59 protein-coding genes (1 of these 59 running past the window's edge) are annotated in these 54,296 nt (G+C 67.7%); 21 read left to right on the forward strand and 38 right to left on the reverse strand.

Annotated features, from left to right (window positions below):
- The 8 genes from BVE01S_RS07555 to BVE01S_RS07585 form a co-directional block, all read right to left on the reverse strand.
- The coding region (locus tag BVE01S_RS07555) for a flagellin (protein WP_066626210.1) at positions 1–701 on the reverse strand (701 nt) is incomplete at its 3' end.
- A 218-nt stretch (positions 702–919) separates the two neighbouring features.
- A complete protein-coding gene (locus BVE01S_RS07560) occupies positions 920–1,111 on the reverse strand; it encodes a hypothetical protein (RefSeq protein ID WP_066626211.1) in 192 nt (63 codons plus the stop codon).
- Positions 1,062–1,541: a hypothetical protein gene (locus BVE01S_RS07565; protein ID WP_066626212.1), complete on the reverse strand. Its 480-nt coding sequence runs from the start codon at positions 1,539–1,541 to the stop codon at positions 1,062–1,064. The genes BVE01S_RS07560 and BVE01S_RS07565 overlap by 50 nt, the downstream gene beginning before the upstream one ends.
- Positions 1,538–1,921: a M15 family metallopeptidase gene (locus tag BVE01S_RS07570; protein ID WP_066626216.1), complete on the reverse strand. Its 384-nt coding sequence runs from the start codon at positions 1,919–1,921 to the stop codon at positions 1,538–1,540. The genes BVE01S_RS07565 and BVE01S_RS07570 overlap by 4 nt, the downstream gene beginning before the upstream one ends.
- Complete coding sequence (locus BVE01S_RS07575) at positions 1,918–2,187, reverse strand: hypothetical protein (protein WP_066626218.1); 270 nt, start codon at positions 2,185–2,187, stop codon at positions 1,918–1,920. Before BVE01S_RS07575 ends, BVE01S_RS07570 begins: the two co-directional genes overlap by 4 nt.
- Positions 2,184–2,339 (reverse strand): hypothetical protein, encoded by a 156-nt coding sequence (locus BVE01S_RS16770; RefSeq protein WP_157076445.1) that lies wholly within the window; start codon positions 2,337–2,339, stop codon positions 2,184–2,186. The genes BVE01S_RS07575 and BVE01S_RS16770 overlap by 4 nt, the downstream gene beginning before the upstream one ends.
- Positions 2,336–3,772, reverse strand: a complete 1,437-nt coding sequence (locus BVE01S_RS07580) for a DUF2793 domain-containing protein (RefSeq protein ID WP_066626221.1) — start codon at positions 3,770–3,772, stop codon at positions 2,336–2,338. The genes BVE01S_RS16770 and BVE01S_RS07580 overlap by 4 nt, the downstream gene beginning before the upstream one ends.
- A 143-nt stretch (positions 3,773–3,915) precedes the next feature.
- The gene (locus BVE01S_RS07585) at positions 3,916–4,377 is read right to left on the reverse strand and encodes a DUF4112 domain-containing protein (protein ID WP_017504140.1); all 462 of its coding nucleotides are present in this window, start codon (positions 4,375–4,377) and stop codon (positions 3,916–3,918) included.
- Between the two features lie 68 nt (positions 4,378–4,445).
- Here BVE01S_RS07585 and BVE01S_RS07590 point away from each other — a divergent pair, with 68 nt between their 5' ends.
- Complete coding sequence (locus BVE01S_RS07590; RefSeq protein ID WP_066626223.1) at positions 4,446–5,402, forward strand: endonuclease/exonuclease/phosphatase family protein; 957 nt, start codon at positions 4,446–4,448, stop codon at positions 5,400–5,402.
- Here BVE01S_RS07590 and BVE01S_RS07595 read toward each other — a convergent pair.
- The 6 genes from BVE01S_RS07595 to BVE01S_RS07620 are packed head-to-tail and all read right to left on the reverse strand — an operon-like array spanning position 5,377 to position 10,241.
- On the reverse strand, positions 5,377–6,591 hold the full coding sequence (locus BVE01S_RS07595) for a CCA tRNA nucleotidyltransferase (protein WP_066626224.1): 1,215 nt from the start codon (positions 6,589–6,591) through the stop codon (positions 5,377–5,379). The genes BVE01S_RS07590 and BVE01S_RS07595 overlap by 26 nt on opposite strands.
- Positions 6,588–7,250 carry a CoA pyrophosphatase gene (locus tag BVE01S_RS07600; RefSeq protein ID WP_066626226.1) on the reverse strand — a complete coding sequence of 221 codons (663 nt, stop codon included), beginning with the start codon at positions 7,248–7,250 and terminating at the stop codon, positions 6,588–6,590. Before BVE01S_RS07600 ends, BVE01S_RS07595 begins: the two co-directional genes overlap by 4 nt.
- The gene (locus tag BVE01S_RS07605; protein ID WP_066626227.1) at positions 7,247–7,792 is read right to left on the reverse strand and encodes a DUF1285 domain-containing protein; all 546 of its coding nucleotides are present in this window, start codon (positions 7,790–7,792) and stop codon (positions 7,247–7,249) included. The genes BVE01S_RS07600 and BVE01S_RS07605 overlap by 4 nt, the downstream gene beginning before the upstream one ends.
- A 38-nt stretch (positions 7,793–7,830) precedes the next feature.
- Complete coding sequence (locus tag BVE01S_RS07610) at positions 7,831–8,325, reverse strand: GNAT family N-acetyltransferase (RefSeq protein ID WP_066626474.1); 495 nt, start codon at positions 8,323–8,325, stop codon at positions 7,831–7,833.
- Positions 8,326–8,385: 60 nt separating this feature from the next.
- The gene (locus BVE01S_RS07615) at positions 8,386–9,159 is read right to left on the reverse strand and encodes an enoyl-CoA hydratase (RefSeq protein WP_066626229.1); all 774 of its coding nucleotides are present in this window, start codon (positions 9,157–9,159) and stop codon (positions 8,386–8,388) included.
- On the reverse strand, positions 9,156–10,241 hold the full coding sequence (locus tag BVE01S_RS07620) for an MBL fold metallo-hydrolase (RefSeq protein WP_066626231.1): 1,086 nt from the start codon (positions 10,239–10,241) through the stop codon (positions 9,156–9,158). The genes BVE01S_RS07615 and BVE01S_RS07620 overlap by 4 nt, the downstream gene beginning before the upstream one ends.
- A gap of 126 nt (positions 10,242–10,367) precedes the next feature.
- Here BVE01S_RS07620 and BVE01S_RS07625 point away from each other — a divergent pair, with 126 nt between their 5' ends.
- The 4 genes from BVE01S_RS07625 to BVE01S_RS07640 all read left to right on the forward strand — a co-directional run bounded on the left by BVE01S_RS07625 (position 10,368) and on the right by BVE01S_RS07640 (position 13,747).
- Entirely contained in the window at positions 10,368–11,333 is a 966-nt protein-coding gene (locus tag BVE01S_RS07625; RefSeq protein ID WP_205678520.1) for a hypothetical protein, read from the forward strand.
- Between the two features lie 101 nt (positions 11,334–11,434).
- Complete coding sequence (xth, locus tag BVE01S_RS07630) at positions 11,435–12,220, forward strand: exodeoxyribonuclease III (RefSeq protein ID WP_066626233.1); 786 nt, start codon at positions 11,435–11,437, stop codon at positions 12,218–12,220.
- A gap of 5 nt (positions 12,221–12,225) precedes the next feature.
- Positions 12,226–12,741: a hypothetical protein gene (locus BVE01S_RS07635; protein ID WP_066626235.1), complete on the forward strand. Its 516-nt coding sequence runs from the start codon at positions 12,226–12,228 to the stop codon at positions 12,739–12,741.
- 88 nt (positions 12,742–12,829) lie between these two features.
- Positions 12,830–13,747, forward strand: coding sequence for a cobalamin biosynthesis protein CbiG (locus BVE01S_RS07640; RefSeq protein ID WP_066626238.1), 918 nt, complete (start codon positions 12,830–12,832; stop codon positions 13,745–13,747).
- Here BVE01S_RS07640 and BVE01S_RS07645 read toward each other — a convergent pair.
- Together BVE01S_RS07645 and BVE01S_RS07650 are read right to left on the reverse strand one after the other, a co-directional pair.
- Positions 13,744–14,466, reverse strand: coding sequence for a hypothetical protein (locus BVE01S_RS07645; protein ID WP_066626240.1), 723 nt, complete (start codon positions 14,464–14,466; stop codon positions 13,744–13,746). The two genes, BVE01S_RS07640 and BVE01S_RS07645, sit on opposite strands and share 4 nt — an antisense overlap.
- A complete protein-coding gene (locus tag BVE01S_RS07650; protein WP_066626478.1) occupies positions 14,463–14,936 on the reverse strand; it encodes an RNA polymerase sigma factor in 474 nt (157 codons plus the stop codon). Before BVE01S_RS07650 ends, BVE01S_RS07645 begins: the two co-directional genes overlap by 4 nt.
- A 153-nt stretch (positions 14,937–15,089) precedes the next feature.
- On the opposite strand from BVE01S_RS07650, the gene BVE01S_RS07655 reads away from it, so the two are divergent.
- Together BVE01S_RS07655 and BVE01S_RS07660 are read left to right on the forward strand one after the other, a co-directional pair.
- Positions 15,090–16,376 (forward strand): S8 family serine peptidase, encoded by a 1,287-nt coding sequence (locus BVE01S_RS07655; protein WP_066626244.1) that lies wholly within the window; start codon positions 15,090–15,092, stop codon positions 16,374–16,376.
- 90 nt (positions 16,377–16,466) lie between these two features.
- Positions 16,467–17,054 carry a hypothetical protein gene (locus BVE01S_RS07660; protein ID WP_066626245.1) on the forward strand — a complete coding sequence of 196 codons (588 nt, stop codon included), beginning with the start codon at positions 16,467–16,469 and terminating at the stop codon, positions 17,052–17,054.
- A 51-nt stretch (positions 17,055–17,105) separates the two neighbouring features.
- Here the strand turns inward: BVE01S_RS07660 and recN are convergent, their stop codons facing one another.
- Together recN and BVE01S_RS07670 are read right to left on the reverse strand one after the other, a co-directional pair.
- Positions 17,106–18,803: a DNA repair protein RecN gene (gene recN, locus BVE01S_RS07665; RefSeq protein WP_066626246.1), complete on the reverse strand. Its 1,698-nt coding sequence runs from the start codon at positions 18,801–18,803 to the stop codon at positions 17,106–17,108.
- Between the two features lie 76 nt (positions 18,804–18,879).
- The gene (locus tag BVE01S_RS07670) at positions 18,880–19,734 is read right to left on the reverse strand and encodes an outer membrane protein assembly factor BamD (RefSeq protein WP_038293489.1); all 855 of its coding nucleotides are present in this window, start codon (positions 19,732–19,734) and stop codon (positions 18,880–18,882) included.
- 190 nt (positions 19,735–19,924) lie between these two features.
- Between BVE01S_RS07670 and BVE01S_RS07675 the strand changes: the two genes are divergently transcribed.
- The gene (locus tag BVE01S_RS07675; RefSeq protein ID WP_039245590.1) at positions 19,925–20,860 is read left to right on the forward strand and encodes a ribose-phosphate pyrophosphokinase; all 936 of its coding nucleotides are present in this window, start codon (positions 19,925–19,927) and stop codon (positions 20,858–20,860) included.
- 83 nt (positions 20,861–20,943) lie between these two features.
- Positions 20,944–22,074 (forward strand): hypothetical protein, encoded by a 1,131-nt coding sequence (locus tag BVE01S_RS07680; RefSeq protein WP_066626247.1) that lies wholly within the window; start codon positions 20,944–20,946, stop codon positions 22,072–22,074.
- A 67-nt stretch (positions 22,075–22,141) separates the two neighbouring features.
- Here BVE01S_RS07680 and BVE01S_RS07685 read toward each other — a convergent pair whose 3' ends face one another.
- Together BVE01S_RS07685 and aceA are read right to left on the reverse strand one after the other, a co-directional pair.
- Positions 22,142–22,351, reverse strand: a complete 210-nt coding sequence (locus BVE01S_RS07685; protein WP_066626249.1) for a hypothetical protein — start codon at positions 22,349–22,351, stop codon at positions 22,142–22,144.
- Between the two features lie 18 nt (positions 22,352–22,369).
- Positions 22,370–23,650 carry an isocitrate lyase gene (aceA, locus tag BVE01S_RS07690; protein WP_055753170.1) on the reverse strand — a complete coding sequence of 427 codons (1,281 nt, stop codon included), beginning with the start codon at positions 23,648–23,650 and terminating at the stop codon, positions 22,370–22,372.
- 156 nt (positions 23,651–23,806) lie between these two features.
- Between aceA and BVE01S_RS07695 the strand changes: the two genes are divergently transcribed.
- A complete protein-coding gene (locus BVE01S_RS07695) occupies positions 23,807–25,237 on the forward strand; it encodes a helix-turn-helix domain-containing protein (RefSeq protein WP_066626251.1) in 1,431 nt (476 codons plus the stop codon).
- Between the two features lie 3 nt (positions 25,238–25,240).
- On the opposite strand, the gene BVE01S_RS07700 is transcribed toward BVE01S_RS07695, so the two are convergent.
- The 5 genes from BVE01S_RS07700 to petA all read right to left on the reverse strand — a co-directional run bounded on the left by BVE01S_RS07700 (position 25,241) and on the right by petA (position 31,533).
- The gene (locus BVE01S_RS07700; RefSeq protein WP_066626252.1) at positions 25,241–26,881 is read right to left on the reverse strand and encodes a M28 family peptidase; all 1,641 of its coding nucleotides are present in this window, start codon (positions 26,879–26,881) and stop codon (positions 25,241–25,243) included.
- A 72-nt stretch (positions 26,882–26,953) separates the two neighbouring features.
- Positions 26,954–28,621, reverse strand: a complete 1,668-nt coding sequence (locus tag BVE01S_RS07705; protein WP_066626255.1) for a M28 family metallopeptidase — start codon at positions 28,619–28,621, stop codon at positions 26,954–26,956.
- Between the two features lie 152 nt (positions 28,622–28,773).
- The gene (locus tag BVE01S_RS07710; RefSeq protein ID WP_244878369.1) at positions 28,774–29,649 is read right to left on the reverse strand and encodes a cytochrome c1; all 876 of its coding nucleotides are present in this window, start codon (positions 29,647–29,649) and stop codon (positions 28,774–28,776) included.
- A gap of 5 nt (positions 29,650–29,654) precedes the next feature.
- Positions 29,655–30,959, reverse strand: coding sequence for a cytochrome b (locus BVE01S_RS07715; RefSeq protein WP_039245598.1), 1,305 nt, complete (start codon positions 30,957–30,959; stop codon positions 29,655–29,657).
- A 16-nt stretch (positions 30,960–30,975) separates the two neighbouring features.
- A complete protein-coding gene (petA, locus tag BVE01S_RS07720; protein ID WP_045810115.1) occupies positions 30,976–31,533 on the reverse strand; it encodes a ubiquinol-cytochrome c reductase iron-sulfur subunit in 558 nt (185 codons plus the stop codon).
- Between the two features lie 194 nt (positions 31,534–31,727).
- Between petA and BVE01S_RS07725 the strand changes: the two genes are divergently transcribed.
- Positions 31,728–32,183, forward strand: a complete 456-nt coding sequence (locus tag BVE01S_RS07725) for a tRNA (cytidine(34)-2'-O)-methyltransferase (RefSeq protein ID WP_066626259.1) — start codon at positions 31,728–31,730, stop codon at positions 32,181–32,183.
- On the opposite strand, the gene BVE01S_RS07730 is transcribed toward BVE01S_RS07725, so the two are convergent.
- A complete protein-coding gene (locus tag BVE01S_RS07730; RefSeq protein ID WP_066626261.1) occupies positions 32,174–33,433 on the reverse strand; it encodes a dipeptidase in 1,260 nt (419 codons plus the stop codon). The two genes, BVE01S_RS07725 and BVE01S_RS07730, sit on opposite strands and share 10 nt — an antisense overlap.
- A gap of 103 nt (positions 33,434–33,536) precedes the next feature.
- Between BVE01S_RS07730 and hemF the strand changes: the two genes are divergently transcribed.
- On the forward strand, positions 33,537–34,418 hold the full coding sequence (gene hemF, locus BVE01S_RS07735; RefSeq protein WP_066626479.1) for an oxygen-dependent coproporphyrinogen oxidase: 882 nt from the start codon (positions 33,537–33,539) through the stop codon (positions 34,416–34,418).
- On the opposite strand, the gene BVE01S_RS07740 is transcribed toward hemF, so the two are convergent.
- A complete protein-coding gene (locus tag BVE01S_RS07740) occupies positions 34,415–35,290 on the reverse strand; it encodes a LysR family transcriptional regulator (protein WP_066626263.1) in 876 nt (291 codons plus the stop codon). The two genes, hemF and BVE01S_RS07740, sit on opposite strands and share 4 nt — an antisense overlap.
- Before the next feature lie 79 nt (positions 35,291–35,369).
- Between BVE01S_RS07740 and BVE01S_RS07745 the strand changes: the two genes are divergently transcribed.
- Positions 35,370–36,428, forward strand: coding sequence for a YeiH family protein (locus tag BVE01S_RS07745; protein WP_066626265.1), 1,059 nt, complete (start codon positions 35,370–35,372; stop codon positions 36,426–36,428).
- Here the strand turns inward: BVE01S_RS07745 and BVE01S_RS07750 are convergent.
- Together BVE01S_RS07750 and rlmJ are read right to left on the reverse strand one after the other, a co-directional pair.
- On the reverse strand, positions 36,425–37,156 hold the full coding sequence (locus BVE01S_RS07750; RefSeq protein ID WP_066626266.1) for a glutamine amidotransferase-related protein: 732 nt from the start codon (positions 37,154–37,156) through the stop codon (positions 36,425–36,427). The two genes, BVE01S_RS07745 and BVE01S_RS07750, sit on opposite strands and share 4 nt — an antisense overlap.
- A 22-nt stretch (positions 37,157–37,178) precedes the next feature.
- Positions 37,179–37,994, reverse strand: a complete 816-nt coding sequence (gene rlmJ / locus BVE01S_RS07755) for a 23S rRNA (adenine(2030)-N(6))-methyltransferase RlmJ (RefSeq protein ID WP_066626267.1) — start codon at positions 37,992–37,994, stop codon at positions 37,179–37,181.
- Between the two features lie 91 nt (positions 37,995–38,085).
- Between rlmJ and BVE01S_RS07760 the strand changes: the two genes are divergently transcribed.
- From BVE01S_RS07760 to rnhB, 6 genes are all read left to right on the forward strand, one after another.
- Positions 38,086–38,430 carry a hypothetical protein gene (locus BVE01S_RS07760; RefSeq protein WP_066550731.1) on the forward strand — a complete coding sequence of 115 codons (345 nt, stop codon included), beginning with the start codon at positions 38,086–38,088 and terminating at the stop codon, positions 38,428–38,430.
- Complete coding sequence (locus BVE01S_RS07765; protein ID WP_066626269.1) at positions 38,430–39,452, forward strand: DNA topoisomerase IB; 1,023 nt, start codon at positions 38,430–38,432, stop codon at positions 39,450–39,452. Before BVE01S_RS07760 ends, BVE01S_RS07765 begins: the two co-directional genes overlap by 1 nt.
- Positions 39,453–39,518: 66 nt before the next feature.
- Positions 39,519–40,322: a CAF17-like 4Fe-4S cluster assembly/insertion protein YgfZ gene (gene ygfZ / locus BVE01S_RS07770; protein ID WP_066626270.1), complete on the forward strand. Its 804-nt coding sequence runs from the start codon at positions 39,519–39,521 to the stop codon at positions 40,320–40,322.
- 7 nt (positions 40,323–40,329) lie between these two features.
- Complete coding sequence (locus BVE01S_RS07775) at positions 40,330–41,088, forward strand: 3-oxoacyl-ACP reductase (RefSeq protein WP_066626271.1); 759 nt, start codon at positions 40,330–40,332, stop codon at positions 41,086–41,088.
- Between the two features lie 444 nt (positions 41,089–41,532).
- Positions 41,533–42,141: a DNA-3-methyladenine glycosylase I gene (locus BVE01S_RS07780; RefSeq protein ID WP_066626274.1), complete on the forward strand. Its 609-nt coding sequence runs from the start codon at positions 41,533–41,535 to the stop codon at positions 42,139–42,141.
- A complete protein-coding gene (rnhB, locus tag BVE01S_RS07785; protein ID WP_066626279.1) occupies positions 42,134–42,775 on the forward strand; it encodes a ribonuclease HII in 642 nt (213 codons plus the stop codon). Before BVE01S_RS07780 ends, rnhB begins: the two co-directional genes overlap by 8 nt.
- A 7-nt stretch (positions 42,776–42,782) precedes the next feature.
- Here the strand turns inward: rnhB and BVE01S_RS07790 are convergent, their stop codons facing one another.
- The 7 genes from BVE01S_RS07790 to BVE01S_RS07820 form a co-directional block, all read right to left on the reverse strand.
- Positions 42,783–43,061, reverse strand: a complete 279-nt coding sequence (locus BVE01S_RS07790; protein WP_066626281.1) for a hypothetical protein — start codon at positions 43,059–43,061, stop codon at positions 42,783–42,785.
- A 62-nt stretch (positions 43,062–43,123) separates the two neighbouring features.
- Positions 43,124–44,161, reverse strand: coding sequence for a DNA adenine methylase (locus tag BVE01S_RS07795; RefSeq protein ID WP_066626284.1), 1,038 nt, complete (start codon positions 44,159–44,161; stop codon positions 43,124–43,126).
- 79 nt (positions 44,162–44,240) lie between these two features.
- Positions 44,241–44,897: an OmpW/AlkL family protein gene (locus BVE01S_RS07800; protein WP_066626481.1), complete on the reverse strand. Its 657-nt coding sequence runs from the start codon at positions 44,895–44,897 to the stop codon at positions 44,241–44,243.
- 128 nt (positions 44,898–45,025) lie between these two features.
- Complete coding sequence (hemN, locus tag BVE01S_RS07805; protein WP_066626285.1) at positions 45,026–46,402, reverse strand: oxygen-independent coproporphyrinogen III oxidase; 1,377 nt, start codon at positions 46,400–46,402, stop codon at positions 45,026–45,028.
- Complete coding sequence (gene cydX / locus BVE01S_RS07810) at positions 46,389–46,538, reverse strand: cytochrome bd-I oxidase subunit CydX (RefSeq protein WP_017504187.1); 150 nt, start codon at positions 46,536–46,538, stop codon at positions 46,389–46,391. Before cydX ends, hemN begins: the two co-directional genes overlap by 14 nt.
- A 19-nt stretch (positions 46,539–46,557) precedes the next feature.
- Positions 46,558–47,706 (reverse strand): cytochrome d ubiquinol oxidase subunit II, encoded by a 1,149-nt coding sequence (cydB, locus tag BVE01S_RS07815; protein WP_066626290.1) that lies wholly within the window; start codon positions 47,704–47,706, stop codon positions 46,558–46,560.
- Between the two features lie 24 nt (positions 47,707–47,730).
- On the reverse strand, positions 47,731–49,311 hold the full coding sequence (locus tag BVE01S_RS07820; RefSeq protein WP_066626482.1) for a cytochrome ubiquinol oxidase subunit I: 1,581 nt from the start codon (positions 49,309–49,311) through the stop codon (positions 47,731–47,733).
- Positions 49,312–49,507: 196 nt separating this feature from the next.
- Here BVE01S_RS07820 and cydD point away from each other — a divergent pair, with 196 nt between their 5' ends.
- Positions 49,508–51,112 carry a thiol reductant ABC exporter subunit CydD gene (cydD, locus tag BVE01S_RS07825; protein WP_066626484.1) on the forward strand — a complete coding sequence of 535 codons (1,605 nt, stop codon included), beginning with the start codon at positions 49,508–49,510 and terminating at the stop codon, positions 51,110–51,112.
- Positions 51,109–52,755, forward strand: coding sequence for an amino acid ABC transporter ATP-binding/permease protein (locus BVE01S_RS07830; RefSeq protein WP_066626296.1), 1,647 nt, complete (start codon positions 51,109–51,111; stop codon positions 52,753–52,755). The genes cydD and BVE01S_RS07830 overlap by 4 nt, the downstream gene beginning before the upstream one ends.
- On the opposite strand, the gene BVE01S_RS07835 is transcribed toward BVE01S_RS07830, so the two are convergent.
- Complete coding sequence (locus BVE01S_RS07835; RefSeq protein WP_066626297.1) at positions 52,752–53,489, reverse strand: helix-turn-helix domain-containing protein; 738 nt, start codon at positions 53,487–53,489, stop codon at positions 52,752–52,754. The genes BVE01S_RS07830 and BVE01S_RS07835 overlap by 4 nt on opposite strands.
- 85 nt (positions 53,490–53,574) lie before the next feature.
- A protein-coding gene (locus BVE01S_RS07840) for a TonB-dependent receptor (protein ID WP_146111988.1) crosses the window boundary here: on the reverse strand, positions 53,575–54,296 show its final stretch. The gene runs 1,654 nt beyond the window's last position; 722 of the gene's 2,376 nt are visible here — the last part of the coding sequence; its start codon lies beyond the right edge, outside the window; it ends in the stop codon at positions 53,575–53,577.

The raw sequence follows: 54,296 nt of genomic DNA on the forward strand, positions 1-54,296 counted from the left end.
TCTGCGTCCACCAGGTTGCCGATGCCGGCCTCGGTCGAGTCCTGCAGCTTGTTGACGAAGGTCAGTTGACGCCCGACCGACTTGGACTGCGTGCCGATCGTGGCCAGGTCAGCGGTGATCTCGGTGATTGCCGCATCGACGATGGCGGTCGTGGCGCCGGCGCGGGCGGCCGTGCCGGCGGAAACGGCCGTGATCGGGGCGGCCGCTGCCTTATCGGTCGTTCCGAAACCGATCTGATAGGTTCCGCCGCTGACGTTGGTGGTGATATTGGTGGCCGTGGTGGTGTTCCACAGGTTGACGCCGTCGAAGGTTGCGCCCTTCAACGCCGCATCGATTTCCTTGCCCAAGGCGTTGAAATCGGCCAAATATGAGGTTTCGGCAGCTGAGCCGGCGACCGACGATTGAATGCTGACGGCCAGCGATTTCATCTCTTCCAGGGCGGCGGTGATAGTGTCGCCGGCGGCCAGGGCCACATCGACGATCGACTGTCCGCGCTGAAGTGAATTCCGAACCGCATCCATGGCGCCCATGTTGGCGCGTTGGGTCGTCGCGATGGCGTAGATCGCGCCGTTGTCCTTGGCCGAGCCCACCTTCAGGCCCGTCGAGACACGGTTTTGCGTGCGCTCCAACATAGCGTTGGTCGCATTGAGGTTTTGCAGGGCGACAGCGGCGCCGTAGTTCGTATTGATGCTCGTAGCCATTTTGGCTTTCCTGTTCACTTCGTGTGATGTCCGACGCCATTTTAGCGTCAGGAGCGTTTTGCTCGGTCTTCAGGAGAGCAAGGGCGGGGCCAGTCCAAAATGCGACGCCGGCCAGACGCCGACACTGATTTCATTGAACTTATCTCGGCGGTTTGCGAAACGACCCGGCAAGCCTGCACACCAGGCGGCAGAAGTTGCCGAGTCGTTTTTGCAGGGCGTCAGTCGCGGCGTCGCACCTGCGCGTCCTGCATCGCGCGCTCGGCCAACAGGGTCTCGACCGCCAGCCGTCTCGCCCCGTCGCAGGTCACGATCTGGGCGCCGCGCAGCAGATAGGCCGCGTCCAGATCGCCGGCCGTCGGTTCAGCCGGTAGGGTCGCCAGCGCGCACGGGCGTGTCGCCGCCTCCGGCAAGACCAGTCGCGCCGGCGCAACCGTCGAGATCGGGGGCGACGCGGCACAGTTCGCGGTCATGGTCGCGAAGGCGATCAGCGCGGCGGGTCTCCAAGGGATGGTCGGCATCGTCGGCGCTCCTGCTCTGGGCGACGGCGGCCGTGGTCGCCCGGTCCGCCGCCCCCGTCATGTGGTGATAGTGATCGACGCGCTGGGCCTGAGCCGCAGCGCCTTCGGTTTCGATGCGTCGGGCGTCAGCCTGCGCCGCCGCCACGGCAGTCGCATCCCGCGCCTGATTGCGCGCGGCCTCCAGACGCTTGTGCTGCAGGTTCAGCGGGTCCCAGCGGAAGCCGAGCCCGCCCAGCAGGACGAACCCCAGCGCCAACGCTGTCGCACCCACCACCAGCCAGCCGAGCGGCGTCAGCGCCCGCAGTATCGATCCCGCGCTCATGGAAAGGCCTTGCGATCCAGCTCGAAATGCGGACCGTCCCGCAACGTCTTCCAGTCGCCGCCCCAGATCAGCGGCGTCTTCAGATCCCGCGCCGCCGCCTTGAACGCCTCGGCGATCCGGCCATACAGCGGCCAGTCCCATCGCACCTGCCCTTCGACCAGGGCGGCGACATCGACGGCATGGCCCGTCAGATGGCGCGAGCGCGCGGTGCGGCTGGCGCCCGCCTTGACCAGGGCGGCCTGACGTTCGGCCGTGCGCAGCCCCTCGGTGATCATGAAATCCACGGGCGTGCGGGTGATGGCCGCCTCGACCACCGCAATCAGGGCCGGATGCACGCCGACGAGCCGTGCCCGCGACCGGCTGGACAGACGAAAGCTCATGGTCGACCTCCGCTGATCCGCAGCCGGGCTGTGGCGATCAGGGTGATCAACTGTTGAGCGGTCGGCGCCACCAGATAGAGCACCAGGATCAAGGCCAGCAGGCCCATCAGCCCGTCCGTGATCCTGGGCAGCATCTCAGCCGGCATCCGCCCGACCGTGCGCATCAACATTACCCATAACCCCGCGCTGAGAGCAAAGACGTAGAGGCGACGAAACAGCCACCGCCCCTCCGCCAACGGGACCGCCCCCTGTTTGTGTCGGGTCATCGTTCGTCCTCCTCGTCATAGGTTTCGACGGCGCAGCGGCCGTCCCATCCGGACTGGGCGCGCCATTCCCCGTCGCTGAGGCAGTCGGGCGCTTCCCACGCCTCGGCCTCCAGCACTTCGACCGGCTCGGCCGGATGTCCGCGCCGGGTCATCCGACGACCGTGATCAGAACCGCGCCCGAAGCGCCCAAACCGCCTTGGCCGCCGAAGGTCAGGCCCGCGCCGCCTCCCCCGCCCCCGGCCCCGAACAGCGCGCCTGAGCCGCCGGGGCCGCCCGCTCCGCTCGCTGATGCGTCGCCACCCCCGCCGCCGCCGCCGACGATCGACAACAGCGGCTTGGGCGAGGCCTGTCCCGCAGCGCCCGAGACGCCGCCGGCCGCGCGAAGGCCCGACCAGCCGCCGACGCCGCCCGCGCCTCCGGCATGGGGGACATCCGCTGCACTCAGACCGCCCCCTGCCCCGCCACCGCCCGGCCCGTCCGGGCAAAGGGTTTCTGCGCCCGTCGCCGCTGTCGCGGTTGTCGAAGAGCTGCCGCCAGGATTGGCGGGTCGCTGGCCGATACCGCCTGCCCCACCGACGCCAGAGCCGCCTGCGGTCCCTCCCGTCGCGCGCAACAGAACCGTGTCACCCGTCGCGACCTCACTATCGCCGCCCGAAACGCCGCCGATCCCGCCGGCGCCGACCGTGATCGTCAGGGCGCCGTCCAGATCGTCGGCCGACCAGCGTCCTAGGCTCAGCCCGCCGGCGCCGCCTCCGCCGCCGCCGAGGCGCGACGCACCAGCCGCACCCGCCAGCCCTGCGCCCCCGCCGCCTCCGCCGCCCACGCACGTCGCCTCGACCCAGCGCGCCCAGGCCGGCAGGACATAGTCGTCATCGCTGGTGAACAGCGTCGTGTCGCGCCGGATCGCGCCTTGATCGAAGCCGATACGCCCCGTCGCGCGATCCACGCGCCACACCGACCGCCATATCCCGGCGTCGTCGCAGGCCTTGAGGCTCAGGTCGTCGTCGCCGATCAGCCCCAGCTCTGCGCGGGCGGCGTAGCCGCTCTCAAACAGCAACGACAGGACATCGCCCGCCGTCGCCTTATTCAGCGTCAGGCGCAGATCGCCGTCGCCGCCTTCCTCCTCGCCGCGCGCCGTGAACAGGGCGGCGTTGATCCTGGCCGCCAGGGGATTGGCGTCGTCGGCGGTCGTCCCGAGACCCAGCCGCGTTAGGCCCTGCACCTCGCCCAGTCGCTGCCCCAGCGTGATCCAGCCCTCATCGGCCCGCACTACCACGACGCCTTCATCCAGAACGCCGGCGATCATGCCGTCCGGCGTCGTCACGACGGTCCAGCCGCCGCGCTCGAACCGCATCAGGGCGCCGGCCGCACGCCCGGCCCAGGCTACGCCTTCGGCCTCTTGCGGCAGGATATAGAGATCGCCATCCGACGCATCGGCCGGCTGGATGACCGTCGTGCGACTGACCACCGCCGTCTGCAACAGGGCGTCCAGCCGGGTCAGGGCCGTATTCAGGGTCACATGCTTCTGCATCTGCCCCGCCGCCAGATAGGGCAGGTTAAGACGCGCGCTGAAATCGTCGCTCATTCTTCTCTCCGTTGTCGTGGAGATCAGTCTGGGCGCAGCCCTTCCTCAGGCCGGAAGACGGGCGGTCATTTGGATCAGGTCCTTGATTTCAGGCAGATTCGTTGCGGAGAAAACGATGGCTAGGCCGCCTCAGCCAGCGCATCTCAATCGTGCAGATAGATGATCCGCTTCAGCGTCTTGTCGTTCTGCACGCGGGCCTCGTGCATCTCGTGGTCGCCGGTGGCGCGCGCATTGGCCTCGGTGTCCTCGACCCAGTGGGTGCTTTCGATATGTTTTTGCAGCGCCCGCGCCGCCATCAGCTGTCCGGGAAAGAAGGTGTCGACGATGTCGCCCGCGATGGGCACCGTCCCAGTGGCGGTGTCGATGGCCATATAGGCCCCCATGCGCGCCAGGGTCGCCGGCGTCGCCTTGGCCCGCACGGCCTGAAGCATCAGCCAGCCGCCCGTCCCGACAGTGTATGCCGTGCCGACGACCGGCACCCAGGTCAGCATGGCGTCCAGCCCCATGCCGAACGGGCCGATGCCGATGACCCGGTCCGACAGTTTCTTGACGCCCTCGACATTGGACCAGATGTTCTCGATATCCCGGATCGACCGTCTGGCCATGTCGCCCTCCAAAGCGTCGCCTTAACGCTGGGCGAGGCTTCCTGTTCAATCCGAGAGATACGTCTTCGATGACCCTGATCAAGCTGGCGGCGAATGTGACGGCGAGCGCCCTGCTGCTGGGCTTGGCGGCTTTCGGCGTAGCGGCGCTCAGCGGCATCGGCCATCGCTGGGTGGATATCCTGGCGCAGTTCACATCGCCGGTATTGCTGGCGGCCGTCGGCGTGACCGTAGTGTGTCTGCTCTTTCGCCTATGGCCGGCCTCGATCGTCGGTGGGCTGATGTGCGTGGTGCTGGCCCTGTCGGTCTGGCCGCAATGGACGCCGACGAAGGGCGTGCCCGTGCCTGACCAGCCGATCGTCCGGGTCTATTCGGCCAATCTGTATGTGTTCAACACCGACGTCGCAGCCATGCGCCGCTCCATCGCGGCCGCCGACGCCGACATCCTGGTGCTGGTCGAGTTGGGGCAGGCGCCGGCGTCGAGGTTGGACCAGTTGCTGCCGGACTATCCCCACCGCGTCCTGATCGGCCAGGCGCGCGCCGGCGACCACGCGCGCTCGATCATCGCCTCACGCTATCCGATCCTGCAAGGCCTGCCCGAGCGTCCCGACGGCCTCAGCGCTGTAGGCGCGACGGTTCAGACGCCCGTCGGCCCGATCAACGTCTTCGGGGTCCACCTGACCCGACCCTGGCCCTATCAATATCAGTGGGGTCAGATCAGCCAGGTCATGGCCCTGTCCGAGCGCATGAAGGCCGCGCCAGACCATCCCGTCATCGCCGCAGGAGATTTCAACAGCGTCTCCAGCGCCCGCATCGGCAAACAGATTCAGTCCGACTTGGGCCTGATCCCCGCGCCCGGCTGGCCCGGCACCTGGCCCAGCCAGATTCCCGCCTTCGCCGGCATTACCATCGACCAAGTCTATCGTTCGCCGGATCTGGAACTGATCACGCGCCGCCTGGGCGAGCCGACGGGATCCGACCACCGCCCCGTCATCACCGAGTTCACCCGCGCTCAGCCGCCGCGATAAGGGTCTTCAGCCGCGCCTCATGCCCCTCGGCAGGGAAGTCGTCAGCGACCCAACCGTCCTCGAACGCCTTCAGCAACCGTCCTGTCTTCGGCCCTGGCGTCAGGCCCAGACGCGCCAGATCGCGCCCCCCCACAGGCATCTTGGGCGGAGTCCAATCGGCGGCCAGCGCCCGCAGCCGCGCGCCATCGCCCCTGCCGGCCGCCTCAGCGCGCATCAGCCGATCTTCGAACGCCCTGGGTCCCAAACGATAGATCGCCGCTCGCGCCTCGGCGTCGCTCATCGTCGGCGAAACGGTAGGTCCATCCGCGACCGCCGCCGCCAACCGATCTCGCCCCGCGTTCGACAATCTCAGACCACCCGCGATCTCCGCCACACCTCCCGCATCTGCGGGCAGCAAGGCCGACAGCCGCATCACAGGATCGTCGGTCAGGTCACACATCGCCTCGAACAGCGCTAGCGGTTGCGCCTGCGGCAGCGCTTGAGCCAGCACGCCGGTCTCGGCCATCGCCCGCACCGCCGCACGCGGATCGGGCGCCGCCAGCAGTTTCAACACCTCCTTGGACACCCGCTCGGCCGACAGCTGCGCCATGCCGCCCTTCAGCGCCGCGCACGCCGCCAGTCCGACCGCGTCCGGCTCACCCCGCCCGTACCAGGCGTAGAATCGGAAGAAGCGCAGGATGCGTAAGTAGTCCTCGCGGATGCGCGTCTCCGCCTCGCCGACGAAAACGATGCGTCCCGCCGCCGCATCCTCCAGCCCGCCGCCGGTCGGATCGAACACTGTCCCTGCCGCATCGGCGTAAAGGGCGTTCAGACGAAAATCCCGCCGCGCCGCATCCTCTGCCCAGTCCTCTGTGAAGGCGACCACCGCGCGGCGTCCATCCGTCTCGACGTCGCGGCGCAGGGTCGTGATCTCGTAGGGACGCCGCTCCGACACGCCCGTCACCGTGCCGTGCTCGACGCCCGTCGGCACGGCCTTCAACCCGGCCGCCTTCAGCGCCGCCATGGTCTGTTCGGGTCGCAAGCGCGTGGCGATGTCGATGTCGTCGACGGGCTGCCCCAGCAGACTGTTCCTCACGCAGCCGCCCACGAACCGCGCGCAGCCCGCACCGCCCGCCGCTTCTAGCGCCCGCATCACCGCGCGCGTCGCCTGGCTTTCCAGCCAGGGCTGTCCCTTCACAGAGACGCTCATGCCGCGTCCTCATCAGCCGCCGCCTCTGGCGCAGCCTCGTCGCCATACAGCCGCACGTGCAACGCCTTCAGAATCCCCGCCGTCACGCCCCAGATGTAGCGCTCGCCCCAAGGCATGGCCCAGAACCAGCGCCGCAGCCCCTCGTCGATGTCGTAGAAGTCGCGACGATGGTTGGCGGCGTCCATCAGAAAGTCCCACGGCGTTTCGAACACCTCGGCGACCTCGTCCGGCGACGGCGTGGTTACCGGCGCCTCGCGCAGCCAGCCGATCACCGGCGTGACCAGAAATCCGGTCCCCGTCTCATAGGCGTCCGACAGGCCCAGCACCTCGACCGCCGACGGGTCCAGCGCCACCTCCTCGTCCGCTTCACGCAGCGCCGCCTGAACTGCGGTCTCGCCGGGGTCCAGCCTTCCGCCCGGAAAGGCGATCTGCCCCGTATGCCGCGCCAGGGTGTCCGCACGCCGCGTCAGCAGCACCGTCGCGCCCTCGGGCCGCGCCACGATGGGGATCAGCACCGCCGCCGGCCGAAGTTCCTTGGCCGTCCGTGTCGCTTGCGGATTCAGGTCAAAGTCCGACCGCGCCGCGACCAGTTCAGGCCGCCACGTCTCGACCGGCGCCAGCCGATCGACCAGCCGCGCCCTCAAGGTCTCCAGGCTCACGTCACCGCGCCCAGCGAGAAGACCTGGCCGCCCGACCGAACGACCAGTCGTCCGTCGATCTCTTGGGCCATTTCGACCATCTCATAGAAGACCGACCGCGCGATGCGCGCCCACAGACCGCGGCGCACATGGATGCGCGGCGCCGGCTCGCCCGTCGTGGGATCGGTTTCGACGACGATGGGATCGGCTTCGCTCGCCCTCACCTCGTCACCGACATCGGTGATGAAAATCAGGACGTCGCCCTCCCGCCGCATCGCGACAGCCCGGAACGGCAAATCCTCGACGGTGATCTTCAGCTTTTCGACCGGCGTGACCAGGTGATAGCCGTCCGGGTCCTTCCTCAGCACCGTCGAGAACAGTCGCACCAATTCCTTGCGGCCAATGGGCGAGCCTTCATGCATCCAGACGCCGTCCGTCCGGATGACGATATCGATTTCGCCGCAATGCTCGGGATGCCAGAGGTGGACCGGCGGCAGCCCCTTGCCGGGCGCCTGTTTGGCCGCCTCGGCGACGGCGTTCAGTCCTGACTTGGGATTATCCATCCCCCTGACTTAGGCCCCGCGAACCGCGCGGGAAAGGGTCAGCCGATGCGAACCGAACCCGAAACCTGATTCACCCCGGTCGCCAGCCACAGGACGCGGCGACGATCCACGGGTCCGGGCAGGATCGCCTCGGGCGCATGGGCGAATCCGAACCGCTCGAAATAGGCCGCATCTCCAACCAGCAGCACACCGCCGACGTCCAGCGTCCGTGCCTGATCCACGCATGCCTGAACCAGTTCGGCGCCTAGTCCGTCGCTCCGGCGACCGGCGTCCACCGCGATCGGTCCCAAAAACAGAGCCGGGCTGTCTCCAACCACGACAGGCCACAGTCGCACCGAGCCCACCACTTCCCCATCGCGCTTCACGACAAAGCCCGCGCTTGGCTGCGAGCCTTCTCGCAGACGCTCGGCCGTCTTGGCGAACCGTCCCGGCCCGAAGGCGGCCATGACCAGTGCATCCACGCCTTCGGCGTCGGCCAGGGTCTCGGCTTCGATACGGCTTACGGCCGGAGGTATGGAAAGGGCGTGCGACATCGGCGCGCGCACCTAGAAGCAAAGCTGCGCCAAATCAAGGCAAGGCCTTGTGACGACCGCTCAACCCGCCTTCGAAAAGTCCGGCGCCCGCTTCTGCGTAAAGGCCATGAAGGCCTCCATCGCCTCGGGACTACGCATCTGCGAGCCGAAGGCTTCGCCCTCGCGCTGCATCAGTCCCCACAGACCTTCTGCGTCACGCATCAGCCGCTTGGTCTTGCGGATCGAGTTGGGCGCTCGGGCCGCCACCTTGGCCGCCAGCTCCGCCGCCGTCGCCTCGACCTGATCGGCCGGGACCGCGCGATTGGCGATGCCCCAGGACAAGGCCGTCCGGCCATCCAGCGGCTCGCCCAGCGCAAACAGTTCGAAGGCCCGCTGATGACCGATCACGGCCGGCAACAACAGGCTGGACGCCGCCTCGGGCGCCAACGCCAGATTGACGAAGGGCACGGACAGCAGCGCATCCTCGGCCACCACCACCAGATCGCAGTGCAGCAGCATGGTCAGGCCGATCCCGACCGCCCGCCCCTTCACGGCCGCCACAGCCGGCTTGTCCAGATCCGCCAGCGCCTTCAGGAAACGAAACACAGGCATGTCGCCCGGCCCCGCCCCTTGCGAGCCCAGGGCGATGAAGTCCTGAATGTCATTGCCGGCCGAGAAGCTGTCGCCCTCGGCGCGCAGCAGCAGCACCCGCACCGCATCGTCGGTGCGCGCCCGCTCCGTCGCCTCGGCCAGGGCCGAATACATAGCCTGGGTGATGGCGTTCTTCTTGTCGGCCCGGTCCAGGGTGACGGTCAGGACGCCGTCGGCGAGTTCGCTGCGGATATGTTCGCTCACGTCGTTTCCTCGTCCCGTGCGACGGCGCTCCACCAATCGACGCCGCTCTCGTCCCGCGTCCGCGTCGCGCGGCCGCGCCTTTCCAGATAGTTCAGGTGCGCCTGGGCCTCGCCCGTGGCCATGCCCAGCACCCCGTCCCCGACCGCTCGACCGAAGACGGCGGAGAAGCCGTCGATCACCCTAGACGGTTGACGCAACGTCCGCTCAAGCCGTTTCAACGCGACCTCATGCCCTCGCTTCAGGGCATCGAGCCGCGCGTGGACGCCATAGAAGGGTTCGCCATGCGCCGGCAGGACGAACGCGCCCTCCGGCAACAGCGCCCTCAGCTTGTCCAGCGAGTCCATCCAGTCGCCCAGCGGATCGGCTTCCGGCTCCGTCGACCAGACCGAAACATTAGACGAAATGCGAGGCAGGATCTGATCCCCGGCTATGAAGACGTCGTCCGACCGCCGCCACAGGCAGACATGCTCCGGGCTGTGGCCTGACCCGACGACCACGCTCCAATCGTCTCCACCGATCTGAACAATGTCGCCGTCGGACAATCGCAGATAGCTGCGCGGCATTGTCGCCACGCCCTTGCCGAACCCGCCGTAGTCGGCCCGCCAGCGCGCGATCTGCTCCTCGTTCCACCCCGCCGCACGGTAGTGTCGGTCGCCGTCCGCAGGCGCATCACCCGCCTCCTCGGCCATCAGCATCCTGGCGGTCACATACTCAAGTCGCGACATCAGCAACGGCGCGCCCGACCGCTCACATAGCCAGCCCGCCAAGCCGATATGGTCGGGATGCATATGGGTGCAGATCAATCGCGTCACGGGCCTGCCGCCCAGCGCGCCATCCAGCGCTGTCTCCCACGCAGCAACGGTCGCCGATGTCTTCAAACCCGTATCGACGACGACCCAGCCGTCGCCGTCCTGGACCGCATAGACATTCACATGGTCCAGTTGAAACGGCAGGGCGAACCGCAGCCACAGCACGCCGCGCGCGACCTCAATCGCCTCGCTCGCGCCGGGCACGGCGTCGAACGGATAGGTCAGCCCCCGCCCATCCTTCGCGGCCGTCGTCGGCGCCGTTCCATCAGCCAAGTCAGTCTCCAATCGAAACGCGCAGATACTTAGCCCGCGCCCGGACCCGCCGTCCACACCCGCCTTGACCCTGCCCAAATACACCGCCACGAAGCGGCCATGCATTCAGAAAGCCAAGGTGTTTCCATGAAGTCCCGCCTCGCCGCCGCCTTTGCGGCGCTTGTGTTCAGCGCCTTCGCCGTCGCGCCCGCCACGGCGCAGGATCAGGAGCGACAGCAACCGCAACAGCAGCAGCAAATTCCGCAGAGCGCCGACAACGAGTCTGCCGTAAGGCAGAGCAGCGGCTCGCGAGCCTCTGCCCGTCCACGCCGCGAACGCGCGCCTGCCCCGCCGACGCCCGAGCAAATCCTGGCCGCCGCCCAGGCGCAGATGGCTTTGACGACGACTGGCTGTCAGGTCAGCGAAGCCAAGCTGCTGGGCAAGACTGCGGCCGACACGACGGTTTATGAAGTCGCCTGCGGAACCGCACCGGGCTACATCGTCGAAACCAAGACCCCGCCCGAAGCGAGCAACTGCATCATTTTGGCGCATTCCGCCGAGGTGGCGCGCGCCGCCGACCCGACCGCATCTCCTGCTCAGTGCACGCTGGCGGCCAATACCGACGTCCAGAAGTTCCTTCGCCAATACGCCAAGGACGCGGGCGTTGCTTGCACCGTTGATCAGGCGAAGCTGCGCGGACAGTCCAGCGACGGCGCAGTCGTCTATGAGGTGGGCTGCTCAGACGGGCCTGGCTACTGGATCAAGCAGCAGGCCGCGACCTGGACGAAAACACCCTGCATCCAGGTCGTCGCCGAACGTGGGGTCTGCGACTTCACCACCGCGACGGAAAACGCCGCCTTCGTGAAGACGCTGCTGGCCGGTTCGGAAGCGGCGTCCTGCAACGTCACCGAAGCTCGCCTGATGGGTCAGAACGGCAACGGCGTCTTCTATGAGGCCAAGTGCGACGGCGCCGATGGCGTCATCGCTCGCTTGAATGCGGAAAATGTCGTTCAGCAAATCTATCCTTGCGCCACCGCCCAGCAGATCGGCGGCGGCTGCAAGTTGACGACGGCTCCGGCCGCTGCCGCGGCGCCCGCCGGCGGTCGCCTCTAAGCCAGTCAAAGGACTGATCCAAGGGCCGTCGGAGCGATCCGGCGGCCCTTTTCTTTTGCGCCCTCTTTTCCAAAACCGAGACGCAGCCTAGCGTCGCCGTCATGCGCATCGCCACCTGGAACGTGAACTCCGTCAACGCCCGCCTGCCCACCGTGCTGGCGTGGCTGGAGCAGGCCGCCCCCGACGTCGCCTGTTTCCAGGAGATCAAATGCGTGGACGAGAAGTTCCCGCGCGAGGCTTTCGAGAGCCTGGGCTACAATGTCGAGACCCACGGGCAGAAGAGCTACAACGGCGTCGCCCTGCTGTCGAAGTATCCGCTGTCCGACATCCGACGCGGCCTGCCCGGCGACGAGACCGACGAACAGGCGCGCTACATCGAGGCGCTGGTCGAGGCGCCCCGACCCATTCGCGTCGGCGCCATCTATCTGCCGAACGGCAATCCGATCGGGACCGAGAAGTTCGATTACAAGCTGGCCTGGTTCGACCGGTTGAACCGCCATGCCCAGTATCTGCTGGCGTTCGAGGAGCCGCTGGCCCTGTGCGGCGACTACAACGTCATTCCCGAAGCCGAGGACGCCAAGAATCCGACCGCCTGGACCGACGACGCCCTGTTCCAACCGCAGAGCCGCCAAGCATTCCGCGCGCTCAAGAACCTGGGCCTGGCCGACGCGCACGAGATCGGCGGCGAACCAGCGGGAACCTATACCTTCTGGGACTATCAGGCCGGCGCCTGGCAGCGGGACCATGGCATCCGCATCGACTTCGCGCTTCTGTCACCCCAGACCGCCGACCGATTCCGGGGGATCGAGACCCACCGCGACGCCCGCGACATGGAAAAACCCAGTGACCACGTCCCCGTGGTGGTCGATCTCGATCTGGAGGCCTGACGACCATGGCCGACGCCTTGCGGGTGGTGTTGCTGATCGCCCTCGCGGCGGCCCTGCTAACGACCCTGGCTCTGGCGTTGTCGTGGTGGATGGAGCCGCCGCGCCGCCTGCACCGCGCCATGCTCAAGACCTTGGGCGCCGCGCCAGAGGTCGAGGCCGTGTCGCCGGGCGAAGGTCGCGCCTGCGCCCTGAATTTCGACGTCGAACAGGTCGTCGTGCTGTGGGCCAACGGCGCCCATGGCCTGGTCTATGCCTTCGATGAGGTCGAGGGGGGAGAGATCATCGTGGACGGCCACGTCGTCGCCCGCATCCGCCGGGGCGAGGCGCGCAAGTCGCTGGACGTGCTGGCCCCCGACGCCGAACAGGTCGTGCTGCGCCTGATGTTCGCCGACGCCCGCCACCCGGAGTTCGAGCTGGCCCTGTGGGACGCCGCCCTGCCCGTTCAGACGGGGTCGCCCGGCGAGGCGCTTCGTCTCGGCCGCCGCTGGCTGTCGCATCTGGAGGCCCTGCTGAAGGGCTGAGACGGCGCATGGGCCTTTCAGTCGCCGCGATGCGGCGTTAGAAGCCCGGCTCACTCCTATCCGACACGCCTTTATCAGGGAGGCCGCCTTGGCCCGCCTTTTCGACGCCTATATCGTCGCCGACTGGACAGCCGCCGAAACCAAGAAGCTCGGCGACACCTCGCTGTGGATCGGAGTGGCCAAGCGCGACGTGCGTTTCCGCCTCTATACCGAGACGCACAATGTCGCGACCCGGGCCGAGGGCGAAGCCCTGCTGGCCTCGATCCTGGCGGACCACAGAAAGCGCGGCGACCGGGTGCTGGTCGGGCTGGACTTCAACTTCGGCTATCCCGCCGGCACGGCTGCGCGCCTGAAGCTGGAGGGAACGGCGGGGCAGGCCCCGTGGCAGCTGATGTGGAAGTTTATCGCCTCTAACATCGTGGACAAGGCCGACAACACCAACAACCGCTATCAGGTCGCGGCCAAGATGAACCGGCTGATGACCGACGAGGCCTGGCCTCTGTGGGGCGCGCCCGCCAAACAGGCCCAGCGCTGGTTGACCACGACCAAACCGCCCGCCGGCTCCGGCGCCGACATCCCCGAGTTCCGCGCCACCGAAAACGCGGCTCGCAAGGGCCGGCTTCAGCCCAAGAGCGTGTGGCAGATGCACGGCGCCGGCGCCGTCGGCGGCCAGACCCTGGTCGGCATCCCGGCTGTGCGGAGGCTGCTGGAAAGCCTCGGCCCGTCAGGCGCCGTCTGGCCCTTCGGCACCGGCTGGCGCGCGCTGACCCCCGATGACGTGGAACCCTTGTCGGCCCTGGTTGTCGAGGTCTGGCCGTCCATGCACGAGACCAAGCCTCAACCCGGCGAGTTCAAGGACCAGGCCCAGGTCCGCTCCACGGCCGAGGCCCTCGCCCGGATGGACGAGGCCGGCGACCTGGCCAAGGCGTTCGCCCCGCCCAAGGACGCCACGCCCGAGCTGATCGCCCAGGTCGAACAGGAAGAAGGCTGGATTCTAGGCGCCTAACGCCAACCGTCGTCGCGCGCGCGGCGTTCGGCGGCGGTGTCCACAGCGTCTCCGGCGATGGTCGTATCGACAGCCGCAAGCACGATGGCTGGCGTGTCGCTCGAGGCCGTACGGATTTCACCGCCCGGAGACCCCGCCGGCGCCAGCGCCTGAAGCCGCCAGTCTTCGCCTTGGCGACAGACCAGACCCGCGACCCCGTCCTGCGTGGCGGTGAAGGTCCGACACCAGCGTCCTTCGGCGTTCCGGAACGTCAGTCCGACCGCCCGCCCTTGGTCGTCGGCGCCGTCGGCCGCCAGGCCTGTGTTGAGCACCCGCACCAGCCCTGCGTCCGCCACGGCGCCGTCGCTGGTCAGGGCGAACCCGGTTGACCCGTTCAGCGACGGCGCGATCAGCAGGCCGGCGACGAAGGCCGCCGTCGCCAGACCGCCCCAGGTGACGGCCGACCGGGGCGCAAACGCTTGGCCGAGCCAGAGCTTCCAGCCTGCGCTTTTCGTCGGCGCGGCGCCCGACGCCATGATGAGCCGGGCCAGATCCGCATCGCGCGCATCGCTTTGGATCGGGAAGGCGGCGCGCGCAGCCGCGCTGGTTGTCCGCAGCGCCGCCAGCCGAGCCGCCAGATCGGCGTCGCTTGCAGCCGCCGCATCGATCCGCTCGCGCTCGGCGACCGGCATTTCGCCGTCGATCCGCCGCATCAGGGTTTCGTCGTCGTAGCGGGTCATCCGGTGATTCCTTGAGCGGCGAGAACTTCGACCAGGGTCTGGCGGCCCCGCACCAGTCGGCTGGTCAATGTGCCGGCGGGCACGCCCAGAACCTGCGCCGCCTCGGCGTAGGACAGGCCCTCGATCAGGACCAGGGCCACAGCCTGACGCTGATCGTCCGGCAGGGCGTGGATCGCGTCGCGCGCAGCCAGGGCGTCGGTGCGCAACCCCTCGCCGGCCTGGGCCGGATCGGGCGCCTGCGGCGTGGCGTCGTCCTCGGGCGAGACGACGCGGGACCACCGCTGGGCCTTTCGACCGTCGTCTATGGCGATCCGTCTCATGATCGTGAACGCCCAACTGTCCAACCGCGTACCCGCCCTGAACCCCTTTCGCGAGGCAAGGGCGCGCTCGACCGTTTGTTGCACCAAATCCTGAGCGTCGGCGTCCTGAGGCCGCAGAACGCGCGCGAACCGGCGAAGGCGCGGAAGCATCGCCACCAACTCCGTCTGAAATTCGTCCACGCGTGTTCCTCTGCCATGAGGGATGAAACGCGCGGCGTGGCGCGTTTCATCCCTTGTCACAAGCGAATGGGCATAGGCGAATGGATCGCCTGACGATGCAAGACGGCGCAAGGAGCGGATCGGGTGATTTTGAACCGGCTGACGATCGGATGGATGGCGGCGACGGTAGTGGCCTGCGCAGTCGCCTCGCCGGCCGTGGCGCAGATCGGCCTGCCGTCAACGCTTCCGTCGTTGCCTTCAGGCCTGAGCGATCGCATTCCGCAAAGGGGAACGCTTGAAGGTCTGGCGCGCGATACCGTCGAGGATGCGCTCAGGGCGCCTGGGCGCCTGACCGATCTGGTTCGAGGCTCGCGCGGCGCGCTGCAGACGGATCCCGACGGCTGGCCCGTGGTGAAGGGCGAGCTCGTGGCGGTTGACCTGCCGCAGGACGCGCGGGACCAAGCTCTGGCTGCGGGCTTCATCGTTCTGCGCGAAGAGCGTCTTGACGCGCTCGACCTGTCGATCGTGGTCCTGGCGCCGCCACGTCGCCTGACGCTGGATCGCGCGGTGCGACGGCTTCGCGAAATGGCGCCCGGCGCTGAAATCACCTACAACCACGTCGCCTCTCCTGCCGGAATGGCGGCCGCACCTTTCGCGCCGCCCGCTTCTGCACAGACGAACGGCGCCGCGCCGGGCGCCCGCCTTGGATTGATCGACACAGGCGTCGAAGCGACCCACCCGGCCCTGGCCGGATCGGCCATCGAGCAACGCGGCTTCTCTGGCCCGCCGCAAATGGGCGCGCACGGCACAGCGGTCGCATCGCTGATGGTCGGGGATGCGGGGGGCTTCAAGGGCGGCGATCCCGGCGCGGCGCTTTTGGTGGCAGACATCTACGGCGGTCGCGCGGCGGGCGGGTCGGCGACAGCCTTGGCCTCGGCCCTGGCCTGGATGGTCGAACGTCACGTCGCCGTCGTGAACATCAGTCTGGTCGGGCCGCGCAACGCCCTGATCGAACGCGCGGTGTCGGCCGCGCAGCGGCGCGGTGTCATCCTGGTCGCTGCGGTCGGAAACGACGGCCCCGCCGCCCCGCCCCTCTACCCCGCCGCCTATCCGCAAGTCATCGGTGTCACCGCCGTCAACGCCCAGGGCCGCGTCCTTGCCGAAGCGGGGCGCGGGGATCAGGTCGATTACGCCGCGCCGGGCGCCGACATGGCCGCCGCCGGACGCGCCGGCAGTTTCGTCTCGGTGCGGGGCACCTCCTTCGCCGCGCCGCTGGTCGCCGGCCTGATCGGAAAGTCCGGCCGCCGGGGTTTGAACGCGATCGACGCCGGCGCATCCGGCCGCGACGCCGTCTATGGCCAAGGGGTTGTGGGCCTCTCCCTGCGCACCCCGCCGGGCGCTGTCGGCGCGCGCGGACGTCTGGCGTCGTAAAAAAGATTCGTCTGTCGGGATGAAACCGACCGACGCCGTCGTTGGACCCTGTGAGGGCGATCAAAGCCCGGAACAACAGGAGATACGACGATGAAGAAGACCCTGATGACCGCGACCGTCGCCTTCGGCCTGATGCTGGCCGGCGCCTCGCAGGCTCAGATCCTGGGCGGCTCGGGCGGTCTGGGCGGCAATCTCGGCGGCAGCCTGGGCGGCCAGGTCGGCGGCCTGACCGGCGGCGCGACGGGCGCCGGCTCGCTGACCGGAAACCTGGGCGGTTCGTTGGACAGCTCGCGGGTCACCGACCGCGCGACATCCACCCTGACCCGCGCCGAACGCCGCGCTCAGCAGGCCCGCGCCCGCGCTGAGGCCACGGCGGCCCGCACCCGCGACGCCGCCGCCTCGACGGCAAGGACGACGGTCGGCACGGCGCAAACCACCGCTGGCGCGGCACGGGATCGCGCGTCCGGTCTGGCTCAAGGCGCCGTGTCGACCGTGAACTCCGCATCGGTCTCCGGCTCGGCGTCGGGCGACGCATCCAGCTCCGCCTCGACCTCGCGCGGCGACGCGGCCACCTCGGGCTCGGCCAACGGTTCGGCCTCCGCCTCACGCGGCGGCGTTGCGCTGTCGGCCGGCGCCAGCGCAAACGGCTCGGCCAACGCCGGCGCCAAGCCCAACTGATCCTGAGTTGATTTTGGCGGCCCCCGGAGCATGCGCTCCGGGGGTTTTGTCTTATCCGATCAAAGCCCGCGCCGCCGCGCGGGCTTCGTCGGTGATCTCAGCCCCGGACAACATGCGCGCGATCTCTTCCTGACGGCGCTGATCGTCCAGGGCGACGACGGTGGTGGTGGTCAGGCCGTCGCGGTCGGCCTTCATCACCTTCCAGTGGGCATGGCCGCGCGCGGCGACCTGGGGGCTGTGGGTCACGACCAAAACCTGGGCGCCGTTCGACAGGCGTTTCAGGCGCGAACCGACGGCCTCGGCCACCGCGCCGCCGACGCCCTGATCGACCTCGTCGAAGATCATCACGGGCTGACGCATGTCCTCGCGGCTCGCAAGAGCGGCCTTCATCGCCAGGGCGAAACGCGCCAGTTCGCCGCCCGAGGCGATGGCGTCCAGCGGGCCGAAGTCGGTTCCGGCGTTGGTGGCGATCTGGAAGCGCACCGTCTCGACGCCGTCCGGCCCGCGTCGGCCCTCGATCGGCTCCAGAGCCACGCGGAACCGCGCGCGCTCCAGCTTCAGCGGACCCAGTTCTCCCATGACGGCGGCGGTCAGACGCTCGGCGGCGGCTTCCCGCGCCGAGGTCAGGAAGGTGGCCGCCAGATCATAGGCTTCCGCCGCCTCGGCCGCCTCGCGCCCGGCATTGGTCAGCGCCTCCTCGCCATCCTCGATCAGCCGAAGCTGCTCGCGCAGGCGAATGCGCAGGGTCGGCAGGGCATCGACCGTGGTGTGCAGCTTGCGGGCGGCGGCGCGCAATGCGAACAGACGCTCCTCGGCCTTGTCCAGACGGCCGGGCTCATAGTCGAAGGCGTCGGCGGCGGCGTCCACGGCGGCGAGGGCTTCCGCCGCCTCGACCATGGTGCGGTCGATCGCCTCCACGGCGGCCGACAGTTTGACGATGACCGGATGATCGCCCTCGGCGCCCGCTTGCCCTGCCCTCTGGCGCGCATGTTCGACGGCCCTCAACGCCGCGCCCAGCTTCTGGCTCAGCTTGTCGCCGCCTAGTTGGGTGCGCGCGTCGCCCAGATCCGCGATGGCCTTTTCGGCGGCGCCCAGCAGGGCGCGTTCGCCTGCCAGTTCCGTCTCTTCGTCGGCGCGAGGATCCAGCGCATCCAGTTCGGAGAGGTTCAGGCTGATCTCTTCACGCCGCGCATCGGCGTCCGCCGCCTGCGCCCTCAGCTCGGCCAGCTTGGCCTCGGCGGCCTTGAGCTTGGCGGAGGCCGCCGCGACCGCCGACAACTGAGGCTGCAGCCCGCCATAGGCGTCCAGCGAAGCGCGGTGGGTGCGCCAATCCAGCAGGCCCACCGTCTCATGCTGGCCGTGCACCTCGACCAGGGCCGCCCCGATCTCTCGCACGGCCGTCACACCGGCCGGCTGATCGTTGACATAGGCCCGGCTGCGACCGTCGGCGCCCAAGACGCGGCGAAGGATCAAATCCTCCCCCGGCTGCACATCGAATCCCTTGTCGGCGATCAGGGCCAGCAGATCGGGATCGTCGGGAGCCGAAAACACGGCGGTGGCCACGGCCTGTTTGGCGCCATTGCGCACCAGGCCTGCGTCGCCGCGCCCGCCGAGCGCCAAGCCGAGCGCGTCCAGAATGATCGACTTGCCGGCCCCGGTTTCGCCGGTCAGCACGGTCAAGCCGTTTTCGACCTCAAGGTCGAGCACGTCCACCAGGACGACGTCACGAATGGAAAGGGCGGTCAGCATCGCGTCAGGCGCCGGCGGAACGAATCATGACCGACAGAATCCCGATCCCCGCCGGATTGCACAAGCCGTCGCGTGATCAGCCCGGAATGATCCGCTGCAGCCAGCTTTCGCGCTTGCCCTCGGGCGCCTTGTCCGGCGTCTGACCGTTCTCGGTCAGCAGCGCATAGGCCTCGGCGTACCAGGGGCTGCCCGGATAGTTGTAGCCCAGCACGGCGCCGTTGCGCGTCGCCTCTTCCTTCAGACCCAGCTGGAGGTTGACCTCGACCAGGCGATACAGGGCTTCGGGCGTGTGCGAGGTGCGCTGGAAGTCCGGGTTGGCGATCACGGCCTTGTAGCGGTTCAGGGCCGCCAGCGGCTGGTTGGCGCGCTGATAGTAGCGGCCGATATTCATTTCCTTGCCGGCCAGTTGGTCGTTGACCATGTCGATCTTGACGGCGGCGTCCGACGCATAGGGCGTGCCCGGATAGCGGCGCGAGACATCCTTCAGACCGGCCAGGGCGGCGGTGGCGTAACCCTGATCGCGCCCCACGTCGGTGATCTGCTCGAAATTGCAGACCGCCTTCATGTAGAAGGCGTAGGACGCCGACGGATTGCCGGGGAACAGCTGGATGAACCGGTCGGCCGCCGCGATGGCGTCGGCATAGGCGTTGTTCTGATAGTAGGCGTAGATCTGCATCAGGATCGAACGACGCGCCCAGTCCGAATAGGGATGCTGGCGTTCGACTTCCTGGAAATAGTCCACGGCGTCGGACCAGCGGCGCTGCTGCAACCGATCATAGCCGGTGTTGTAGAGCGCCTCGACCGGACGTTCCTCATAGGCCAGCTTGGGGCGGTTCTTGCCCGCGCAGCCTGAAATCGTCACTGCGGCGAGCGCCGCGGCCATCAGCACCATGCCGGAACGGAACTTAGAAGCGGACAAGGACGACCCCATGACGTGTGAAGGACGGCCCTGAAGCCGTTCCCCGGAAACCAACGCGGCGACCTCTAGCACCCGCAACCGAGCCGCGCCATGCCGAGGAAAACTCAGCATACGACTTGCCCTGCCCGGCTCCACTGGTAAAGAGCGCGCCAACCGACCGCCGTTCATGGGGGGCGGATGACGGCGAAAGGATGACCGGCCGATGAAGCTGCTCTCAGGCAACTCCAACCGCGCACTGTCCCAGGCGATCGCCGACCACCTGGATGCGCCCCTGACCAAGGCCCAGGTCAAGCGGTTCGCCGACAACGAGGTCTTCGCCATCATCGAGGAGAACGTCCGCGGCGAGGACGTCTTCATCCTGCAGTCGACCTCTTATCCGGCCAACGACAACCTGATGGAGCTGCTGATCATCACCGACGCCCTGGTGCGGGCCTCGGCGAAACGGATCACGGCCGTCATTCCCTATTTCGGCTATGCGCGTCAGGACCGTAAGACCGGCGGCCGCACGCCGATCTCGGCCAAACTGGTGGCCAATCTGATCACCCGCGCCGGCGCCGACCGCGTTCTGACGATGGATCTGCACGCCGGTCAGATCCAGGGTTTCTTCGACATTCCGACCGACAATCTGGTCGCGACGCCCGTGCTGGCCCAGGATATCAAGGAAAACTACGCCCGTGGCGACGACCTGATGATCGTCTCGCCCGACGTCGGCGGCGTGGTGCGTGCGCGTTCGCTGGCCAGCCGCCTGGACGCCGATCTCGCCATCGTCGACAAGCGCCGGCCCAAGGCGGGCGAGAGCGAGGTCATGAACATCATCGGCGACGTTCAGGGCCGCCGCTGCATCCTGTTCGACGACATCGTCGATTCGGGCGGCACCCTGGTCAACGCCGCCAAGGCCCTGATCGACCAGGGCGCGACCGAGGTCTCGGCCTATATCAGCCACGGCGTCCTGTCCGGCCCCGCCGTCCAGCGCATCACCGACGGCCCGCTGAAGGAGCTGGTGATCACCAACTCCATCGAGCAACCCCACGAAGTTTTGAACTGCCCGAAAATCCGAGCGGTTTCCGTGGCTCCGCTGGTCGGAGAGGCTATCCGACGGATCGCGAACGAAGAATCGGTATCGAAACTGTTCGATTAACCTTCGGATAACCATAAGGCCCGCCTTATAAGCGCCAACAGTATTGGCGCTTTTTGCGCGCGTATTCGCCTGAGGAAGTCTCCATGAAAACGGCCCTACTGAGCCGCGGTCTGTCGGCCGCCGCCCTCGCCGCCGCTGTCCTGCTCGCCAGTTGCGAGAGCGGACCTTCGAAGGCCGAGCTGGAAGCCCAGCGTCTGGCGGCCGAACTGGCCGCCCGCAAGCCGCCCCCCGTGTCCCTGAATCAGGGCGTGGCGGACGCCGCCGCGATCTACGTCGCCTTCCTGCGTGAAGCCCAGACGATCCAGCCGGGCGGCTTCCCCGATGCGGAATCGATCCAGGCCGCCCTGCGCAAGGGTTCGGCCTATGACGCCGACCAGTTGTCGCGCGGGCTGATCGCATACGGCGCCATCATCGCCCTGCAGTCGCCCGAGTTCGTCACCGGCGTACAGCAGTATGCGATCGATCCGGCGCAACGTCAGCGCATGGTCGCCCAGATCGTCGCCGATCCGGCCTACGCCGCCACCCTGCCCGGCGCCGATGCGGCCGCTGGCCTGATCTCGGCGACCGTCGGCAAGGACGCCATCGCCATGCGCGCCATCGCCGAGGCGATCGAGCAGGACGCCTACACCATCCAGGGCCGCAGCGATCCCCGCCGCCGCTGGGCCATCACGCCGATTCCGAACCGCGAAGTCCGGCTGGAAAGCGCAAAGACGCTGTCGGCCGTGAAGATGCTGCCGTCGCCGGAGGAATCGAGCCGCCTGTTCGCCGCCGCCAATAGCGGTACGGGCTTGGGACTGGAGCCTTCACGCAAGGGCCCGCCCTACACCCCCGCCGTCGTCCGCTCTCTGGCCATCGCGGCTCTTGGCGCGCTCAGCGCCGGCGGCGACGAGGCCCGGGTCAACACCGAGGCTCTGACGCACGAGCCGAACAGCGAGTTCTGCATGGATATGTCCAAGCTGATGCTGTTCCAGTGCCTGGCCGCCTCGCGCCCCAGCTACGAGGACATCTTCTGCCTGGGCCGTCACATCACCCGCGACCTGGCGACCTGCACCACCGAGGCGACGCAGATCACCACCATCGTCGTCGGCGACCCTCAGGAAACCGGCGCCGCCCCTGCGCGCACGCCTATCTCCGTCACCGTCCCGCAAGCGACGCCTGTTCCGACCCCGGCCGTTGCGACGACCCAATCGCTGAACACGACGCCGTCACGCTAAGCGACGCTTCAAACAGAGCAAGGCCCGCCCCGAGCGATCGGAGCGGGCCTTTTTCTTGGCGACCGGCCTATTCGTAACCGTGCGCCGCCTCGTTGATGACTTGTGACGGCATGGACGAGAAGTCCACGGCGACGGGCGTCGCGGTCTTGGATTGATAGGTCCTCAGCACGTGCGTCAGACGACGACGCACCTCACGTTCGGCCTCCGTGCCGGAGTCGAGCGCCAGGGGCGCCAGGCAGAAGTCGATGATGGCTTCGGTTCGGGTCAGCGGTTCCATTTGCGGGTTCCTTCAGGGTTAAGCCGCGTGGGTGAACTGGGCGGTCTCGGTCGAGTCCTTCAGCGCCGTCGTCGAGGACGTGCCGTTGGAGATGACCGTAGCGACCTGGTCGAAATAGCCGGTGCCGACTTCGCGTTGGTGACGCGTGGCGGTGTAGCCGATGGCCTCGTTGGCGAACTCGCGCTGTTGCAGCTCCGAATAGGCCGCCATGCCGCGATCGCGATAACCGTCCGCCAGCTCGAACATCGAGTTGTTCAGGCTGTGGAAGCCGGCCAGGGTCACGAACTGGAACTTGTAGCCCATAGCCCCCAGCTCGCGCTGGAACTTGGCGATGGTGGCGTCGTCCAGCTTGGCCTTCCAGTTGAAGGACGGCGAGCAGTTGTAAGCCATCAGCTTGCCCGGATGCTTCTTCTGCACGGCCTCCGCGAACTTCTTGGCGTCGTCCAGATCCGGATGCGACGTCTCCCACCACAGCAGGTCGGCGATATTGGCGTAGGACAGGCCGCGCGCGATGCAGTGGTCCAGACCCGTGCCCTCCTTCAGGCGGAAGAAGCCTTCAGGCGTGCGGTTGTCGCGATCGATGAAGGGCTGGTCCCGCTCGTCGATGTCCGAGGTGATCAGTTGCGCGCTTTCGGCGTCCGTGCGTGCGACCGTGATGGTCGGCGTGCCCATGACGTCGGCGGCCAGACGCGCGGCGACCAGATTGCGCTCATGCGCCTGGGTCGGGATCAGAACCTTGCCGCCCAGGTGGCCGCACTTTTTTTCCGACGCCAGCTGGTCCTCGAAGTGAACGCCGGCCGCGCCCGCCTCGATGAAGGCCTTCATGATCTCGAAGCTGTTCAGCGGCCCGCCGAAACCGGCTTCCGCGTCGGCGACAATGGGAACGAACCAGTCGCGCTTGGCGCCGCCCTCGGCATGCTCGATCTGATCGGCGCGCTGCAGTGTGCGGTTGATGCGGCGGCACAGTTCCGGCGCGGCGTTGGCCGGGTACAGCGACTGGTCGGGATACATGGCGCCGGCCGTGTTGGCGTCAGCCGCGACCTGCCAGCCCGACAGATAGATAGCCTTCAGACCCGCGCGGACCATCTGCATGGCCTGGTTTCCGGTGACGGCGCCCAGCGCATTGATGAAGGGCTCGTCGTGCAGCAACTGCCACAGGCGGTTGGCCCCGCGCTCGGCCAGCGTATGGGTGATCGGCACCGAGCCGCGTAGGCGCAGGACGTCTTCAGGAGTGTAGGGGCGCTCGATGCCGTCGAAACGGCCGGCGGGCGAAGGCACCAAATCGGCGAAAGTGGTCATGGTCGAACTCGGTCTCTGAAGGGCGCGGCCGCAGCCGCCGTCTCGGAGACAAGAACACGCGCCGGTCAAAACTGATACAGATCGAACCCCATCAACAAAGTCATCTTGTCACACTATGACTTTGCCTATTCGGTCACGTTGTGACATCGTGCGGTGATGAACACCGCCGCTGACCGCAAGCTGTTTCTGGGCGCCCGGCTCAAGCGGCTGCGGCGCGATCTGGGGCTGACCCAGACCGCCATGGCCGCCGATCTGGACGTTTCTCCAAGCTATCTCAATCACATAGAGCGCAACCAGCGCCCGGTTTCAGCCCAACTCCTGCTGCGTCTGGCTGATACCTATGACGTCGACCTGCGCGCCCTGAACCAGGGTGGCGCGGCGGACGAGGCGCGTCTCACGGAGATCCTGACCGATCCTCTATTCAAGGGTCTGTCCGCGCCCCGGCACGAACTGGTGCAACTGTTGGAAGAGGCGCCCGGCGTGGCCGACGCCCTGCTGCGCCTCTATCAGGCTTTCGACGACGGCCGCACGCGCGCCCGCGCCGCCGCCGAGACGGGCGAAAGCCCGATCGAGACCAGTCCCGCCGAATGGGTGCGCGAATATATCCAGTCGCGCGGCAACCATTTCCCCGAACTGGACCAGATGGGCGAGGCCCTGTCCGACGCCCTGTCCGCCGAGGCGCCCGCCCACGCCGACGGCTTCGAACCCGCCGCCCGTCATCGGCTGGCGGCCAAACACGATCTGGGCGTCCGCACCCTGCCGGCCGAGGTCATGGTGGAATGGACACGCCGCTACGACCTGCATCGTCGCCGTCTGTTGCTGTCGGAAATCCTGGGGCCGTCCTCGCGCGCCTTCGCCATCGCCTATCAACTGGCCTTGGCCGAGCAAGGGCCGGCGCTCAACGCGCTGGCGGAGACCGCCGGCGCCCCGGACGGACCGACTCGCTCCCTGCTGAAGGTCGCCCTGACCAACACCCTCGCCGCCGCGACCCTGATGCCCTACGCCGCCTTCCAGCGGGCGGCCGAAGGAACCCGCTATGACCTGACCCGGCTGCAGGCCCGGTTCGGCGTCAGCTACGAACAGGCCGCGCACCGCCTGACCACCCTGTCACGCCCCACCGCGCGCGGCGTGCCCTTCTTCCTGATGCGGGTCGATCAGGCCGGGAACATCTCTAAACGCTATGCGGCGGGCGCCTTTCCCTTCTCGCGTTTCGGCGGCGCCTGCCCGCGCTGGCGGCTGCATTCGGCCTTCCGCACGCCCGGCCGCATCGTCACCCAGATCATCGAGACTCCAGATGGCGGCCGCTGGTTCACCTTCGCACGCACGGTCGAGCGGCAAGGCCACGACGGCTATGGCGAGCACCACGACCTCGCCGTCGGCCTGGGCTGCGAACTGCGTCATGCGCATCGTCTGGCCTACGCCCACGGCATCGACCTGCAGAACCCCGAGGTCACGCCCATCGGTCCGGCCTGCCGCCTGTGCCACCGCCACCCGTGCGCCGAACGCGCCGCCGCCCCCATCGACCGCCCGCTGGCGGTCGATGACTGGTCCAAGTCCGTCAGCCCCTATCCGTTCGGCGCGGCCTGAGGCCTAGCGCCTCTGGTCCGCCGTACGGTCGCGGATGGCGTTGAACTCGGCGGTCGGCTTCCACGCAGGCCAGCTCTCGCTGTCGGCCACCGTCAGCCCCAGCCGATACAGCAGGTCCAGGTTCTGCAAGGCGGCGGTAAAGTCATAGTCGGCCCGCCATTCATCGGTCAGCTTGTGATAATATCTGGCCATCGCGCCCTCGTAATAGGGCTTGCCCGCCTCGATCCCGCCCTCGACGAAATCGCGGCCTGTCCACGGCATCAGGGCCGGCACCCCGCCGGCCGCGAAGTTGAAGTGGTCGGAGCGGTAGTAGAAGCCTTCCTCCGGATAGCCGTCGCCCGTCACCACCCGCCCCTGCACGGCGGCGAACCGGCCCAGGATATCCTCCAGCTCCGACTTGCCGACCCCGAACACCGCCACGTCACGCGTTGCGGGCGTAAAAGGCAGCATGTCGATGTTGATGTCCGCCGCCGTCTTGGCCAGCGGATAGACCGGATCGGCGGCATAGGCCTCCGACCCCAGCAGCCCCTGCTCCTCGGCCGTGACGTGCAGGAAGACCACGGTGCGCTTCGGCGCCGGCCCAGCCTTGAACGCCCGCGCCATCTCGATCAGACCGGCCGTCCCCGACGCATTGTCCCAGGCGCCGTTGAAGATGTCGTCGCCCTCGGCGTTCGGCGTCCTGGCCTTCCCGACGTGATCCCAGTGGGCGGAATAGAAGACGTATTCGTCAGGCCGCTCGGTGCCAGGAATCTTGGCCAGCAGGTTGTTGGAATGGATGACTTCGGTCGTCTCGGCGATATCGACGCTGAGACGCGCGCCCAGATCCAGAACGCCCCCCAAGGCGGTCGTCTTCGCCCGCTCTACGGCGGCTTCCAGGGGCGCGCCGCCGATCGCCGTCGCCGTGGCCATGTTTATGGAGCCGCTGAACCGCGGGTCCTGCGCGCCCTTGACCGTCATCTGCGGCCGGGTCGCCCCGCCCACGGCTCGGCGCCAGCGGTTGTCCTGGTCCTGAAGCGTGATGACGCCCACGGCTCCGCGCTTCAGCGCCTCCTGGGTCTTGTGCGTGGTCGAGCCGTAGAAGTTGGGATCCTCGCCCATCACCGTCGGCTGGCCGCGCAGAATGACCACGACCTTGCCGGTCAGGTCCGCATTGCCATAATCGTCCCAGGTCGGCCCCGAAATGCCGTAACCGGCGAAGACCAGCGGCGCCTCGGCCGTCACGACAGGTTCCGCCGACCCGGCCCGCAGGGTGATGTCCGTCCCCGAAACCAGTGGATGCGCCATGCCGTCCGCCCCGGTCCAGGCCGCCATCGGCGCCCGCTCCGGCGTGAAGCGCACCAGATCGACGGGCTGCAGCCACGATCCGTCGCGCCCGCCCGGCTCCAGCCCCATCGCCTCATACTGCGCCTGCAGATAGGCCAGGGTCAGCCGTTCGCCGATCAGGCCGGGAAACCGCCCCTCCAACTCGTCCGACGCCAGATATTTGATGTGGTCCGACAGGCGCTGGGCGCTGAACTGAGGCGTCGCGGCCGAGGCGACGGCGAAGGCGTCCAGCTTGGGCGCCGGAGATGCCACCGGCGTCGTCGCGCAGGCGGCGAGCGCGAGCGCCGCGAGGGCGATCAGGGGTGAACGGCGATGGATCATTGAACTGACTCGACAGGCGGAATGGCAAAGGGGCGGAGATCCCTCTCCGCCCCATCTCGATTTGTAAAAAGACTAGCGGCGTTCGGACGCGGTCGTGGCGCGCACCGGCGCGAACTCCGAACCCGACTTCCACTGCGGCCAGTCGCGACCGTTCGCCAGGGCGCGACCGACATCGTAGAAGACCGTCAGATCCTCAATCATGCCGCTGTAGTCCCAGTCGGGCGACCATTCATCCGCCGCCTGGTGATAGCGTTTGGCGCCGTATTCCGACCGCGCCGCCTCGCGCGCGGCGATCGGTTCGTCGCGGAATTCGCCCCGGCTGCCGGCGTAGGCCATCGGCACGCCGCGCTTGGCCAGCGGGAAGTGGTCCGAACGATAATAGGTGCCGGCCGCATTCTCGTAGTCCGGCACCAGCGACCGCCCTTGCGGCTGAATCGCCGCCGCCAGACGCTCGTCGAAGTCCGACTGGCCATATCCGGTTACGCCCAGACCGGTGACGCGGCCATAGACGTTCATGGAGTCCATGTTGAACCCGCCCACCGTCTTGGCCAGCGGATAGACCGGGTTCACCGCATAGTATTCCGAGCCCAGCAGGCCGCTTTCCTCGCCGGTGAAGCTGATCATCACGATCGAGCGCTCGGTGCGCGGCGCGCGACCGAACATGCGCGCCAGCTCTAGCAGACCCGCCGTGCCCGAGGCATTGTCCACCGCCCCGTTGAAGATGCGGTCGCCGGTCGCATCCGGCTCGCCCATGCCGATGTGATCCCAGTGGGCGGTATAGAGGATCGTCTCGTCCGGATGAGTTGTGCCCGGCAGGCGGGCGATGACATTGTGGCTGGTGACCTGATTGGTGGCAACGTCGAACTCGGTCGAGAAGGATGCGCCGGGCAAGGCGACCGGCTGGAAGTCACGGCTGCGCGCCTGGACCTTCAGCGCGTCGAAATCCAGACCCGCGCGACGGAACAGGTCGACCGCCACGTCACGCTGGATCCAGCCCTCCATCGGCACGCGCTCCGCCGCCGCATTTTGGCGCAGGATGTCGAACTGCGACACGCCCCAGGAGTTGGCGACCGTCTGCCAGCCGTAAGACGCCGGCGCCGTCTCGTGAACGATCAGCACGCCCGCCGCGCCCTGTTTGGCCGCCTCTTCGTATTTGTAGGTCCAGCGGCCGTAATAGGTCATGGCCTTGCCGCCGAAGGTGTTCAGCGCTGGCTCCTCGAAGTCGGCGTCATTGACCAGCACGACCAGGATCTTGCCGCGCAGGTCCTGACCCTTGAAGTCGTTCCACTGCCGCTCGGGGGCATTGATGCCGTAGCCGACGAAGACCAGCGGCGCGTCCTTCAGGCTGACGTGTTCGGCCGGGCGGCGGGTCGAGATGGCGACCTCGCGCCCTTGCGTCATCGGCAGGGTCCAGTCGCCCAGCTTCAGCGAGGCCCGCACATTGGACTGGGTGAAGCGGTTCAGGATCACGTCCTGCGTCCACTGGCCGTTCGGCCCGCCCGGCTCGAACCCGGCGGCGGCGTAGCCTTCGCTCAGATAGCGGATGACCTTGTCCTCAGCCGGTGTGGCGATGCCCCTGCCCTCGAAACTGTCGTCCGAAAGCGTCTTGATGTCCTGCGAGATGCGCGCCGCATCGAAAGTCGGGACGGTGTGAACCGCAGCGGGATTGGGCGCCGTGGCGCAGGCGGACAAGGCGGCGCTCGCCAACAGAACGGCGGCGAAAGAAGAGACAAGACGCATGAACGGAAGGCCCCACAGCCGAAAACGATACGCGACCCTAGGGGGCGAACTTCTCCCTGTCGATGCTGCGTCCCGGACCTTTCGTCGCAAACGAAAAAGCCCGCCGAGGCGAACCTTGGCGGGCTTACGATTTCGATCCGGCAGCGATGCCCTTAGTGGGCGACGCCCTTCCAGATGCGGCGGTAGGCGACATAGGTGATGCCGGCGAACAGCAGCAGATAGATCATCACGCCCAGACCGGCCTGCTTGCGCTCGACCATCTTCGGCTCGGACGTCCAGGCGATGAAGGCCGCGACGTCCTTGGCGTATTGATCGACCGTCTGGGGCGAGCCGTCGTCATAGGTCACTTGACCGTTCTGAAGCGGCGGCGGCATGGCGATGAAGCCGCCGGGCGGAACGTGCTTGTGGTCGCCCGTCCAGAACGGCGTCAGGTCGCCGGCCATATAGGGGTTGTAGTGCTGACCCTCGCGGATCTGCAGACCGGCCGGCGCGGCCTTGTAGCCGGACAGCAGCGAATAGATGTAGTTCGCGCCGTCGTGCCGGGCCTTGGCCATGACCGAAAGGTCGGGCGGCGCGGCGCCGCCGTTGCCCGCCGCCGCCGCCGTAGCGTTCGGATAGGGGGCGCGGAACTTGTCGGCAGGCGTGGCGTCACGCTGGATCGCCTCGCCGGTCTCGCTGTCGATGTCGCCGACCTGGTTTTCCTTGGCCAGAGCCTTCACAACGGGGTTGTCGTTCGGGTTCGGATACTTCGGATTCCAGAACGGCCCATGACGGTCGCCCAGGTTCCGATAGTGCATCAGGTTCATGCTGTGACAGGCGGCGCAGACCTCGTGATAGACCTTATAGCCGCGTTGCAGCTGGCCCTGGTCATAGGTGCCGAACGGCCCCTCGAAGCTGAACCCGCCCGAGCGCGGATGGGCGGCGGCGCCCGACGCCATGGCGGGAGCGGCGGCGCTCAACAGACCCAGCGCAATCGCGGCCGAGATGATGATCGTCTTGAACGACACGGTCTTCATTCCAATCGTCATGATTTTCAGACCTTGTGCTCGACGGCGCCGGCGCCGGTCAGGACCGGCTCGGAGATCGTCGCCGGGATCGGCAGCGGCTGCTCCTTCAACCCGACCAACGGCATGATGATCAGGAAGAAGACGAAGTAATAGAGGGTGAAGACCCGCGTCAGCCAAAGGTAGGAGTTCAGGTCGCCGTCGATCAGGGTGAAGGTCTTGAACGACCCGATCACCGGCGCGTCAGGCAGCTGACCACCGCACCAGCCCAGGCCCACGCCCACCACCAGGAAGATGATGAAGAAGGTCCGCATCGTCGGGCGATAGCGCATCGAGCGCACCTTGGACGTATCCAGCCAGGGCAGGACGAACAGCACGCCGATGGCGCTGAACATCGCCACCACGCCGCCGAACTTGTCCGGGATGGCGCGCAGGATCGCGTAGAAGGGCAGCATGTACCACTCGGGCACGATGTGCGCCGGCGTCTGCAGCGGGTTGGCCGGGATATAGTTGTCGGCGTGGCCCAGCGCGTTCGGCTGATAGAAGACGAAAATGGCGAACAGGATCAGGAACAGGATGATCGCAAAGCCGTCCTTGACCGTGAAATACGGGTGGAAGGGCAGCGTGTCCTTCTTCTCCCGATCCTTCGGGATCAGGATGCCGACCGGGTTGTTCTGACCGGCCGAGTGCAGCGCCCAAAGGTGCAGCACGACGCAGCCCAGGATGGCGAACGGCAGCAGATAGTGCAGCGAGAAGAAGCGGTTCAGCGTCGCATTGTCGATCGCCGGGCCGCCGCGCAGCCAGATCAGGATCGGCTCGCCCAGCACCGGGATGGCGCCGATCAGGTTGGTAATGACCTCAGCGCCCCAGAACGACATCTGGCCCCACGGCAGGACGTAACCCAGGAAGGCGGTGGCGATCATCAGGAAGAAGATCACGCAGCCGATGATCCAGATCATCTCGCGCGGCGCCTTGTACGAGCCGTAGTAGAGGCCGCGCAGCATGTGCAGATAGACGGCGATGAAGAACATCGACGCGCCGTTGGCGTGGACATAGCGGATCAGCCAACCGCCGTTCACGTCGCGCATGATGCGCTCGACCGAGGCGAAGGCCAGGTCGACGTTCGGCGTATAGTGCATGGCCAGGACGATGCCGGTGACGATCTGCGTCATCAGGCACAGGGCCAGGATCCCGCCGAAGGTCCACCAGTAGTTCAGGTTCCTCGGCGTCGGCAGGGACATGTAGTCCGCGCCGAAACGGATGATCGGTAGCCGGGTGTCCAGCCACTTCTCGACGCCCGTCTTCGGGACGTAGGTGCTCTCGTGATCGCTCATGATTCCCCCTTGGTCCTCAGCCGATCTTGACGCGGGTGTCGGACAGATAATCGTATTCCGGCACCACTAGGTTCAGGGGCGCCGGCCCCTTACGAATGCGGCCGGAGGCGTCGTAGTGCGAGCCGTGGCAGGGGCAGAACCAGCCGCCGTAATCGCCCGCGCCGAAGGTCGGCACGCAACCCAGGTGCGTGCACGAACCGATGACGACCAGATATTTCTCGTGGCCCGGCTTGGTGCGCTCGGCATCCGTCTGGGGCTGCTTCAGGTCGGGCGCGTGATCGTCCGCGATGACCTTCTGCAGCTCGGCCGGGGTGCGGTAACGCACGAACACCGGCTTGCCCTGCCATTTGATGACGACCTGCTGGCCTTCCTGAACCTTGGTCAGGTCGAACTCGATTGACGCCAGCGCCAGCGTATCGGCCGCCGGGTTCATCTGGTTGATCAGCGGCCAGGCGATCATGGCGCCCGCGCCGACCGCTGCGGCGCCCGCCGCGATGTAGATAAAGTCCCGACGATTGGGATCACCGCCCTCAGGGCTGTGACCGTCTTCCGTATGCACGACCGATTCGGCCACGTTTCCACCTCTCGAACGCCGCAGAAGACCCCCAAGGGCGTCCCCAGCCACGGCACGAACCAACAAAAGACGCCGGGAATCCCCGACGGCCCGTGACTTGCGCCGCATTGGACGCAAGCTGCTGACGTTTCTTGCGAAACGCTCGCAAACAGACCGCGACAAACCCCCTCGCCGCGCGTATGTCAGGCCTTAGAATGCGTCTCGCCCTTTTTCAACCGGACATTCCTCAGAACGTCGGAGCCTGCATCCGATTGTCGGCCTGTTTCGGCGTCGATCTGCATGTGATCGAGCCGACGGGCTTCCGTTTAGACGACCGCGCCATGAAGCGCGCGGCCCTCGACTACGGCCCACTGTCCCACATGACCCGCCACGCCGACTGGGAGGCCTTCCAAGCGGATCGTCCGGCCGGGCGTCTGGTGCTGCTTACGACCAAGGGCGCGACGCCCCTGCCCGATTTCGTCTTCCAGCCTGACGACACCCTGCTGTTCGGCAAGGAAAGCGCCGGCGCCCCCGACTATGTCCATGCCGCCGCCGACGCGCGTGTCGTCGTACCGCTGCGACCCGACGCCCGCTCGCTGAACCTGTCCGTCACCGCCGGAATCGCCCTTTGGGAAGGACTGCGCCAGACGGGCGCCGTCGGTCAGTTCTGAGCCGACGCGGGCTCCAGCCGCGCCATCGACGGGCGTTCGCCGGACTTTAACGCCGCCACGGCCTCGACCGACCGCATGACCCGCAGCAGGTTCTCGCCGGCGATCTTGCGGATGTCGGCCTCGGTCCAGCCCGCCGCCATCAGGGCCGCCAGGATTCGCGGATAGGCGTCCACCCCGCCCATGCCTTCCGGCAAGCTGCCGATGCCGTCGAAGTCGGCGCCCAGGCCGACATGATCGATGCCCGCGACTTCGCGCACGTGCTGAATATGCGCCACCACGTCGGCCAAGGTCGCCTGAGGCGTCGGATTGGCGGCGGTCCAGGCCGTCAGCCCGGCCTCCACCGCGCCGGGATCGCCGGGGTTCAGGGTCTTCAGCCGCGCCTCCTCGCCCGCCTTGGCCCCGTTCCAGGTTCGCACCGCCTCGGACACGAAGCCGGGGGCCAGGTTGATCATCACGATGCCGCCGTCCTGCGGCATCATCCGCAGCACTCGATCCGGCACATTGCGCGGATGATCCGTGACCGCCCGCGCCGACGAGTGGGAGAAGATCACCGGCGCATCGGACACGCGCATGGCGTCCAGCATCGTCTCCTCGGAGACGTGGCTGAGGTCGACCATCATGCCCAGCCGGTTCATCTCCTTGACCACCGCTTCGCCGAACGGGTTGAGCCCGCCCCATTTCGGCGCGTCCGTCGCGCTGTCGGCCCAGGTCGTGGTCTTGGAGTGGGTCAGGGTCATGTAGCGCGCGCCGGCCCGGTAGAACTCGCGCAGCAGGGCCAGGGAATCGTCGATCGAATAGCCGCCCTCCATCCCGATCAGGCTGGCGATCCGGCCCGAATTGAACACCGCATCCACCTCGTCCGCCGTGGTCGCTAGGCCGAAGGTGTCGGGGTGGGCGGCGATGATGCGTTTGGCCGTATCGATCTGCTCGAAGGTTTCCTCAACCGCCTCAAGCGGCGTCAGGCTGGCGGGCACATAGACGGACCAGAACTGCCCTCCGACGCCCCCGGCCCGCAGGCGCGCGATATCGGTATGCAGTTTGGTCGACGCCGCCAGATTCTTCGTCAGATCAACGGCGTAAACGTCGTTCCCATACTGCTGTCGCAGCGCCCACGGCAGGTCGTTGTGCCCGTCGATCAGCGGCGTGGTCTTCAGAATCTCCATCACCCGCGCCTCATCGGCGTCCTGGGCCTGAACCGCCCCTCCCAGCGCGAGCGAGGCGACGGCGACGGAAACGAGACGGCGGATCATGGACGGGCTTCCTGAAAACGGCAGACAGCCATTAGCGCCCGCGATTCTGCTTATGACAACCTGTCCGGATGACGCCGACGCCGCGACGTGGTTCAAGCGCGCCATGAGCGACGCCGTCTTCACCGATCCGCTCGACCTGAAGAAGGTCGAGACCCGCGCATGGTTCGAACATCTGCGCGACCGCATCCATGCCGCCTTCGAGGCGTTGGAGGATGCCGCCCCCGCCGACCTGTTCCCTGGCGAGCCCGGTCGCTTCGTCCGCACCGCATGGGAGCGGCCCGAGGGCGGCGGCGGCGTCATGGGCATGATGCACGGTCGCCTGTTCGAAAAGGTCGGCGTCCACGTCTCTACCGTGCATGGCGCCTTTCCCCCCGACTACGCCAGGACCGTGCCTGGCGCCGACGTCGATCCGCGCTTCTTCGCGACGGGGATCAGCCTGATCTGCCACCCCGTCAGCCCGCGCATTCCAGCCGTTCATATGAACACCCGCTTCATCGCCACGACCAAGAGCTGGTTCGGCGGCGGCGGCGACCTGACGCCCGTGCTGATGGCGGATCGTCGTCAGGATCACCCCGACACCGTCGCCTTCCACGCGGCCATGCAGACCGCCTGCGACGCCCACGATCCGACCTGGCACGCCAAATACAAGGCCTGGTGCGACGAGTATTTCTATCTGCCCCACCGCAAGGAGCCGCGCGGCACCGGCGGCGTCTTCTACGACCATCACGACAGCGGCGACTATGACCGAGACTTCGCCTTCACCCGCGACATCGGCCTGGCCTTCCTGGACGTCTATCCCCGCATCGTCGCCGCTCGCATGGCCGAGCCCTGGACGGTCGAGGAGCGCGAGGAACAGCTGATCCGCCGGGGCCGCTACGTCGAGTTCAACCTGCTCTACGACCGCGGCACCATGTTCGGGCTGAAGACCGGCGGGAACGTCGATTCGATCCTGTCGTCCATGCCGCCGGTGGTGAAGTGGCCCTAGCCCATCGCCTCGACAAACACGTCGCCGGCCCGGCTGCGATACCGTTCGCGGTGTCGTAACAGGCGGAACGGCCGCTCCGGCAGGGTGACGGGCGCCGTCACCAACCGCCCGGCGGCCACCGACGCATAGGCCACGCTTTCCGACAGGGCCGTGGCCCCCGCCCCCGCCTCGGCCGCCGCCAGCACGGCCTCGTTCGACGGCAGGGTCATCGACACCGACAGGGTCGCGGGATCGACCCCCATGTCCCGCACCGCCGCCTCCAGCGTCGATCGCGTGCCAGAGCCTACTTCGCGCAACACCCAGGGCTGGCCCGACAGATCCTTCGCCTCCAGCCGACGTCGCGTCGCCCAGGGATGGTCCGGCGTCACCAGCACGGCCAGCCGATCCGACCCCACCTGGACCTGCGACAGGGCCGGCTCCTCCACGGCCCCCTCGACCAGGCCGATCTCGGCAGCGCCGCTCAGCACCGCCTGCGCCGCCTCGCGCGTGTTGCCGATCTCGACGGCCAGTTCGACGCCGGGATAGGCCGTGTGGAAATGCACCAATCGGCGCGGCAGCCAGTAGCTGGCGATGGTCTGGCTCGCGAACACCGCCAGACGCCCGCGCCGCAGGGCGCTCATGTCCGCCAGAGCCTCCTCGGCCGCCGCCGCCCGCGCCAGCACCGCCTTGGCCTCGGGCAGGAAGGCGCGGCCAGTCTCGTTCAGCACCACGCCACGCCCGACCCGGTCGAACAGCCGCACGTCGTGCTCGGTTTCCAACGCCGCCAACGCGTTCGACACGGCCGACTGGGTCAGGTTCAGCGCCCTTGCCGCCGCCGTCACATGGTCGCGCTCGGCGACGGCGACGAAGATACGCAGGCGTTCCAAGGTCACGATTGATCTCCAAATCGGATTGAAACGACCATAACTATCCGTTGGACCGCCGTCGAGGGCAGGCGCATCACGCTTGACGATGAAGTCCGCCGCCCTGCCCGCCCCCTTCCAAACACCCACTTTGGCGTCGGTGACGGCGTCCGGACGCACGATCCGGCCGGGCGTCATGCTGTGCCTGCTGGTGACTCTGGCAGCCATCGGTCTGACCAGCATCGAGCGCGACGTGATCGGCCATGTCTGGCTGGAGCCGCTGGTGCTGGCCATCCTGCTGGGCGCCGCCGTGCGCACTGCCTGGACGCCCGATGCGCGGTTCAAGGCCGGGATCGACTTCTCGGCCAAGACCTTGCTGGAGGTCGCGGTGGTGCTGCTCGGCGCCTCGGTCAGCGCCGCCACCCTGTCATCGCTGGGCGTCGGCTTCGTCCTGGGCATCTTCGCCCTGGTCGCGCTCGCCATCGTCGTCGGTTTCGGCCTCGGTCGCGCCTTGGGCCTGAACCCACGCATGGCCCTGCTGGTCGCCTGCGGCAACGCCATCTGCGGCAACTCCGCCATCGCCGCCGTCGCCCCCGTCATCGACGCCGATGGAAAAGAAGTCGCCGCCTCCATCGCCTTCACCGCCGTGCTCGGCGTGATCGTGGTTCTGGCCCTGCCCCTGCTGGGGGGCCTGATCCATCTGAACGGCGTGCAATACGGCGCCCTGGCCGGACTGACCGTCTATGCGGTGCCGCAGGTTCTGGCCGCCGCCGCGCCCTTTGGCGCCCTCGCCACTCAAACCGGCACGGTGGTCAAGCTGGTGCGGGTGCTGATGCTCGGTCCTGTCATCCTCGCCCTGTCACTGATCTTCCGCGACCGCGCGCCCGGCGCCGCAAAGCCCGGCCTGTCGCGCCTGCTGCCCTGGTTCATCATCGGCTTCCTTGTCATGATCGGCCTGCGCTCGTTTGACCTGATCCCGCAGGCCGCGCTGGCGCCCATGGCCGCCGCCTCCAGCCTGCTGACCGTCGTCGCCATGGCCGCCCTGGGTCTCCAGACCGACATCCGCGCCGTCGCCCGCGCCGGAGGCCGCGTCGTTGTCGCCGTCATCCTATCGCTGGGCGCATTGGTCGTGCTGGCGCTGGCGCTGATCCGGCTACTGGGTCTCTAGATCCCGCTGCCGCAATCCTCGACCGGCGGCGGGGTCAGCAGCAGAAAGGCGCGGATCCAGGCGGTCAGCACGGCCCGGTCGTTGGGCCGCTTCAGACTGTCGATCGCCTGATCCGCCACATCGTGCGGGATGCGCGCCCCGCGCCGTCCCTCGATCAGGGCCGCCGCATAGTCCGGCTGAAACTCCGGGTGACACTGGAACGAGATCGCATCGTCGCCCCAGGCCAGGCCGGCGTAGGGCGTAAAGCCGCTGGACGCGATCACCCGCGCATCGTCCGAAACCGCGACGACCTGATCCTGGTGCGACACGGGAATGGCGATCGTCCGCGCCCGTGGATGCATCCACGGCGCATCCTCGCGCACGTCATAGCGGTGCAGCCCCACGCCCCAGCCCTTGGACGATTTCTCCACCACGCCGCCGAACGCATGGGCCAGCGCCTGATGCCCGAAACAGATGCCGACCAGCCGCGTCCGCCCCCGCGCCGCCCTAAGCCAATCGATCAACTGCGGAATCCACGGCAGATCGTCATAGACCCCCGCCGCCGACCCCGTGACGATGGCCCCCTGAAAGACCGAAGGATCCTCGGGCAGATGCCCCGACTGCACGTCAAACCGCGTGGTCGGCACACCCTCGCCCAGCAGGGCCCGAAACCGCGCGGGATAGTCGTCGAAATCGTCCTTCAGATGCTCCGGCGGGTGTCCGGTTTCCAGAATGGCGATGCGCGTCATGCGATCAACCTAGTGACTGCGGTCAGAAGGTCCAGACCTCGGCCCGTCCGCCCGCTTCGCCGAGCGCCCCCGCGACCCAGCCGCAGATCTCGGTCGCGGCCGCTTCCGCGCCCGCCGGCGGATTGACCACCACCATGGCGCAGCCGTTCATCTTCATCGGATTGGTCAGCGGCCTCAGCCGCGCCTCGGCGACCAGGGTCGGCCCCGCCTTGCCTTGCAGCCGCCGAATGAAGCCGTCGAAGGTCTCCAGATCCTTCAGCGGCGTCCAAATGGCCACCGTCGCCGTCGGATCGCGCCTCACCACCGAAATCGCGGTCTCGGCCGAGCGGATATAATCGTCGGGCTTTTCGAACGGCGGGTCGATCAGCACCAGCGGCCCGCGCACCTTCGCCGCCTCCCCCGCCACCGCCGCATAGCCGTCGCCCTCGCGCGCCTCGGCGTTCGCTCGCCCCGTCAGCGCCTCGCCCAGCATGGCCCGAACCGGCGGGTTCAACTCGAACCCTACATACCGACCGCCAGGCGTCAGCGCGTCCGCGATCAGCAACGGCGACCCCGGATAGAACCGCGCCCCGCCCTCAGGATTCAGCGCCGCGACCTCGCCCGCCAGCGCATCCATCAGCGGCGTGCGCCCCTCCGCGGACATCAGCCGCGCCACGCCGGCCTCGGCCTCCCTGGACCGCGCGCCGTCGCCCGACAGATCGTACAGCCCCGCCCCCGCATGGGTGTCAAACACCGTCAGCGGCCCCGACGCCTGCCACGCCTTCACCAGCCAAAGCACCAGGGCGTGCTTGACCAGGTCGGCGAAGTTTCCGGCGTGAAAGCTGTGGCGATAGTTCATGCCGCCTCGTCCCGCGCCCGGCCCGCGCGGTCAAGCGGAACTCGCGCGCCAGACACGGCGTTCGGCCTAAGTCCTTGTACGGAAAGATGCGATGGCCGCCAAAACCACCCTCACCGACGCGCAACGCAAGCCGCCCAAGGGCGTCGCGACCCAGGCGAAGCGGGGTCTCGACCTGCGCGACAAGCACGACCGGGGCGGCACCGAGGTCGGCGTACGCCGCGCCCACCAGTTGGCGGATCAGAAGCCCGTCTCGGACAAGGACATCAAGGACATCTACAGCTACTTCGCCCGCCACACCGTGGACAAGGACGGCAAGGGCTGGGGCAGCCGTACCGATCCTTCGGCCGGCTATATCGCCTGGCTGCTGTGGGGCGGCGACCCGGCCGAGCGCTGGATCAAACGGCTGCATGATCGCCTCGAAAAGGCGAACGGGTGATGGCCGACGGATCGCACGCCTTCGACATCGCCGCCGAAGTCCCTCAAGGCCTCAGCTATTGCAGCGACGAGTTCGCGGGCCTGACCCGCCGCCGCGCCGGCAAGGGCTGGTCCTATCGCGACGCCAAGGGCAAAACCGTCACGGACGCCAAGACCCTGGCCCGCATCCGCGCGCTGGCCATTCCGCCCGCCTGGACCGATGTCTGGATCTGTCCCAAGGCCAACGGCCATATCCAGGCGACCGGCCGGGACGTGAAGGGCCGCAAACAATACCGCTATCACAACGACTGGAGCACGGCCCGCTCCGAGAACAAGTTCGACAAGCTGCCGGCCTTCTCGCGCAACCTGCCGAAACTGCGCGAAAAGGTCGAACATGACCTGGCCCTTCGCGGCGTCTGTCGCGACAAGGTGCTGGCCACCGCCGTGCGCCTGCTGGAGATCACCCTGATCCGGGTCGGCAACTCCATCTACGCTAAACAGAACCGCAGCTACGGCCTGACGACCCTGCACAAGCGCCACATTGATGTCGACGGCGCGGCCCTGACGTTTGAGTTTCGCGGCAAGAGCGGCAAGGATCACAGCGTCAGCGTCAAAGACCGGCGCCTAGCCAAGGTCGTGCGGCAGCTGGAAGGTCTGCCCGGCCAGCAACTCTTCAAATACCGCGCGGCCGACGGCGCGCTGTGCCCGGTCGATTCCGACGACGTGAACGCCTACATCCGCGAGGCGATGGGCGAGCAGTTCTCGGCCAAGGACTTCCGCACCTGGGCCGGCACCGTCTCGGCGGCGCGGGCGCTGCGCGACACCGAGGCCCCGACCTCGCCCACCGACGCCAAGCGAAAGATCACCGTCTGCGTGAAGGCCGTCGCCGGCCTCTTGGGCAACACCCCCACCGTCTGCCGCGCGTCTTATGTCCACCCCAAGGTCTTCGCCCTGTTCGAAAGCGGCGAAATCGGCAAGGCCTTGCCGGGGTCAGAGACCAAGGGGTTTGAAAAGGCGCTGATCAAACAGCTGCTCGCGGTGTGACGCGGTGGCGGCCTAAATTCGGCGCGGCATCTTCTGAACGGTTCGCCCCCGCCCTATCTTCGCCCCATGCCAATAGCCCGTCTCGACAGTCGCGCCCTGATCTCCGTCACGGGCGAGGATGCGAAACCCTTTCTGCACAATCTGTTGACCCAGGATGTGGAGACGCTGGCCGAAGGCGAACTGCGGTTCGGCGCCCTGTTGTCCCCGCCCGGCCGTCTGCTGTTCGACCTGTTCCTTCTGGGACAGGCTGACGGCGTTCTGCTGGATGTGGCGACTGAGCGTCGCGACGCCCTGATCCAGCGCCTGTCGATGTACAAGCTGCGCGCCAAGGTTCAGGTCGCCGCCGACGACCGCCCGGTCTTCGCCGCCTGGCCCGAGGCCCCCGCCGGCTTCATCCCCGACCCCCGCACGCCCCTGATGGGCGGCCGTCTCTATGTCGAGGCGACTGCTGACGCCGCCGAGGCCGACTACGACGCCTACCGCCTGTCGATCGGCCTGCCCGATCCGACCGCCGACGCGCCCCAGGACAAGACCTATCCGATCGAGGCCGACTTCGACCTGCTGAACGGCATCGACTTCCAGAAGGGCTGTTTCGTCGGCCAGGAGACGACCTCGCGGATGAAGCGCCGGGGCACGATCAAAAACCGGATGCTCCCGTTGGACTTCGACGGCCCGCCCCCCGCCTTCGGCGCCGAGGTGCTGAAGGGCGAACTGCGCGCAGGCGAAGTCCTCTCGGGTCAGGACGGTTCGGTCATGGCCCTGCTGCGCATCGACCGCCTCGACGGCGACCTGACCGTGGACGGCCGCCCGGTGCGCTTGCGCAAACCCGCCTGGATGGGCGAGGACGTCCTTCCCTCCTCCAACGCGTGAGTCCCCCATGAAGATCGCCGATCAGATCGTCCTCGTCACCGGCGGGGCGCGCGGCGTCGGCGCCGCCTGCGTCCGCGCCTTCGCCCATGAAGGCGCTCGCGTCGTCATCAATTGGAGGAACAGCGGCGAGGCCGCGAACGCCCTGGCCGCCGAGATCGGCGAGCGCGCCCTCGCCCTCCAGGCCGACGTGACCGACCGCGCCGCGGTGGACGCCATGGTCGCGGCCGCGCAAGGCCGTTTCGGCGCCCCCGTCACCACTGTCGTCAACAACGCCCTGGACTACAGCTTCAACGGCGACGCCCGCTCTCAGATGACCGCCATCGGCTGGGACGAGATGGATCACCAGTTCTCGACCGTCGTGCGCGGCGCCCTGAACCTGATCCAGGCGACCGCCCCCGGCATGGCGGCCGCCCGGTTCGGCCGCATCGTCAACATCGGCACCAACCTGTTCCAGAATCCGGTCGTGCCCTACCACGACTACACCGCCGCCAAGGCCGCCCTGCTCAGCCTGACCCGCACCGCCGCCGGCGACCTCGGCCCTGACGGCATCACCGTCAACATGGTCTCGGGCGGTCTCCTGCGCACCACCGACGCCAGCGCCGCCACGCCCGAGGCCGTCTTCGACCTGATCGCCGGCATGACGCCGCTGCGCAGCGTCACGACCCCGCAAGAGTTCGCCGACGCCGTCCTCTTCTTCGCCTCCCCCTGGAGCCGCGCGGTCACCGGCCAGAACCTGGTCGTGGACGGCGGGTTGGTCCGGGACTGAAGCCCTCTGAATTTCGTCATCCTCCGGCAAGCCGCTTGCGGCGCAGACCGGGGGACCCAGCGGCGTGCGTGAGCGCGAACCTGTCGCGGCTTCTGTGTTCAACCATCCAGCGGCGGATGGATTTCGCCTTCGGCGCCGCTGGGTCCCCCGGTCTCGCTCTGCTCGCCGGAGGATGACGAAAGAGCGACGCCATCCATCGTATCGCCCTGAAACTTCCACCAGCATTTCCGCAACTTGTTTGCGACCAGCGTCAATCGACCAGCCCCCGCCGCCGACGCCCCTACTATGCGTGGTTTTAAGCCGGAGGCCGCAAAACCTGACCGCATCACATCGAGCCCAGCCTCCGAGATTAGACGAATTAGACACTTTAGACGGTGTTTTTCCTCCGTCGCCCCGACGCCGAACGCCCTTCCATCGATCGGAACAGACTGGCAACTTCAGGCCATGACCGACTCACACGCCCCAGAGGGTCTCGGCGGCCGATGCGGCTGGTGCGGGACCGACCCGCTCTATGTCGCCTATCACGACACCGAATGGGGCGTGCCCGAGCGTGATCCCCGCGCCCTGTGGGAAAAATTGGTGCTCGACGGCTTTCAGGCCGGCCTCGCCTGGATCACCATCCTCAGAAAACGCGAGGGCATCCGCGACGCCTTCGACGGTTTCGATCCCGAGATCGTCGCCCGCTATGGCGAGGCAGACATCCAGCGCCTGCTGAACGATCCGCGCATCATCCGCTCGCGCGCCAAGATCAACGCCGCCATCCGGGGCGCCCAGATCTGGCTCCAGATGCGCGATGACGGCGAGGACTTCTCCGCCTGGCTCTGGTCCTTCGTCGGCGGCGAGCCGATCCAGACCCCCTACGCCGACTATCGCCAGTCCCCGACCCAGACCGAACAGTCCGTCGCCATGGCCAAGGCGCTGAAGAAGCGCGGCTTCAACTTCTGCGGCCCGGTCATCGTCTATGCCTTCATGCAGGCCGTCGGCATGGTCAACGATCACCAGACGACCTGCTTCCGTCACGCCCAGGTTCGTGCGATGGCGGGCCATGGCTAAAGCCCCCGCGAATCCGAAAGCCTTCCCGACCCTCGTGCTGGAAACGGTGCTGATGCAGCGGGTCAACGGTCACGTCTGTGGCGTGGACGAGGCCGGGCGCGGTCCCTGGGCCGGGCCGGTTTCGGCGGCGGCCGTGATCCTGAACCCCGACGACCTCCCGCCCGGCATCGACGATTCCAAGGCCCTGACCGAAAAGCGTCGCGCCGCCCTGGAGCCCGAGATCAAGGCCCGCGCCGTCGCCTGGGGCGTCGGCTTCTCCTCCGTGGAAGAGATCGAGGAACTCAACATCCTGCACGCCACGGGCTTGGCCATGTGCCGCGCCATCGAGGCCTTGCAGGTCCAGCCGGTCGCCGCCCTGGTCGACGGCAACTATCGCTTCAAGCTTCCCTGCGAAATCCAGACGGTCGTCGGGGGCGATGGACTGTCGCTATCCATCGCGGCGGCCTCGATCCTGGCCAAGACCGCGCGAGACCGGTTGATGATCGATCTGGATGCCCAATATCCCGGCTACGGCTTCGCCAGTCATAAGGGCTACAACGCTCCGATCCACCAGAACGCCTTGAAAGCCCTGGGCCCCTGCCCCGCGCATCGGCGCAGTTGGTCCCCGATCAAGGCGCTGTTGCAGGAGGCCTGACGCCGTCTCAGATATGCAGGAAGCCACCCAGCAGCGCGCCCATCAGGGCCGCCACAGCCGCCCCGGCGATCGCCATCATCCAGCGCGGCGGCGGCGCCACCTCGGGCTCGACATCGATCTGCTCGATGGGTTGAGCAGCTTCGACCGGCCGCGCGTAGCGTGCGGCGTTGTGGGTGAAGGTCGCATCCGCCGTTCGCGGCGCCCACGAGCGCGGCTCGGCCCCCGGCCGCACGCGGTAGTCGTCGGGGCGATCGGTCTTGGGGGCGGTGTGCGGGTGCGGTTGCATAGTCCCACAACGGCACGCAGCGATTCGCGTTCCGCCCTACCCTCCGTTGTTTTCGTTGGTGTCTATGCGGCCACGGGCAGGGACACCGGCCGCTCAGTGACCACGAACAGGTGCTCGACATTCTTGAGCCGCCCGACCTGCCCGACCTTCTCGCCCTTGGGATTATGGATCCCGATCCGGGCGCCGACGTATCGCGGATGCGCCACCTCCAGGACCTGAACATGGCCCCTCGCCGACAGCATCTCGACCAGGTCGGCGCGGCTCAGATACCCCTCGTCGTTGAAGCTGACGATCAGGTTCGGCGCCTTGACCCGCTCGATCACCGTCCGCAGCGCCGGGCCGATGCCTGGCCGACTGTTGAAGGCGCTTTTGCGCGTCCTCACGTCCACCCGCTTGTTGGCGACCCCATAGGTCTCTGGCTGGTCCCACAGCACCAGGCTCTCCCAACAGTGGTAATTCCCCAGATAGGAATGCTGGTTGTAGGGCGGATCCAGATAAACCAGGTCCGCCTCGACCTGTTCAGCGATCTCGACCGCATCGCCCTGCGTCGCGCGGCACGGCCCGTCCACGGCCGGGACCAGATCCGGCGTGCGCAGCTCCAGCGTCTTCAGCGCCCTCGGCGCCCACTGCTTCATATAGGCCATCTGAACCCCGGCGGTGGAATCCACGCGGTCCGCCGCCTCCATCAGGCTGACCAGGGCGATGGCCTTAAGTTCCGGCTCCAGTCCCATGGCCTCGATCCGGTCGCGCATGGCGTCGATCCGCGCACCGTTGTCCGGGTGGAAATACCGCGCGTCCTGACAAAAGGCCTGGGTGAACCAGCCCGCCTCGGGCTTCACCGTCCGCAGCTCGGCCAGCACGACCTCGGCCCGCTCGACCCACCGCTCCCGATCCGCCTGTACATAGGTCGTCGCCAGGGCGTGGGCATAGGCGTTCAGGTCGTTCGACCACACCTGAAACCCCTGCTTCTTCAAGGCGTGCCCGACCCGCGCTGTGCCCGAAAACAGATCGCACACCCGCCCGCCCTGCGGCAGCACCCCCGCCACCGCACCCGTCACATGCCCCAGCAAGGCGCGCTTGGAGCCGATATATTTGATCATGACGCGGCCCGACTCATCGCGGCAGCATAGCGGGTTGCAGCGAAGCGCGAGAGGGGCCGCGTCGAGAGCCCCCGCAGCCTCAGAACTTGCGGCTGACGCCCAGAGACACGACCCACGGATCGAGGTTCACGCTGGACTTCAGGGCGCCGTCGTTGATCTTGGCGTCCGTCTCGAACCAGACCTTCTTTACGTCGACGTTCAGGCTCCAGGGCCCCTGAATGCCGACGTCCGCGCCCGCTTGAAGCGCGTAGCCGAAACCGTCGTCCAGATCGACGGTGAAGCCGTTCTTGTCCTTGCCGCTGTAGAACAGCATGTAGTTCACGCCCGCGCCGACATAGGGGCTGAAGCTCCCCTGGCTCAGCGGACGATACTGCAGCGTGACCACCGGCGGCAGAACCCAGGTCTCATGCACGGCCACGTCCGTCGCACCGCCTTGGGCGCGAATCTCGTGCCGGGTCGTGCCCAGGATCGCCTCGACCGCGAGGTGATCGGTCAGGAAGTAGGTGAAGCCCAGGGTCGGCATGACGCTGTCGCCCACATCCACCTTCAGGCCGGTGTCGGCGCCCGCGGCTGTGGTGATGGCGTCATCGGCCTGGGAGAAGACGTCGGTGACGCGCCCGCTCACCAGGAAGTCGCCCTTCTTCGGCGCCTCCCAGGCAACGGATGTCTGAGCGAGGGCTGGCGCGGCGCATGCGGTGAAGGCGACGGCGGCAAGCAGCAGGGTCTTGGTATTCATCTTCTGATCCCCGACGCCCTGGCCGCCTCGTGCGGCCTTCGTCAGGCGTCTGAGCGGGGTGTGCGCCCCGGTGGACGCCTCGGCCTTGATCCAGCGCAAATCGTTCAGGGGGTGGACAATCTGTCCACTCACACCACCCGCGCATGCCTTTGCTGAAGAGCCGCCGCATTGGGATCGAAGGCGGCGCAAACCGCCCTGACGAACGGACGGCCCAGGTCGGTCACCGCCACCACCGTCCCGTCGATCCGCACCAGACCATCGTCGACGAAGCGCTCCAACAGGGACCAGGCGCCGGCGACGTCCGACAGGTCCCGACCGCGACGCCGGACGATGGGCGCAAGATCAACAACGAAATCGCACATCAGCCGCTCGATAATCTCGCTCACGAACGCGTCGCCTTCGGTCAGGGCGACGCCTCGGGCGACCGGCAGGTCGCCGGCCTCGACAGCGCGGCGCCAGTCAAGTTCCTGCGCGTGGTTCTGAACATAGCCCCTGGGCGTGCGACTGATCGACGAGGCGCCCAGACCGATCAGCACGTCTGCGGCGTCGGTGGTGTAGCCCTGGAAGTTGCGATGCAGCCGTCCGGCCCGGTCCGCCGCCGCCAACCCGTCGTGCGGCAGGGCGAAATGATCCAGCCCGATCGCCTGCCACCCCTTGCCGACCAGATAGCGCGCCGCCGCCTGGCTCTGGGCGAAGCGCGCTTCGGCGTCCGGCAGGTCGGCGTCGTTGATCAGCCGCTGATGCGGCTTCATCCACGGGACATGGGCATAGCCGAACAGGGCGATCCGTTCGGGCTTCAGCGTCGTGACCTGCCCCAGGGTGGTGATGACGTTCTCGACGGCCTGAAGCGGCAGGCCGTACATCAGATCCAGGTTGAGGGAGGTCACGCCCTGCCCACGCAAGGCTTCGGCCGCCCAGCGGATGGTCTCGAAACGTTCGGGCCGGTTCACCGCCGCCTGGACACTCGGCGACAGGTCCTGCACCCCCAGACTGGCGCGGCTCAGGCCGATGCGGCCCGCCGCCTCGACCCATTCCTGCGTCAGGACTTCCGGATCCAACTCGGCGGCGACCTCGAAACAGTCGCCCAAGTCGAACCGTGCGGACAGGCCGGCGAACAGTCGCTCCAGATCGTCCGGCGACAGCATGTTCGGGGTGCCGCCGCCCAGATGGATCGAACCGACACGGACCGGCCGGCCGGTCCGGGCCAGAACCAAATCCGCCTCGCGCAGCAGCAGATCGACATAGCTGGAGATGACGCCGGGCCGGTTCACCGCCCGGGTGTTGCAGCCGCAGTACCAGCACAGCCGCTTGCAGAACGGCAGATGGAGATACAGCGAGACCGGCTGATCCGAGGACACGCGCCCCAGCCAGTCGGCCCATTCGCCAGGTCCGACGGCGGGCGTGAACTGGGCCGCCGTCGGATAGGAGGTATAGCGCGGCGCATGGGCGTCATAGCGCGCGATCAGGTCGCGAACGGACAGGCGCGCGGAGCTAGAGAGGGACATCGCCCTCTTTCGATGCGTCGGGCGTGGACAGGCCGGCGTCGCCTTCGTCAAACAGATGGAACTCGTGCCACAGGCCGTTCAGCACGCCGAACCCGACGGCCAGGCCAAGCCCCAGGATCCAGGAAAAATACCACATGGTTCTGCGCTCCTAAGGGTCAGTACAGATCGGGATTGGTCTTGAGGGCGGCGGTCGACGTCCGGCCCCACAGCACGCGATAGACCCAGGCGGTGTAGAGCAGCACCAAGGGCAGGAAGATCAGCGTGCAGATCAGCATGATGAACAGGGTCAGATGGCTGGATGAGGCGTTCCACACCGTCAGGCTGGACTGCGGATTGACCGAGCTGGGCAGGATGAACGGGAACATCGAAAGGCCGACGGTGGAGATGATGCCCACGGTGGACAGGGAAGATCCGCCGAAAGCCAGCGGCGCGGACCTCCGCCACATCCCGACCAGGCCGACCAGCGCACCCAGGAAGCCCAAGGCCGGTGCGATCAGCATCCACGGATAGCGGCCGTAGTTGTCCAGCCAGGCGCCGGGCGCGGCCTGGACCGTCGTGCGCAGCGGATTGGAGAAGCCGTTGACGTCCAGCGCGCCGGTGATCCGGTAGCCCAGGCCGCCGTAGGCGACATACAGTCCGCCGACCGCAAACAGGATCAGGGCCAGAACAGCGGCGACCGTGCCGAACAGACGCGCCCGCTCCATCACCGGGCCGGCCTCGGCCTTGACCGACAGCCAGGCCGCTCCGTGCAGCACCAGCATGGCCACCGACAACAGGCCGGCGATGAGGCTGAAGGGGGTGAACAGGCCGAATAGCGTACCGTCGTAGAAGGACCGCAGGTCGCCATCCAGATGGAAGGGCGCGCCCAGCAAGACATTGCCCACCGCGACGCCGAACACCAGGGCCGGAACGAAGCCGCCGATGAATAGGCACCAGTCCCAGAACGACCGCCACTTGGGCGACGCCCGCTTGGAGCGATATTTGAACGACACCGGCCGCAGGATCAGCGCGGACAGCACCAGGAACATGGCCAGGTAGAAGCCCGAGAAGCTGACGGCGTAGACGAAGGGCCAGGCGGCGAAGATGGCGCCTCCGCCCAGGATGAACCACACCTGGTTGCCTTCCCAGGTGGCGCCGACGGTGTTGATCACCATGCGGCGTTCCTCATCCGTCTTGGCGACGAACGGCAGAAGGGCGCCGACGCCCAGGTCGAAGCCGTCGGTCAGGGCGAAGGCGATCAGAAGCACGCCCAGCAGCCCCCACCAGATCAGGCGAAGCGTGGCGAAGTCGAGGGGAAGATCCATTGTCGGATGTCCTAAGGTCTTGGGTCAGGCCACGGCGGGCGCAGGAACGCGCTCGGCCGGCGCTTCGGGGCTGGGTTCGCCGAACGTCTCCTGTTCGTGGAACGGCCCCTTCTTGATGGCGAAGAGCATCAGCCGCACCTCGACCACCGCCAGCGCGCCATACAGCAGGGTGAAGCCGACGATCGTGGCCCACAGCTGCGGCACGGTCAGGGACGAGGCGCCCAGGAAGGTGGGCAGCACGCCCTCCACGGCCCACGGCTGGCGGCCGAACTCGGCCAGGATCCACCCGAACTCGATGGCGATCCACGGCAGCGGGATGGCCAGGACGGCTAACCGCAGGAACCACTTCGTATGATGCTTGCGCAGGGTGCAGAGCACGAAGGCCGTGCCGAACAGGGCGATCATGAACATCCCGATGCCCGCCATGATGCGGAAGCTCCAGAACAGGGCCGGGACGTTCGGCACCGTCTCCCATGCGGTCTGCTGGATCAGCGCCGGCGTGGCCTGGCGGGGATCGGCGACGTGGCGCTTCAGCAGCAGGCCATAGCCCAGGTCGCGGCGGTGGGTCTCGAACACGCCGCGTGCGACGGGATCGGCCGGGTCAGCCTTGACCTTCTCCAGCGCGTCATAGGCGATGACGCCGGATTCGATGCGATCCTCGGCCGTGGCGACCAGTTCGAAGATGCCTTCGACGGGCTTGTCGATGGTGCGGGTCGCGATCAGCCCCATGATCCACGGCACGTGAACGCCGAAATGGGTCTCGCGGTCCTTCATCGAAGGAACGCCGATCAGCGTCAGACCGGCGGGCGCAGGCTCGGTGTGCCACATGGCCTCCAGAGCGGCGAGCTTCATCTTCTGGTTATCGGTCAGATTATAGCCGGACTGGTCGCCCAGCACGACGGCCGACAGCGACGCCGCCAGACCGAACGCCGAGGCCACGGTCATCGACCGCTTGGCGAAGCCGACGTGCTTGCCACGCAGCAGATAGAAGGCCGAGACGCCCAGAACGAAGACCGAGGCGCAGACATAGCCGGCCGAAACGGTGTGGACGAACTTGGCCTGGGCTACCGGGTTGAACGCCACGGCCATGAAGTCCGTGACCTCCATCCGCATCGTGTCGGGATTGAAGGCGGCGCCGACCGGGTTCTGCATCCAGCCGTTGGCGATCAGGATCCACAGGGCCGACAGATTGGTGCCCAGCGCGACCATGAAGGTGACGAACAGGTGAGCGTGCGGCTTCAGCTTGTCCCAGCCGAAGAACATCAGGCCGACAAAGGTCGCCTCCAGGAAGAAGGCCATCAGCCCTTCGATGGCCAGCGGCGCGCCGAAGATGTCGCCGACATAGTGGCTGTAATAGCTCCAGTTCATGCCGAACTGGAACTCCATAGTGATGCCGGTCGCGACGCCCAGTACGAAATTGATGCCGAAGCAGACGCCCCAGAACCGGGTGATCGTCCGCCAGATGGGCCGGCGGGTCATCACATAGATCGACTCCATGATGACCAGCATGAACGACAGCCCCAGCGTCAGGGGCACGAACAGGAAGTGGTAAAGGGCCGTCAGCGCAAACTGCAGCCGGGACAGGTCGACGACCGCGAGGTCGATCATGGCGTTGCTCCGAGGAATCGGTCTGCTGGACCGACGTTTCGTCGGCCGTAGGCGGTACGCGGGACGCCCGCCTTGATCTCGATCAAAGCGGCGGCGAACGCCCAGCCCTATTGGACGCTTGGTCCTTGGACATTTCGTCCAACGACGTTTCGCCCAGTGGCGCGCGGCCTGCGCCGAGCGCTGGAGTCGCCTGATGAGCGCCGTGCCAATCGCCCCTGTCTCTGCGGCCGCCTGGCTGAAGCAGATCAGTCGTCCGTGGAGGCGGCTGACCCTGCTGACCGGCGTGCTGACCCTTGCGGACGTCGCGCCAGCGATCGGCTTCGCGACGGGGCTGGCTTTGACGATTTCCAGCCTGACCGTATCGCCGGCCGCCGCCGCGCCGTGGCTGGCCCTGGCTGTGTTCAGTCTGATCGCGCGCGGCCTGATCGGCCAGGCCGCCGTGATCGTCGGCGCGAAGATGGGTCGGGCGGTAAAGACCGACGTCCGAGGCCGCCTGCTGTCAGACCTGTTCGGGCGAGGACGGCGATCCAACGCGCAGATGACGGCCTTGGTCGAAGGGGTCGGCGCGCTGGACAGCTACTATTCGCGGTTTGCGCCCTTGCGCCTCGCCGCAGGCGTTTCGCCGCTGCTGATCATCGCCGCCGCCGCGATCGCCAGCCCGGTGTCGGCGGGCATCCTGTTGTTCACCCTGTTCCCGTTCATCGTCGGCATGGCCCTGGCGGGCACGGCTGCGGCGGGCGAAAGCCGTCGTCAGTTTCAGGCGCTTGAGCGGCTGTCTGGCCTGTTCATCGACCGTATCCGCACCCTGCCCGCCATTCTCGCCTTCGACGCCGTGGGCCGCACGACGGTGCAGATCGCCCAGGCGTCGGACGAGCTGGAGCGCCGCACCGCCCGCGTCATGCGCTTCGCCTTCCTGTCATCGGGCGTGCTGGAGTTCTTCTCGGCCTTGTCGGTCGCGCTGATCGCCGTCTATTGCGGCTTCAACCTGTTGCGGCTGCTGCCCTTCCCCGTTCCCGAGACGCTGGACCTGTCGCGCGCTTTCTTCGTGCTGGCCCTGGCGCCCGAAGTTTATGCGCCGCTGCGCCGCCTTGCCGCCGCCTATCATGATCGCCAAGCCGCCGAGGCCGCGGCTCCATCCCTGATCACGCCACACCCGCGCCCGGCCCAGCGCGCGCTTATCGGCGACCTGGCGCCCGCCATCCATTTCCGCGATGTCGCCATCGCTTATGAAGGCTCAGCGCCGGTCATCGACGGGTTCGACCTCGACATCGCGCCGGGGCAGATCGTGGCCCTGATGGGCGCCAGCGGCGTGGGCAAGTCCAGTCTTCTGCATTTGCTGCTCGGCCTTGCACCCTTGACGCGCGGCGAGGTCGAGGTGGGCGGCGCGCGGCTCAGCCAGTGCGGCGACATCGCCGGACGGGTCGCCTGGGCCAGCCAGCACCCGATCGTGACGCCTGGAACCCTGGCCGAGAACATCGCCCTGGCGGATCGCACCGCCTGCCCCGGCCGCATCGCCCTGGCCGCGCGCACGGCGGGCCTGTCCGGCGATCTGGATCGCCCCATCGACGAGCGCGGCGGCGGCCTGTCGGGCGGCGAACGCCGTCGCCTGGGCCTGGCCCGCGCCATCCTGAAGCGGGCGCCGCTTCTCGTGCTGGACGAGCCGACCGCGAATCTGGATCCGGCCTCGGAACGCGCCATGCTCGACGTCATTCGTCAGGCCGCGCGCGGCCGCACCACCCTGATCGCCACCCACTCCCCAGCCGTCGCTGCCCTGGCCGACCGCGTGGTGACGTTATGAGAGTCCCATCGCGCATCGCCGGCCTGATCGCCGCGCAGATTCAGGCCCAGCGCGCCCGGCTTCGGCTCGCCGCGGCCGGCGGCGCTGTCGTCTCGGTGGCGGCCGTCTGTTTGTTGGGCCTGTCGGGCTGGTTCATCACGGGCGCGGCCTTCGCGGGCCTGGCGGGCGCGGCGGCCGCCCAGAGCTTCAACTACATGATGCCCAGCGCCATCATCCGCCTGCTGGCCATCGTCCGCACCGGCGGGCGCTATGTTGAGCGCGTCGCGGGCCATGAGGCTGCCCTGAAGGCGCTCGCCCGCCTGCGCCCTCAACTGTTCGACGCCATCGCCACAGGCCCGGCCGAGCGCGCTCTGAACCTGTCGTCCGGCGAGGTCTCGGCCCGGCTGGTTCAGGACGTGGACGCGGTTCAGACCCTGTTCGTGCGGCGCTCGGCGCTCTGGAGCTTGGGCGCCGGCGCCGTTTCCGCCGTTCTGCTGGCCGGCCTCGCCTCCCCCTGGGCCGGCGCGGCCCTGTTCGTCGTGATGATTGCAGCCGTCCTGGGCGGCGTCCTTATCGCCCGCCGCCTCGCCGATCCCGCCGGCCGAGCGGTGCAGACCGGCGCAGGCGCGCTGAAGCATCGCCTCGCCGCCCTGGAGGCCGCCGCGCCCGAGTTGAAGGCCTACGGTCTTGACGACTGGGCGTGCGCGCAGGTCGCGCAGGTCGCCGCCGATCACGACACGGCGCAGATCGCCCTGACCCGATCGGGCGGCTGGACGGCCGTGTGGCAGGCGGCGGCCAGCGCCCTCGCGGTCGGCGTTGTCATTCCCGCCGCATTCCCAGCCGATCTGCCTCTGATCGCGCTGGCAGCCCTCGCGGCGGTCATGGGCGTCGAATCCGCCGGAGGACTGGTCGTCGCCCTGCACCAGAACGGCTCCGCCGCCCAGGCCCTGTCTCGCCTCGACGCCGCCATGCCCACGGCGTCCTCCCGTCACGGTCGACCGCTCAGCGGTGCGGTGCTCGGTCTCGCAAACCTTGGCGCCGAGCTGGCGCCGCCCTACCGCCTCGGCATCTTCGGTCCCTCCGGCGCTGGCAAGACGACGCTGATCGAACGCCTGATCGGGTTGCGAACGCCCCAGACCGGCGAGATGCGGCTCGGTGGATTGGACGCCGTTGTCATCGCGCCGGGGGATCGGCGCCAGCTGTTCGCCTATGCGGCCCAGGACGTCCGTCTGCTGAACGGATCCGTGCGCGAGAACCTGTTGATTGCAGGACCTGCCGACGATGCGGCCCTGTGGGCGGCGCTGGACGACGCCGCGCTGGGCGACCGAATTCGCGCCGAATCGCTGGGCCTGGACACCCCCGTCGGACCGAACGGCGAGCGGCTATCCGGCGGAGAACGACGGCGTCTTGGCCTGGCGCGCGCCTATCTGCGCGATGCGCCCTGGCTGGTGCTGGACGAACCGACGGAAGGCTTGGACGCCGCGACGGAGGCCCAGGTCCTGGACCGCCTTCAGAACCGCCTGGCCGCGCGGGGGCAAGGCCTGATCTTGGTCAGCCACCGGGCGTCGCCGATGGCGCTCTGCAACCGCTCCATCCGGGTCGAAGGGTTGGACAGCGACGGACATCTTCGTCTGACCTGCCCTCGGGATGACTTGGCCGCCTAGGATGCGCCGTTCGCCATGTCTTTCAGGCGGTCAGGGCGCTCGATCCGCAAGTCGTGCAGAGAGACGGCATGGATGACGCCGCTGGTCTTCAACTTGGTCAGCTCGCGACTGACGGTCTCGATCGTCAGTCCGAGATAGTCCGCGATCTCGGATCGGGTCATCGGCAGTCGCACAGCGTTATCGCCGGAGGGCCGCAGGGGATCGCGCGAAAGCATCGTCACCAGAAAGCTGGCGAGGCGTTCACGCGCGGTCTTGCGACCAAGCAGCAGCATCTGATCCTGCGCCGCCGTCAGCTCATGCATCGCCCGGCTCAGCAAGGCCGCTTCCAGACTGGGCCGCTCTCGCGCCAACGCGCGATACTCAGAGGCGCGGAACCGACACACGGTTGTGTCCTCGATCGCCTCCGCAGAGAAGGCGTAGGTTTCCCCCGCCGTCAGTCCGACAAAATCGCCTGCGAACAGGAAGCCGGTGATCTGGCGGCGACCATCGGGCAGAAGCTTGTAGACTCGGACTGCGCCCGAGGTGATGTTGAAGACGCTGGCGGCGGGTTCATCTTCGCGCGCCATGACGTCGCCCGCCGCCAAAACGATCCGCTCGGCGATGGCGTCCAACCGCACGAGGTCATCGCCGGGAAGGCTGGCGCAGACGCTGAAGGCGCGCGCGCCGCAGCCCACGCAGATGGAGTTCTCCAGTCTGTTGTCGCAGGCGGCGGTCAGGGCGCGCAGTTCAAGCATTCAGCCTCCATGATCCAGCCATGACTAAGCCCATCGCAAGCTCACCACAATCGCCACTGGCCGGCAGATCGCCTGAATCGAATGGTCAGAACCGCGCCGTCAGGGCCAAGCGGGCGGTGAGCGGTCGTTGCGGCGTGCTGATGTCGCCCGAGGCGTAGAAGGGATTGCCGAAGGTGAAGGTGTCGTCGCTACGATTGAACAGATTGTCCACCGACGCCCTGATCGCCCAGCGATCGATCTCCACGCCGACGCCCAGCGAACTGGTCAGATAGCCGGCCGAGGCGCCGGTGGAGGTCGGCGACAGGGCGATATCGGTCGGGCCGACATAGCCCAGGCGAAGCTCGGAACGCACCGTCGCATGCGCCAGATGCGCCTCATGCACGACGCCGCCCTGCACGCTGAAATCGGCGACCGCGGGCAGGCGTGTGTCGGTCCCCAGCGCGAAACCGGGGTCGGGTCGTGTTAGCTCGGGATCATTGACGACGGCGTGCGCATCCAGCGTCCATGGGCCGTCGCGCCATTCGACCTCGCCCTCGATGCCGCGATTGCGCCCGTCGCCCAGATTGGCGGTGAAGGGCAGACCCCGGGCGTCGAACCGGTCCGACTGGATGTTGCGCCAATCGGCGACGAACACCGCGCTTCGCCCCCGCAGTCGCCCTTCGAACAGGGTGAAGCGCGCGCCCGCCTCGCCGGCGACGATCTCGTCCGGCTTCACACGTCGCGTGGGCTGCTGATCGCCAGCCGGCACGGCGCCGGCGTTGAAGCCCGGCCCGCGATAACCCTCGGTCGCCAGGGCGTAGAAGACGA

The organism is Brevundimonas vesicularis NBRC 12165 (assembly GCF_001592205.1).
Taxonomy (GTDB): domain Bacteria; phylum Pseudomonadota; class Alphaproteobacteria; order Caulobacterales; family Caulobacteraceae; genus Brevundimonas; species Brevundimonas vesicularis.

Excerpts from the sequence above, each read along its gene's own strand:
- xth (WP_066626233.1), top strand. The coding sequence starts at position 11,435 with ATGCGCATCGCCACCTGGAACGTGAACTCCGTCAACGCCCGCCTGCCC.
- BVE01S_RS07660 (WP_066626245.1), top strand. The coding sequence starts at position 16,467 with ATGAAGAAGACCCTGATGACCGCGACCGTCGCCTTCGGCCTGATGCTG.
- cydX (WP_017504187.1), bottom strand. The coding sequence starts at position 46,538 with ATGTGGTATTTTTCCTGGATCCTGGGGCTTGGCCTGGCCGTCGGGTTC.
- rlmJ (WP_066626267.1), bottom strand. The coding sequence starts at position 37,994 with ATGAACTATCGCCACAGCTTTCACGCCGGAAACTTCGCCGACCTGGTC.
- BVE01S_RS07580 (WP_066626221.1), bottom strand. The coding sequence starts at position 3,772 with ATGAGCGACGATTTCAGCGCGCGTCTTAACCTGCCCTATCTGGCGGCG.
- hemF (WP_066626479.1), top strand. The coding sequence starts at position 33,537 with ATGAGCGACGCCGTCTTCACCGATCCGCTCGACCTGAAGAAGGTCGAG.
- BVE01S_RS07590 (WP_066626223.1), top strand. The coding sequence starts at position 4,446 with ATGACCCTGATCAAGCTGGCGGCGAATGTGACGGCGAGCGCCCTGCTG.
- BVE01S_RS07680 (WP_066626247.1), top strand. The coding sequence starts at position 20,944 with ATGAAAACGGCCCTACTGAGCCGCGGTCTGTCGGCCGCCGCCCTCGCC.
- BVE01S_RS07715 (WP_039245598.1), bottom strand. The coding sequence starts at position 30,959 with ATGAGCGATCACGAGAGCACCTACGTCCCGAAGACGGGCGTCGAGAAG.
- BVE01S_RS07780 (WP_066626274.1), top strand. The coding sequence starts at position 41,533 with ATGACCGACTCACACGCCCCAGAGGGTCTCGGCGGCCGATGCGGCTGG.
- BVE01S_RS07670 (WP_038293489.1), bottom strand. The coding sequence starts at position 19,734 with ATGGGGTCGTCCTTGTCCGCTTCTAAGTTCCGTTCCGGCATGGTGCTG.
- BVE01S_RS07645 (WP_066626240.1), bottom strand. The coding sequence starts at position 14,466 with ATGACCCGCTACGACGACGAAACCCTGATGCGGCGGATCGACGGCGAA.
- BVE01S_RS07790 (WP_066626281.1), bottom strand. The coding sequence starts at position 43,061 with ATGCAACCGCACCCGCACACCGCCCCCAAGACCGATCGCCCCGACGAC.
- cydB (WP_066626290.1), bottom strand. The coding sequence starts at position 47,706 with ATGGATCTTCCCCTCGACTTCGCCACGCTTCGCCTGATCTGGTGGGGG.
- BVE01S_RS07700 (WP_066626252.1), bottom strand. The coding sequence starts at position 26,881 with ATGATCCATCGCCGTTCACCCCTGATCGCCCTCGCGGCGCTCGCGCTC.
- BVE01S_RS07710 (WP_244878369.1), bottom strand. The coding sequence starts at position 29,649 with ATGACGATTGGAATGAAGACCGTGTCGTTCAAGACGATCATCATCTCG.
- cydD (WP_066626484.1), top strand. The coding sequence starts at position 49,508 with ATGAGCGCCGTGCCAATCGCCCCTGTCTCTGCGGCCGCCTGGCTGAAG.
- BVE01S_RS07765 (WP_066626269.1), top strand. The coding sequence starts at position 38,430 with ATGGCCGACGGATCGCACGCCTTCGACATCGCCGCCGAAGTCCCTCAA.
- BVE01S_RS16770 (WP_157076445.1), bottom strand. The coding sequence starts at position 2,339 with ATGACCCGGCGCGGACATCCGGCCGAGCCGGTCGAAGTGCTGGAGGCC.
- BVE01S_RS07625 (WP_205678520.1), top strand. The coding sequence starts at position 10,368 with ATGAAGTCCCGCCTCGCCGCCGCCTTTGCGGCGCTTGTGTTCAGCGCC.
- recN (WP_066626246.1), bottom strand. The coding sequence starts at position 18,803 with ATGCTGACCGCCCTTTCCATTCGTGACGTCGTCCTGGTGGACGTGCTC.
- BVE01S_RS07725 (WP_066626259.1), top strand. The coding sequence starts at position 31,728 with ATGCGTCTCGCCCTTTTTCAACCGGACATTCCTCAGAACGTCGGAGCC.
- BVE01S_RS07595 (WP_066626224.1), bottom strand. The coding sequence starts at position 6,591 with ATGAGCGTCTCTGTGAAGGGACAGCCCTGGCTGGAAAGCCAGGCGACG.
- BVE01S_RS07745 (WP_066626265.1), top strand. The coding sequence starts at position 35,370 with ATGAAGTCCGCCGCCCTGCCCGCCCCCTTCCAAACACCCACTTTGGCG.
- BVE01S_RS07800 (WP_066626481.1), bottom strand. The coding sequence starts at position 44,897 with ATGAATACCAAGACCCTGCTGCTTGCCGCCGTCGCCTTCACCGCATGC.
- BVE01S_RS07650 (WP_066626478.1), bottom strand. The coding sequence starts at position 14,936 with ATGCTTCCGCGCCTTCGCCGGTTCGCGCGCGTTCTGCGGCCTCAGGAC.
- aceA (WP_055753170.1), bottom strand. The coding sequence starts at position 23,650 with ATGACCACTTTCGCCGATTTGGTGCCTTCGCCCGCCGGCCGTTTCGAC.
- BVE01S_RS07835 (WP_066626297.1), bottom strand. The coding sequence starts at position 53,489 with ATGCTTGAACTGCGCGCCCTGACCGCCGCCTGCGACAACAGACTGGAG.
- BVE01S_RS07570 (WP_066626216.1), bottom strand. The coding sequence starts at position 1,921 with ATGAGCTTTCGTCTGTCCAGCCGGTCGCGGGCACGGCTCGTCGGCGTG.
- BVE01S_RS07610 (WP_066626474.1), bottom strand. The coding sequence starts at position 8,325 with ATGTCGCACGCCCTTTCCATACCTCCGGCCGTAAGCCGTATCGAAGCC.
- rnhB (WP_066626279.1), top strand. The coding sequence starts at position 42,134 with ATGGCTAAAGCCCCCGCGAATCCGAAAGCCTTCCCGACCCTCGTGCTG.
- BVE01S_RS07760 (WP_066550731.1), top strand. The coding sequence starts at position 38,086 with ATGGCCGCCAAAACCACCCTCACCGACGCGCAACGCAAGCCGCCCAAG.
- BVE01S_RS07705 (WP_066626255.1), bottom strand. The coding sequence starts at position 28,621 with ATGCGTCTTGTCTCTTCTTTCGCCGCCGTTCTGTTGGCGAGCGCCGCC.
- BVE01S_RS07675 (WP_039245590.1), top strand. The coding sequence starts at position 19,925 with ATGAAGCTGCTCTCAGGCAACTCCAACCGCGCACTGTCCCAGGCGATC.
- BVE01S_RS07750 (WP_066626266.1), bottom strand. The coding sequence starts at position 37,156 with ATGACGCGCATCGCCATTCTGGAAACCGGACACCCGCCGGAGCATCTG.
- BVE01S_RS07565 (WP_066626212.1), bottom strand. The coding sequence starts at position 1,541 with ATGAGCGCGGGATCGATACTGCGGGCGCTGACGCCGCTCGGCTGGCTG.
- BVE01S_RS07730 (WP_066626261.1), bottom strand. The coding sequence starts at position 33,433 with ATGATCCGCCGTCTCGTTTCCGTCGCCGTCGCCTCGCTCGCGCTGGGA.
- ygfZ (WP_066626270.1), top strand. The coding sequence starts at position 39,519 with ATGCCAATAGCCCGTCTCGACAGTCGCGCCCTGATCTCCGTCACGGGC.
- BVE01S_RS07695 (WP_066626251.1), top strand. The coding sequence starts at position 23,807 with ATGAACACCGCCGCTGACCGCAAGCTGTTTCTGGGCGCCCGGCTCAAG.
- BVE01S_RS07795 (WP_066626284.1), bottom strand. The coding sequence starts at position 44,161 with ATGATCAAATATATCGGCTCCAAGCGCGCCTTGCTGGGGCATGTGACG.
- BVE01S_RS07685 (WP_066626249.1), bottom strand. The coding sequence starts at position 22,351 with ATGGAACCGCTGACCCGAACCGAAGCCATCATCGACTTCTGCCTGGCG.
- BVE01S_RS07830 (WP_066626296.1), top strand. The coding sequence starts at position 51,109 with ATGAGAGTCCCATCGCGCATCGCCGGCCTGATCGCCGCGCAGATTCAG.
- BVE01S_RS07585 (WP_017504140.1), bottom strand. The coding sequence starts at position 4,377 with ATGGCCAGACGGTCGATCCGGGATATCGAGAACATCTGGTCCAATGTC.
- BVE01S_RS07635 (WP_066626235.1), top strand. The coding sequence starts at position 12,226 with ATGGCCGACGCCTTGCGGGTGGTGTTGCTGATCGCCCTCGCGGCGGCC.
- BVE01S_RS07775 (WP_066626271.1), top strand. The coding sequence starts at position 40,330 with ATGAAGATCGCCGATCAGATCGTCCTCGTCACCGGCGGGGCGCGCGGC.
- BVE01S_RS07605 (WP_066626227.1), bottom strand. The coding sequence starts at position 7,792 with ATGGATAATCCCAAGTCAGGACTGAACGCCGTCGCCGAGGCGGCCAAA.
- BVE01S_RS07575 (WP_066626218.1), bottom strand. The coding sequence starts at position 2,187 with ATGACCCGACACAAACAGGGGGCGGTCCCGTTGGCGGAGGGGCGGTGG.
- hemN (WP_066626285.1), bottom strand. The coding sequence starts at position 46,402 with ATGTCCCTCTCTAGCTCCGCGCGCCTGTCCGTTCGCGACCTGATCGCG.